57 protein-coding genes (1 of these 57 only partly in view) are annotated in these 56,073 nt (G+C 69.5%); 31 read left to right on the top strand and 26 right to left on the bottom strand.

The annotated features are described in order from the left end of the window. The 3 genes from K313_RS0102570 to K313_RS0102560 form a co-directional block, all read right to left on the bottom strand. On the bottom strand, positions 1-417 hold the start of the coding sequence (locus tag K313_RS0102570) for an MFS transporter (protein ID WP_029210303.1). It extends 1,008 nt beyond the left edge of the window; 417 of the gene's 1,425 nt are visible here — the first part of the coding sequence; its start codon is at positions 415-417; the stop codon falls past the left edge of the window. Positions 418-587: 170 nt separating this feature from the next. Further along, positions 588-935: an ArsR/SmtB family transcription factor gene (locus tag K313_RS0102565; RefSeq protein WP_029210302.1), complete on the bottom strand. Its 348-nt coding sequence runs from the start codon at positions 933-935 to the stop codon at positions 588-590. Then, positions 932-1,384 (bottom strand): SRPBCC domain-containing protein, encoded by a 453-nt coding sequence (locus K313_RS0102560; protein ID WP_034251318.1) that lies wholly within the window; start codon positions 1,382-1,384, stop codon positions 932-934. The genes K313_RS0102565 and K313_RS0102560 overlap by 4 nt, the downstream gene beginning before the upstream one ends. Before the next feature lie 140 nt (positions 1,385-1,524). On the opposite strand from K313_RS0102560, the gene K313_RS0102555 reads away from it, so the two are divergent. Next, positions 1,525-2,196 (top strand): endonuclease, encoded by a 672-nt coding sequence (locus K313_RS0102555; RefSeq protein ID WP_029210300.1) that lies wholly within the window; start codon positions 1,525-1,527, stop codon positions 2,194-2,196. Positions 2,197-2,443: 247 nt separating this feature from the next. Here K313_RS0102555 and K313_RS0102550 read toward each other — a convergent pair whose 3' ends face one another. From K313_RS0102550 to K313_RS23815, 3 genes are all read right to left on the bottom strand, one after another. Continuing rightward, positions 2,444-4,024 carry an amidohydrolase gene (locus K313_RS0102550; protein WP_034251362.1) on the bottom strand — a complete coding sequence of 527 codons (1,581 nt, stop codon included), beginning with the start codon at positions 4,022-4,024 and terminating at the stop codon, positions 2,444-2,446. A gap of 234 nt (positions 4,025-4,258) precedes the next feature. Then, entirely contained in the window at positions 4,259-4,831 is a 573-nt protein-coding gene (locus K313_RS0102545; protein WP_029210298.1) for a TetR/AcrR family transcriptional regulator, read from the bottom strand. 185 nt (positions 4,832-5,016) lie between these two features. Continuing rightward, entirely contained in the window at positions 5,017-5,307 is a 291-nt protein-coding gene (locus K313_RS23815; RefSeq protein ID WP_169516807.1) for a hypothetical protein, read from the bottom strand. On the opposite strand from K313_RS23815, the gene K313_RS22835 reads away from it, so the two are divergent. From K313_RS22835 to K313_RS0102505, 7 genes are all read left to right on the top strand, one after another. Then, positions 5,243-6,274 carry a M20 metallopeptidase family protein gene (locus K313_RS22835; protein WP_029210296.1) on the top strand — a complete coding sequence of 344 codons (1,032 nt, stop codon included), beginning with the start codon at positions 5,243-5,245 and terminating at the stop codon, positions 6,272-6,274. The two genes, K313_RS23815 and K313_RS22835, sit on opposite strands and share 65 nt — an antisense overlap. 31 nt (positions 6,275-6,305) lie before the next feature. Then, positions 6,306-7,706, top strand: a complete 1,401-nt coding sequence (locus K313_RS0102530; RefSeq protein WP_029210295.1) for an MFS transporter — start codon at positions 6,306-6,308, stop codon at positions 7,704-7,706. 68 nt (positions 7,707-7,774) lie between these two features. Then, on the top strand, positions 7,775-8,977 hold the full coding sequence (gene rocD, locus K313_RS0102525; protein WP_029210294.1) for an ornithine--oxo-acid transaminase: 1,203 nt from the start codon (positions 7,775-7,777) through the stop codon (positions 8,975-8,977). A gap of 994 nt (positions 8,978-9,971) precedes the next feature. Then, positions 9,972-10,202: a hypothetical protein gene (locus tag K313_RS0102520; protein WP_029210293.1), complete on the top strand. Its 231-nt coding sequence runs from the start codon at positions 9,972-9,974 to the stop codon at positions 10,200-10,202. 26 nt (positions 10,203-10,228) lie between these two features. Next, the gene (locus K313_RS0102515; protein ID WP_019286253.1) at positions 10,229-10,411 is read left to right on the top strand and encodes a hypothetical protein; all 183 of its coding nucleotides are present in this window, start codon (positions 10,229-10,231) and stop codon (positions 10,409-10,411) included. A gap of 57 nt (positions 10,412-10,468) precedes the next feature. Further along, the gene (locus K313_RS0102510) at positions 10,469-11,152 is read left to right on the top strand and encodes an MBL fold metallo-hydrolase (protein ID WP_029210292.1); all 684 of its coding nucleotides are present in this window, start codon (positions 10,469-10,471) and stop codon (positions 11,150-11,152) included. Between the two features lie 27 nt (positions 11,153-11,179). Next, positions 11,180-11,671 carry a beta-class carbonic anhydrase gene (locus K313_RS0102505; protein ID WP_029210291.1) on the top strand — a complete coding sequence of 164 codons (492 nt, stop codon included), beginning with the start codon at positions 11,180-11,182 and terminating at the stop codon, positions 11,669-11,671. 97 nt (positions 11,672-11,768) lie between these two features. Here K313_RS0102505 and K313_RS0102500 read toward each other — a convergent pair whose 3' ends face one another. Both K313_RS0102500 and K313_RS23360 read right to left on the bottom strand, forming a co-directional pair. Next, positions 11,769-12,020, bottom strand: coding sequence for a hypothetical protein (locus K313_RS0102500; RefSeq protein WP_029210290.1), 252 nt, complete (start codon positions 12,018-12,020; stop codon positions 11,769-11,771). Positions 12,021-12,109: 89 nt separating this feature from the next. Continuing rightward, positions 12,110-12,262 (bottom strand): hypothetical protein, encoded by a 153-nt coding sequence (locus K313_RS23360; protein ID WP_156911106.1) that lies wholly within the window; start codon positions 12,260-12,262, stop codon positions 12,110-12,112. A 153-nt stretch (positions 12,263-12,415) separates the two neighbouring features. Here K313_RS23360 and K313_RS0102490 point away from each other — a divergent pair, with 153 nt between their 5' ends. From K313_RS0102490 to K313_RS0102460, 8 genes are all read left to right on the top strand, one after another. Further along, the gene (locus K313_RS0102490) at positions 12,416-13,342 is read left to right on the top strand and encodes an NAD-dependent epimerase/dehydratase family protein (RefSeq protein ID WP_029210289.1); all 927 of its coding nucleotides are present in this window, start codon (positions 12,416-12,418) and stop codon (positions 13,340-13,342) included. Between the two features lie 112 nt (positions 13,343-13,454). Then, on the top strand, positions 13,455-14,603 hold the full coding sequence (locus K313_RS24370) for an EcsC family protein (RefSeq protein WP_029210288.1): 1,149 nt from the start codon (positions 13,455-13,457) through the stop codon (positions 14,601-14,603). Further along, entirely contained in the window at positions 14,590-15,288 is a 699-nt protein-coding gene (locus K313_RS21975; protein WP_029210287.1) for a DUF6308 family protein, read from the top strand. Before K313_RS24370 ends, K313_RS21975 begins: the two co-directional genes overlap by 14 nt. Before the next feature lie 96 nt (positions 15,289-15,384). After that, positions 15,385-15,879, top strand: coding sequence for a DUF6597 domain-containing transcriptional factor (locus tag K313_RS24100; protein WP_205621791.1), 495 nt, complete (start codon positions 15,385-15,387; stop codon positions 15,877-15,879). Then, positions 15,876-16,223 (top strand): helix-turn-helix domain-containing protein, encoded by a 348-nt coding sequence (locus K313_RS24095; RefSeq protein ID WP_205621790.1) that lies wholly within the window; start codon positions 15,876-15,878, stop codon positions 16,221-16,223. The genes K313_RS24100 and K313_RS24095 overlap by 4 nt, the downstream gene beginning before the upstream one ends. A 70-nt stretch (positions 16,224-16,293) precedes the next feature. Continuing rightward, a complete protein-coding gene (locus K313_RS0102470) occupies positions 16,294-16,875 on the top strand; it encodes a dihydrofolate reductase family protein (RefSeq protein WP_029210286.1) in 582 nt (193 codons plus the stop codon). Positions 16,876-17,077: 202 nt separating this feature from the next. Further along, a complete protein-coding gene (locus K313_RS0102465; RefSeq protein WP_029210285.1) occupies positions 17,078-18,289 on the top strand; it encodes an LCP family protein in 1,212 nt (403 codons plus the stop codon). A 96-nt stretch (positions 18,290-18,385) separates the two neighbouring features. Then, complete coding sequence (locus tag K313_RS0102460) at positions 18,386-19,807, top strand: tyrosine-protein kinase domain-containing protein (protein ID WP_029210284.1); 1,422 nt, start codon at positions 18,386-18,388, stop codon at positions 19,805-19,807. On the opposite strand, the gene K313_RS0102455 is transcribed toward K313_RS0102460, so the two are convergent. Further along, positions 19,804-20,397: an arsenate reductase/protein-tyrosine-phosphatase family protein gene (locus K313_RS0102455; RefSeq protein WP_029210283.1), complete on the bottom strand. Its 594-nt coding sequence runs from the start codon at positions 20,395-20,397 to the stop codon at positions 19,804-19,806. The genes K313_RS0102460 and K313_RS0102455 overlap by 4 nt on opposite strands. A gap of 175 nt (positions 20,398-20,572) precedes the next feature. On the opposite strand from K313_RS0102455, the gene K313_RS0102450 reads away from it, so the two are divergent. The 9 genes from K313_RS0102450 (at position 20,573) to K313_RS0102420 (ending at position 31,381) form a co-directional block, all read left to right on the top strand. Next, positions 20,573-22,420 carry a polysaccharide biosynthesis protein gene (locus K313_RS0102450; RefSeq protein ID WP_029210282.1) on the top strand — a complete coding sequence of 616 codons (1,848 nt, stop codon included), beginning with the start codon at positions 20,573-20,575 and terminating at the stop codon, positions 22,418-22,420. Positions 22,421-22,512: 92 nt separating this feature from the next. Continuing rightward, positions 22,513-23,370 carry an MraY family glycosyltransferase gene (locus K313_RS24840; RefSeq protein WP_420804896.1) on the top strand — a complete coding sequence of 286 codons (858 nt, stop codon included), beginning with the start codon at positions 22,513-22,515 and terminating at the stop codon, positions 23,368-23,370. Further along, positions 23,367-24,602, top strand: coding sequence for a glycosyltransferase family 4 protein (locus K313_RS22825; protein WP_029210281.1), 1,236 nt, complete (start codon positions 23,367-23,369; stop codon positions 24,600-24,602). The genes K313_RS24840 and K313_RS22825 overlap by 4 nt, the downstream gene beginning before the upstream one ends. Then, on the top strand, positions 24,599-25,528 hold the full coding sequence (locus K313_RS24835) for an NAD-dependent epimerase/dehydratase family protein (RefSeq protein ID WP_084412379.1): 930 nt from the start codon (positions 24,599-24,601) through the stop codon (positions 25,526-25,528). The genes K313_RS22825 and K313_RS24835 overlap by 4 nt, the downstream gene beginning before the upstream one ends. Further along, on the top strand, positions 25,525-26,550 hold the full coding sequence (locus tag K313_RS0102440; RefSeq protein ID WP_029210280.1) for a polysaccharide biosynthesis protein: 1,026 nt from the start codon (positions 25,525-25,527) through the stop codon (positions 26,548-26,550). The genes K313_RS24835 and K313_RS0102440 overlap by 4 nt, the downstream gene beginning before the upstream one ends. Next, positions 26,547-27,644, top strand: coding sequence for a polysaccharide biosynthesis C-terminal domain-containing protein (locus K313_RS0102435; protein WP_029210279.1), 1,098 nt, complete (start codon positions 26,547-26,549; stop codon positions 27,642-27,644). Before K313_RS0102440 ends, K313_RS0102435 begins: the two co-directional genes overlap by 4 nt. Beyond that, positions 27,641-28,768 (top strand): non-hydrolyzing UDP-N-acetylglucosamine 2-epimerase, encoded by a 1,128-nt coding sequence (gene wecB, locus K313_RS0102430; RefSeq protein ID WP_029210278.1) that lies wholly within the window; start codon positions 27,641-27,643, stop codon positions 28,766-28,768. The genes K313_RS0102435 and wecB overlap by 4 nt, the downstream gene beginning before the upstream one ends. 7 nt (positions 28,769-28,775) lie before the next feature. Then, positions 28,776-29,987, top strand: a complete 1,212-nt coding sequence (locus K313_RS0102425; RefSeq protein WP_029210277.1) for a glycosyltransferase — start codon at positions 28,776-28,778, stop codon at positions 29,985-29,987. A gap of 173 nt (positions 29,988-30,160) precedes the next feature. After that, on the top strand, positions 30,161-31,381 hold the full coding sequence (locus tag K313_RS0102420; RefSeq protein WP_156911105.1) for a hypothetical protein: 1,221 nt from the start codon (positions 30,161-30,163) through the stop codon (positions 31,379-31,381). A 461-nt stretch (positions 31,382-31,842) separates the two neighbouring features. Here the strand turns inward: K313_RS0102420 and K313_RS0102415 are convergent, their stop codons facing one another. Genes K313_RS0102415 through K313_RS0102395 form a run of 5 tightly spaced genes read right to left on the bottom strand, consistent with a single transcriptional unit; the run spans position 31,843 to position 37,238 of the window. Beyond that, positions 31,843-33,123, bottom strand: coding sequence for a lipopolysaccharide biosynthesis protein (locus K313_RS0102415; RefSeq protein ID WP_029210275.1), 1,281 nt, complete (start codon positions 33,121-33,123; stop codon positions 31,843-31,845). 48 nt (positions 33,124-33,171) lie between these two features. Beyond that, the gene (locus K313_RS0102410) at positions 33,172-34,230 is read right to left on the bottom strand and encodes a Gfo/Idh/MocA family protein (protein WP_084412377.1); all 1,059 of its coding nucleotides are present in this window, start codon (positions 34,228-34,230) and stop codon (positions 33,172-33,174) included. Position 34,231: 1 nt separating this feature from the next. Then, a complete protein-coding gene (locus K313_RS0102405; protein ID WP_029210273.1) occupies positions 34,232-35,320 on the bottom strand; it encodes a DegT/DnrJ/EryC1/StrS family aminotransferase in 1,089 nt (362 codons plus the stop codon). Beyond that, entirely contained in the window at positions 35,320-35,925 is a 606-nt protein-coding gene (locus tag K313_RS0102400; RefSeq protein WP_034251311.1) for an acyltransferase, read from the bottom strand. The genes K313_RS0102405 and K313_RS0102400 overlap by 1 nt, the downstream gene beginning before the upstream one ends. Then, the gene (locus tag K313_RS0102395) at positions 35,922-37,238 is read right to left on the bottom strand and encodes a nucleotide sugar dehydrogenase (RefSeq protein ID WP_029210271.1); all 1,317 of its coding nucleotides are present in this window, start codon (positions 37,236-37,238) and stop codon (positions 35,922-35,924) included. The genes K313_RS0102400 and K313_RS0102395 overlap by 4 nt, the downstream gene beginning before the upstream one ends. 245 nt (positions 37,239-37,483) lie before the next feature. Between K313_RS0102395 and K313_RS0102385 the strand changes: the two genes are divergently transcribed. Both K313_RS0102385 and K313_RS0102380 read left to right on the top strand, forming a co-directional pair. Then, positions 37,484-38,353: an SGNH/GDSL hydrolase family protein gene (locus tag K313_RS0102385; protein WP_029210270.1), complete on the top strand. Its 870-nt coding sequence runs from the start codon at positions 37,484-37,486 to the stop codon at positions 38,351-38,353. Continuing rightward, positions 38,331-40,334, top strand: coding sequence for an acyltransferase family protein (locus K313_RS0102380; RefSeq protein ID WP_029210269.1), 2,004 nt, complete (start codon positions 38,331-38,333; stop codon positions 40,332-40,334). The genes K313_RS0102385 and K313_RS0102380 overlap by 23 nt, the downstream gene beginning before the upstream one ends. 25 nt (positions 40,335-40,359) lie before the next feature. Here the strand turns inward: K313_RS0102380 and alr are convergent, their stop codons facing one another. From alr to K313_RS0102325, 10 genes are all read right to left on the bottom strand, one after another. After that, a complete protein-coding gene (alr, locus tag K313_RS0102375; RefSeq protein WP_029210268.1) occupies positions 40,360-41,496 on the bottom strand; it encodes an alanine racemase in 1,137 nt (378 codons plus the stop codon). A gap of 7 nt (positions 41,497-41,503) precedes the next feature. Then, positions 41,504-42,625, bottom strand: coding sequence for an alanine racemase (locus K313_RS0102370; RefSeq protein ID WP_029210267.1), 1,122 nt, complete (start codon positions 42,623-42,625; stop codon positions 41,504-41,506). Further along, complete coding sequence (locus K313_RS0102365) at positions 42,622-44,028, bottom strand: glutamate mutase L (protein WP_029210266.1); 1,407 nt, start codon at positions 44,026-44,028, stop codon at positions 42,622-42,624. Before K313_RS0102365 ends, K313_RS0102370 begins: the two co-directional genes overlap by 4 nt. An 84-nt stretch (positions 44,029-44,112) precedes the next feature. Continuing rightward, positions 44,113-46,359 (bottom strand): D-ornithine 4,5-aminomutase subunit OraE, encoded by a 2,247-nt coding sequence (gene oraE / locus K313_RS0102360; RefSeq protein WP_029210265.1) that lies wholly within the window; start codon positions 46,357-46,359, stop codon positions 44,113-44,115. After that, positions 46,356-46,865, bottom strand: a complete 510-nt coding sequence (oraS, locus tag K313_RS0102355) for a D-ornithine 4,5-aminomutase subunit OraS (protein ID WP_029210264.1) — start codon at positions 46,863-46,865, stop codon at positions 46,356-46,358. The genes oraE and oraS overlap by 4 nt, the downstream gene beginning before the upstream one ends. Before the next feature lie 2 nt (positions 46,866-46,867). Further along, positions 46,868-48,313 carry a 2-amino-4-oxopentanoate thiolase subunit OrtB gene (ortB, locus tag K313_RS0102350; RefSeq protein ID WP_029210263.1) on the bottom strand — a complete coding sequence of 482 codons (1,446 nt, stop codon included), beginning with the start codon at positions 48,311-48,313 and terminating at the stop codon, positions 46,868-46,870. Beyond that, positions 48,310-48,600, bottom strand: a complete 291-nt coding sequence (gene ortA, locus K313_RS0102345) for a 2-amino-4-oxopentanoate thiolase subunit OrtA (RefSeq protein ID WP_029210262.1) — start codon at positions 48,598-48,600, stop codon at positions 48,310-48,312. The genes ortB and ortA overlap by 4 nt, the downstream gene beginning before the upstream one ends. A 27-nt stretch (positions 48,601-48,627) precedes the next feature. Continuing rightward, positions 48,628-49,665, bottom strand: a complete 1,038-nt coding sequence (gene ord / locus K313_RS0102340; protein ID WP_029210261.1) for a 2,4-diaminopentanoate dehydrogenase — start codon at positions 49,663-49,665, stop codon at positions 48,628-48,630. Between the two features lie 628 nt (positions 49,666-50,293). Beyond that, on the bottom strand, positions 50,294-50,563 hold the full coding sequence (locus K313_RS19765) for a hypothetical protein (protein ID WP_034251307.1): 270 nt from the start codon (positions 50,561-50,563) through the stop codon (positions 50,294-50,296). 82 nt (positions 50,564-50,645) lie between these two features. Continuing rightward, positions 50,646-51,653 carry a 4-hydroxy-3-methylbut-2-enyl diphosphate reductase gene (locus K313_RS0102325; RefSeq protein ID WP_029210259.1) on the bottom strand — a complete coding sequence of 336 codons (1,008 nt, stop codon included), beginning with the start codon at positions 51,651-51,653 and terminating at the stop codon, positions 50,646-50,648. 94 nt (positions 51,654-51,747) lie between these two features. Here K313_RS0102325 and K313_RS0102320 point away from each other — a divergent pair, with 94 nt between their 5' ends. The 3 genes from K313_RS0102320 (at position 51,748) to xseA (ending at position 53,865) form a co-directional block, all read left to right on the top strand. Beyond that, a complete protein-coding gene (locus tag K313_RS0102320; protein WP_029210258.1) occupies positions 51,748-52,212 on the top strand; it encodes a type II toxin-antitoxin system Phd/YefM family antitoxin in 465 nt (154 codons plus the stop codon). Beyond that, positions 52,212-52,550 carry a hypothetical protein gene (locus K313_RS0102315; RefSeq protein WP_029210257.1) on the top strand — a complete coding sequence of 113 codons (339 nt, stop codon included), beginning with the start codon at positions 52,212-52,214 and terminating at the stop codon, positions 52,548-52,550. The genes K313_RS0102320 and K313_RS0102315 overlap by 1 nt, the downstream gene beginning before the upstream one ends. 82 nt (positions 52,551-52,632) lie before the next feature. Further along, positions 52,633-53,865 (top strand): exodeoxyribonuclease VII large subunit, encoded by a 1,233-nt coding sequence (xseA, locus tag K313_RS0102310; protein WP_029210256.1) that lies wholly within the window; start codon positions 52,633-52,635, stop codon positions 53,863-53,865. Between the two features lie 105 nt (positions 53,866-53,970). Here xseA and K313_RS0102305 read toward each other — a convergent pair whose 3' ends face one another. Then, entirely contained in the window at positions 53,971-54,240 is a 270-nt protein-coding gene (locus K313_RS0102305) for an exodeoxyribonuclease VII small subunit (protein WP_029210255.1), read from the bottom strand. A 97-nt stretch (positions 54,241-54,337) separates the two neighbouring features. Continuing rightward, positions 54,338-54,919: a DUF4245 domain-containing protein gene (locus K313_RS0102300; protein ID WP_029210254.1), complete on the bottom strand. Its 582-nt coding sequence runs from the start codon at positions 54,917-54,919 to the stop codon at positions 54,338-54,340. Positions 54,920-55,031: 112 nt separating this feature from the next. Between K313_RS0102300 and K313_RS0102295 the strand changes: the two genes are divergently transcribed. Continuing rightward, positions 55,032-55,952 carry a carbohydrate kinase family protein gene (locus K313_RS0102295; RefSeq protein ID WP_019286293.1) on the top strand — a complete coding sequence of 307 codons (921 nt, stop codon included), beginning with the start codon at positions 55,032-55,034 and terminating at the stop codon, positions 55,950-55,952. The last annotated feature ends 121 nt before the right edge of the window (positions 55,953-56,073 follow it).

Here is a 56,073-nt window from a genome sequence, read left to right as displayed (position 1 = left end):
GCGGGCCGCGCCCTCGTCGAACTCGGTGGTGAGCAGCGACAACGCTGCGGGGGTGGACATGGCGGCGGCGAGCCCCTGGAGCACGCGGGCCGTGAGCAGGACCTCCGGGGTGGTCGCGAGGCCACCGAGGGCGGAGGCGCAGATCAGCAGGACCATGCCGCCGAGGAACACCCGGCGTCGGCCGAGCAGGTCTGCGAGCCGGCCGAAGAGCAGGGTGAAGCCGGCGGCCGGGAGGGCGTAGGCGGCGGCGATCCAGGGCAGGTCGGCGTTGCTCAGACCGACGCCGGCGCCGATCTCGGGCAGGGCCACGTTGAGGATGGAGAAGTCGAGCGCGAGCAGGAATCCCGCGCCCAGCAGGACGAGCAGGACGAGCCACTGGCGGCGGGTGAAGGCGTGCGGGCGTGCTGGGGCAGACATGGGGCGTCCTAGGGCAGGAGTGGGTGGCCCACGCGAGTGGTGGACGGGTCCGGCCCGAGGGTCGGCGAAGGCGCCGGACGATCCATTAGGGATCGCCGGGTGCGGAAGGATGCGGAAGGGTGGAGCGAGTGCGACTACGCGCCGGCCCTCGCGAGCCAGGCGTCGCGGGTCTAGCTGCCCTCGGGGGCCTCGGCCTGCTCCTTGAGCCTGGCCAGGCGCGTGTCCCAGTCGGAGGCGAGGGCCGCGAGCCGGCTGGCGGTGGCGTCGAGCGTCTCGGGGCGTACGGAGTAGCGCACCTCTCGGCCGACGCGCCGACCGGTCACCAGGCCGGCCTGGTCGAGGACGGTGAGGTGCTTGACCACGGCCTGGCGGGTCACGGAGACCTGCGCGGCGAGGGTGGTCGCGGTGGCTTCGCCGAGCGAGCCCACCAGGTCGAGCAGTCGGCGGCGGGTGGGGTCGGCCAGCGCGACGAGCACGCTGTCCGCCCCACCGTCGTCGAGCGGTGCCTGCTCGGTCACGCGGCGGCCTTCTCGACGCGCGAGCGGAAGCTGTCCAGGACCTCGATCCAGCCGTCGGCATTCTGCTGCTGGGCCTGGTCGATCTGCTCGGTGGCGCCGGCGAGCGAGCCGAAGCCGCTCTCGACGACGCGCAGCCGGGTCCCGTCCCCCTCGGGGGTCAGCGTGAACTCCACGAGGGTGCTGTTGTCGTCGCGGAGCTCCACGCCCGGGAAGGCGCTGGCCCAGCGATAGGCGAGGTAGGACGTGGGGTCGACCTTCTCGACGCGCACGGGGAACTCGCCGTACGCGCTGTTCTTGGCGAGGACGGAACGTCCCTCCTCGGCGACCTCGTCGGTCAGCGAGCCCTCGTCGGCGACCCACCAGCCGGGCTGGGCGACCATGGCCCAGACACGGTCCTGCGGTGCGGCGATGAGGGTCTCGCGCTCGATGCGGTCAGTGGTGATGGTCATCACTCTTTCGTGTCGGTGAATGATGTGCAACTCCAGCATTGCACTTGCCTCATCGATGCGCAACCCCCAAGTTGCGTATGGCGCAACCGCCCGCACCTCGGCCCTGCATGGACGAACCCCGCCCGGGGTAGGCGACCCGCATGACCAAGGGCAGAAGCACGCAGGCGAAGACCGCACGTCGGCTGCTCGAGCGGCACGGGACCACCTTTGCCTCGGACGCGGGAATCTCCTTGCAGGACAAGCCCGCTCCCCTGTGGCAGCTGCTTGTTCTGAGCCTCCTGCTGTCGACGCGCATCCGCTCCGACATCGCGGTCGCCACGGCGCGCGAGCTGTTCGCCGAGGGGTGGCGGACCGCGGAGCACCTGCGCGAGAGCACCTGGCAGCACCGCGTGAACATCCTCGGACGCGGGGGCTATCGCCGGTATGACGAGAGCACCGCCACCCGGCTCGACGACGCCGCCGCGCTGCTGCTCGACCGGTGGGGCGGTGACCTGCGCCGGCTGCGCGACGAGGCCGACGGCGACCCGCGCCGCATCGCGAAGTCCCTGCAGACCTTCGACGGGATCGGCCCGGCGGGCGCATCCATCTTCCTGCGCGAGGTGCAGGCGGTGTGGCCCCAGGTGCGCCCCTACCTCGACAGGCTGGCCCTCGAGGGCGCCCGCGCGGCGGGGCTGCCCGACGACCCCGAGCAGCTCGCGAGCCTGGTCGACGGCGACGACCTCGCCCACCTCGCCGCCGCCCTGGTCCGCGTCGCCCGCGACCCCGCCCTCCTCGACCACCACAACGACGACGGCAACGACAACGACGCCTGACCCCCACGCCGACCGGTCAGTTCCCGACACCCCACCCCCGCCGACCGGTCAGTTCCCGACGCACGAGGCCGTCGGGAACTGACCAGTCGGTGGGGCCTGGGTGACAGCCGGGCCGTCGCACTTGCCCCATAGGACACGAACGGGGCCATGGGACACCAGGCGTCATATGTGGCAAGCCAAGCCATCGGCCACGCCCCACGCCGGCTGCCCATGCCGGCTGCCCACGCCGACTCCTCATGCGGCGGCGTCAGCGGGCGTCGTGGACCACCCGGCCCGCGACCACGGTGGCCGCGACGCGCATGTCCCGCAGAGTCGCCGCCGCCTCGACGGCACCACGACCCGACGCCAGCGGGTCGGCGTCGAGCAGCACGACGTCCCCGTGCGACCCGACGCCGATCGTGCCCTGCCCGTCGGTGCTCGCCCCCAGCGCCTCGGCCGGGGTGATGGCCTGCTCGGGGTGCCAGGCGGAGCGCTCGTCGGCGCTGCGGTGGACCGCCGCCGCCATCGCCAGCCAGGGGTCCAGCGGCGAGACCGGCGCGTCCGAGCCCATCCGCAGCGTCACCCCCGCGTCGATGAACGACCGCAGCACGAAGCACCGCTCCGACCGGTCGCCCCAGCACACGTCGGTGACGTCGCGGTCGTCGAGCAGGTGGGCCGGCTGCACGCTGGCGCGCACCCCGAGGCGCGCCATACGAGGCACGTCCGACCAGGTCACGAGCTGGGCGTGCTCGATGGCGCCACGCGCCCCCGTCGCCTCGAAGGCCGCGAGCGCCTGCTCCACGGCCGCGTCGCCGATGGCGTGCAGCGCGATCTCGAGCCCGGCGCCGTGGGCTGTCGACAGCAGCGAGGTGAGCCGGTCGAGCGGGAAGTTGACCTTGCCGCGCGGGAACTCGAGCGACCCGGCGTCGACGTACGGCTCGCAGCAGTAGGCCGTGCGCGTGTTGAGCGAGCCGTCCGAGATGATCTTGAGCGGGCCCATCGCGACCAGCCCGGCGGCGAGGTCCTGACCGGTCCGCAGCCCCGCCTCGAGGACCGCGTCCAGCAGCTCGGGATAGACGGCGGGCCGCACCCGCAGCGTGTCCAGCCCGGCCGCGACCCGCTCCGGCCAGCGCGCGTAGCCCGCGCCGAACTCGAAGTCCACGATCCCCACGACGCCGCGGGCGTTCGCGTCGGCGACGAGGTCGGCGACCGCCCCCTCGACGTCGTCGTCCCCGGTCAGCTCCGACAGCCTCCCGAACACCGGGAACCAGTCGTCCTCGTCCAGCGCGTGCCGGGTCGCGGGGGCGCCGAGTCGTTGCAGCGCAAGGGAGTTCAGCCAGCCGTTGTGCCCATCGCCGCTGACGATGAGGACGGGGTGGTCGCCGCTGACGGCGTCGAGCTCGGCGACGGTGGCGGGCCGGGACCAGGTCGCGCTGCGGTGCCCCCACGCCGACACCACGGAGGTGCGGTCGGCGTCGGGCCGCTCGTCCAGCGACCGCACGTGCTCGGCCACGCGGGCCGTGACCTCCTCGGGCCCGGCCGTCCCCGACACGTCGAGCCGGCGGGCCATCAGCCCGGCCTGCGCCGAGTGGACGTGCTGGTCCCACAGCCCGGGGATCGCCCAGCGGCCCTCACCCTCGAGCACCGGGGACCCGTCGTCCGCGAGCCCCAGCCCGACCTGCGTGACGACGCCGTCGACGACGCGCACGTCGACGGGCTCGGAGCCCGTGCGCGCGGCAACGGTCTCGCCTGGGTCGAGCTCGCCTGCGGCAGAGGCCGTATGACGCCCGCCCAGCTCGGGCGGGGTCACTGGGACGAGGCGTACGTTGCGGACGAGCAGGGACGACACGAGGTCCACCTCCAGGGCGCGGCGTTGCGGCGGGACGATCCGCCTCTGCAATCTAACGTTCCGTGGAGCGGTCGCCCCAGTCGTGGGAGCGGCCCTGCCCGATCCAGAGTGGTCGCACATCCGACATCAAGGTCACCCTGACGTCGGACGTGTGACCACTCTGTGCCGGCCGTCAGACGGGGAGTCGCTCGCCCGGCGGCCGCGGGTGCACGACTGGCGGGGGTGCGACCTGCGTCACCTCAGGTGGCCGCGGTCCCCCTGGTCGAGGATGAGGTCGGCCGCGTGGTTGATGACCTCCAGTCGCGTGCGCCGGGGGTGGTCTGCGGCGAGGAAGTGGCTGCCGATGGCGACGCAGTAGGCCAGCAGCGCGCGCGCCTCGACCTCGTCGGGGTCGTCGCAGAACGTCGAGATGGCGTCGCGCGACAGCTGGATGCGCCGGTTGTCGACCCGGCGCAGGCGCTCGGCGACCTCCGGGTCCCGGCGCGCCCAGGTGCGGATGGCCAGGTCGACGGGCAGCAGCCGGTCGTTGGAGAAGGTCAGCCGGCCCGCGGTCCGCACCTGGTCGAGCAGGTCGCCACCCTCGGCCTGCACGCGATCGATCACCTCGTCGACCGCCTCGCGCTCCCACGTGTCCAGCATCTCGGTCAGCAGCGCCTGCCGGTCCTGGAAGTAGCCGTAGAAGCCGCCCTTGGTGACCCCGAGCCGCTTGGCCAGGACCTCCACGCGCACCGCGTCCACGCCCCCCTCGGCCAGGACGCGCAGCCCTTCGTCGATCCACTTCTCTCGGGGAGTTCGCAGGGCACCCATCTCGTATGACGCTCCTCGGTCAGCTGTGCGTGCGGGCACGACGGGCCCGACGGGACATGTGCGGCATCGTATAACCTCGGCGGGCGCGATGGCCGTGCGGCGCGCCCTGCCGCGCAGAGTGGTCACAGATCCGACACCAGGGCCGCCCTGACGTCGATGCGCGACCACTCTGCGCGGGACAGACCTCAGCCGAGGCGGTCGACGACGGCGGGCACGACGAGGCGGTCGGTGCGGCGGCCCTGCTCGTCGAGGACCCAGCCCATGCGCTTGACGGAGCGCAGCAGGAGCAGCGACTCGACGTGCTCAAGCCACGGCAGCCGCCGCCCCAGCGTCTCCTCGAACGCCGCGACCCCCGCCACCGAGCGCCCGAACACCGAGAACACCAGGTTGACCTCCCCCATCACGCCGAGCATGAGCCGCAGCTGGGTGAGCGTCGACAGCAGCGTGACGGTGCGGGCGAGGTCGGACGGCGGCACGCGCACGAACACGCGGAGGTCACCGGCCAGTCGGCGGCGTCGTGCGCCAGGTCGCAGCGGAAGGCCAGGGCTCCCGACGCGACGAGGCGGTCGAGGTGCCGGCGCCGCCCGCCTGCTCGCCGACCGCCGCCACGAGCTGCGCGGCGACGTGGTCCTCATGTTCCAGCCCGGCGAGGAGATGCACGACGGCGCCGCCCTCATGATCGCCGAGGGCGTCCTGGACGCCGCCGGTCGTCGCGCCGACGCGGCCTACGCGATCCACGCCTTCGCGGCGACCGTGCCCGGCGGCCACGTCGTGAGCCGGCGCGGCGCCATGCTGGCCGCCGCCGACGGCTTCGAGGTCGTCGTGGAGAGGCGAGGCGGTCACGGCTCCGCGCCGCAGCACGCGCTCGACCCCGTGCCCGTGGCCTGCGAGATCGTCATGGCCCTGCAGACGATGACCACCCGCCGCTTCGACGTCTTCGACCCCGTCGTCGTGACCGTCGGCAGCCTCCAGGCCGGCGACGCCCCCAACGTCATCCCCGAGGACGCGCGCCTGGTCGCCAGCGTCCGCTCCTGGTCCACCGAGGCCCGCGCCCGCTTCCGCGAGCTCGCCGGGCAGCTCGCCCGGGGCATCGCGCAGGCCCACGGCATGACCGCCCACGTGTCCTACCTCGACGGCTACCCGGTCACCCACACGTCCGCCGACGAGACCGACTTCGCCGGCACCGTCGTCGCGGACGTGCTCGGCGAGGACACGTTCTCCCTTCTCCCACAACCGTTCTCGGCCTCCGAGGACTTCTCCCGGGTCCTGCAGTCCGTCCCGGGCACCTTCCTGGGACTCGGCGCCACCCCTGCCGGCCTGGACCCCGCGAGCGCGCCGTTCAACCACAGCGCCCACGCCGCGTACGACGACGCCGTCCTGCCGCTGGGCGCCGCCATACCCACCGAGCTGGCCATCCGCAGGCTGGCCACGCTCCCCTCCTGAGCCTCTCCACCTCACCCATCGAGGAAGTCCCATGTCCGCCACCTCCCTGCCCTTCTCCGCAGCCTCGCCCGGCTCCAGCAGCCCCAGCAGCCCCAGCAGCTCCGGCGGCTCGGACGCCCCCGCCCCTGCGTCCGACTCCGGCTCCACCTCCGCGAGCGCCCGCCCCACGTCCACCCGTCGCACCCTCGTCGGCACGGGCATCGGCAAGGCGATCGAGTGGCTCGACTGGAGCATCTACTCCAGCTTCGCGCCGTTCTTCGCCGCCAGCTTCTTCGTGTCGACCGACCCGGTCTCGGCGTTCCTGTCGACCCTCGCGGTCTTCGCCGTCGGCTTCGTCGCGCGCCCCCTCGGCGGGCTCCTGTTCGGCCGGGTCTCGGACCGGCTGGGCCGCAAGCGCGCCCTCGCGATGACGGTGGCCCTCGGCGCGTTCGCCAGCCTGATCATCGCGATCGCCCCGTCCTACGCGATGGTCGGGGTCTTCGCCTCGGTGCTGCTGTTCGTCGCCCGCGTCCTGCAGGGCCTGGCGCACGGCGGCGAGCAGCCGGCCGCGCAGGCCTACCTCGCGGAGGCCGCCCCGCCGGAGCGTCGCGGCCTGTGGTCGACGCTGATCTACTTCTCCGGCACCATCGGGGCGAACGTCGGGCTGGTCCTGGCCGCCGTCCTGTCCGCCAAGCTCGGCCGCGCCGACATGATCGCGTGGGGCTGGCGCATCGCCTTCGTCATCGGCGCCCTCGGCGGGCTGTTCGCGCTCTACATGCGCTCGCGGATGAGCGAGACCGAGGAGTTCGCGCGCACCGAGGCGACCATCGCGCAGGACCGCCCCAGCCTGGCCCACGAGATGTGGGTGCACCGCCGCTCGGCGTTCCAGGTGATCGGTATGACGGTCGGCCTGACCGTCTCGTACTACCTCTGGGCCGTGGCCGCTGCGGGCTACTCGATCGCGGTCCTCAAGGCCGACCCAACGCAGACGCTGATCGCCAGCGTGGCCGCCAACACGCTGTTCCTCCTGTGGCTGCCGCTGTGGGGCATCCTGTCCGACCGGATCGGCCGCAAGCCCGTCATGCTCATCGGCATCGTCGGCCTGATCGCCCTGTGCATCCCCCTGTCGGCGATGATCGACGGCACCCCGATGAAGCTGTTCCTCGCAATGACGATCGCCCAGGTCTTCGTCGCCGCGCCGTGCGCCATCACCCCGGCGATCATGTGCGAGATCTTCCCCACCCGCATCCGCACGATCGGCGTCGCGCTCCCGCTGTCGGTGGCCATTGCTATCTTCGGTGGGACGAGCCTCTACCTGCAGACCTACCTCACGCGGGCCTACGGTCCCCAGGCCTTCTCCTACTACGTCATCGCGCTGCTGCTCGTGAGCGCAGCCACCGTCCTCACGCTCCCCGAGACCCGCGGACGCGTGCTCACCGACGAGACGGCCTGATCCGGCCGTCCCCGCCCCAGGTCGGGCCGGCGCGCCAGCGCCTCCGGCATACAGCAAGGAGCCCCTGCATGAGCACCACCAACCAGCAGATCCGTCTCGTCGAGACCTATGCCGCGCACAACTATCACCCGCTCGAGATCGTCCTCACCGAGGGCGAGGGCGCGTGGGTGACCGACGTGGACGGCCGGCGCTACCTGGACGCGCTGGCGGGGTACTCCGCGCTCAACTTCGGCCACCGCCACCCGCGGCTCGTGGCCCGGGCGCACCAGCAGCTGGACCAGCTCACCCTGACCAGCCGGGCGTTCCACAGCGACCAGCTCGGGCCGTTCGCCCGCGACCTCGCCACGCTCACCGGCAAGGACATGATCCTGCCGATGAACACCGGCGCCGAGGCCGTCGAGACCGCCGTCAAGGTGGCCCGGCGCTGGGGCTACGACGTCAAGGGCATCCCGGCCGACCAGGCCAACATCGTCACCATGGAGGGCAACTTCCACGGCCGCACGACCACGGTGGTGTCCTTCTCCACCGACGACATCGCGCGGCGGAGCTATGGCCCTTACACCCCCGGCTTCCGGGTGGTGCCGTATGGCGACCTCGAGGCCCTGGACCAGGCGATCGACGAGCACACGGCCGCGGTCCTGCTCGAGCCGATCCAGGGCGAGGGCGGGGTGCTGATCCCGCCGGCCGGGTTCCTGCCGGGCGTGCGTGACCTGTGCACCCGCCACGAGGTGCTGATGATGGCGGACGAGGTGCAGTCCGGCCTCGCGCGCACCGGGCGGACGTTCGCGTGCGACCACGAGGACGTCGTGCCCGACATCTACGTGATGGGCAAGGCGCTCGGCGGCGGCCTGCTGCCCGTGTCGGCGATCGCGGCGGACCACTACGTGATGGACGTGATCACGCCCGGTTCGCACGGCTCGACCTTCGGCGGCAACCCGCTGGCCGCGGCCGTAGGCCACGAGGTCGTGCAGATGCTCCTCACCGACGAGTGGAACGACCGCGCCCGCGTCCTCGGCGACTACATGACGCCGCGACTCGAGGCGCTGCGCGAGCACGGCGTCCTGCAGGTGCGGGTGCGCGGCGCGTGGGCCGGCCTCGACGTCGACCCCCACCTGATGACGGGCTACGAGCTCTGCCACCGCATGGCCGGTCACGGCGTCCTCGCCAAGGACGCCCACGACTCGACGATCCGCCTCGCTCCCCCGCTGGTCGCGACGACGGACGACATCGACGTGATGGTCGACGCGATCGAGAAGTCCCTCCGCGCCTGAACCACGCCGCGCGCAGCCGCGGACGCTGACGCCGGTCGCCAACGCCGGCGGTCGGCAACGCCGCCGGTGGCTCACGCTGACGCCGGTCGAGAGGGCACAGATCGCTCTCCCGACCGGCGTTTTCGCTGCCACTCTCGCCCTCTCACACCCGCGCACCTACCCCCGCTCGCCCTATCACCCGCGCGCCCGCCCGCGATCCGGGCTCGTCGACGCCTTCGGGCTCCCCGACGTGCCCGCGCGCAGACCGAGGGGACGCAGATGACTCCTAGCGCGGCGTGTCGCGGACGTTTGCGTCCCCTCGCCGCTCACCTCGGCGACCGCGCGTGCCCTTTCTGCTGGCCCGACGCCCCTCCCCCACGCTGGGCGCCGCCGCGCGTGCGCTTCGTGCTGGCCCGACGCACCTTTGACGCGGCCCAGCGCTGCCAACCCTCGCCCCGGAGGCCACGCTCACGTGGCGTTGCGGGAACTCACCGTCCGGAGCCGCAGGGAAACCTGTCGCGCTCGCTGATCGTCAGGAGCCAGGACGCCGCCCGTCAACCCTCCTGACGCCGTCACGGCCGCACGCTCCAGGCGATGACCTCATTGCTCGGCCGCACTTGCCCCATAGGACAACTGGCCTGTCATGAGACAGCACGTGTCGTATGTGGCAAGTCCCGCCCTCGAGACCTGCCGCACCCCGGCCGCACCCCGGCCGCAACTCCAGCACCCGCCCACGCACCTTGCCACCCGTCAGCAGGCGCCTCTTCAACCATTCACACCGGGTCCGTCATCGAGAATCCTTGGCGCGCAAGGCATCCCACGCTTGGGCGGCCCCCGCGACGACCACCAACACCCTCACGCGTCGCTCATGGGCCCACCCCTGCCACGCCCCTGCAGGACCGGCTCATGACGGACGACCGCGAGCGTCGGGCCCGGGCCAGACGTCAACCAGGATTGACGACATACGGACGTCAACGTAGATTGACGCCAGGTCGCCGCGAGGAACGGACACGAGATGGGTGAGCAGAAGATGAGTGCACTGGTGAGCCAGGCCGGCGACGACGACCCGCTGCGTGCGCTGGCCGCCGTCGCCGAGCTGCACCGCGAGATCAACCGCACCGAGGCGGTGGTCGTGCGCCGGGCGAGGACCAAGGGTGCGTCCTGGGCGCAGATCGCCGGCGTGCTGGGCGTGAGCAGGCAGGCGGTGCACAAGAAGTACGGCGGGACGCGGTTCGGCAAGGGCTGACGCGCCCGTCGACGCATACTGCGGAGATGGGGAACGTCCCGCACAAGCTGATGACCTATCTCGGCTTCACGATGCCGCCGTCGGGCCCCGGCTACCGCTGGTCCGGCAGCTGGGCGGTTCGCTACCAGGTGTGCGATCGCTGCGGCGCCAGGGTCGGCGCCGCCGAGGAGTCCCAGCACGACGCCTGGCACGCCCAGCTCGGCCGCTGACGGGGCGCGCAAGCGCTCCCCACTGCCGATCGGCCGGATGGCGCCTAGGCTCGATGGATGGCTACCTCCCTGCAGCCCGTGGCGGACGGGGTGCACCTCGCCTCTCTCGCCCCGCTCAGCATGTTCAACTCCGTGGTCCTCGACGGGCCCGACGGTGACATCGTCATCGACTCCGGCCCCGCGTGGTCGGGCAAGCGCCTGGCGCGGCTGCTGCGGGGCCGCGACGTCGGCCGCCACGTCGTCACGCACGCCCACGGCGACCACGTCGGCTCGAGCGCCTGGCTGTGCAGCCACACCGGCGCGCCGCTGGCGATGAGCGAGCTCGAGGCCGACGACTTCGAGCGCGGCAGCATCGCCTACCACGCCGGGCTCTCCGGGCGACTGATCGTGCCCCGTATGACGCGCCAGCGGCACCACGTCGACCAGCGCCTCACGGAGGGCGACCAGGTCGGCAGCTTCACGGTCCTGCCGCAGCCCGGCCACAGCCCCGGCCTGCTGGCCTTCTGGCGCGAGTCCGACCGCGTCCTCATCGTCGGGGACGGGCCGACCAACATCTCCAACGACCCCACCTCCCCCCGCTGGATGAAGCTGCCGGTCAGCTGGCACCACGACCCGGCCGGAGCCGTAGAGTCCCGCCGCCACCTCGCCGAGCTCGAGCCCGAGCTGATCGTCTCCACGCACGGCCGCCCGGTGCGGGGCGTGGACCGCTGGCTCGACGGCATCCGCAACCACGCGCACTGACCCACCGCCTCGAGGAACGGAACCCCCATGGCCGTCACCGACCAGCTGCTCACCAACAACGAGACCTACGCGCAGGGCTTCGAGGGCCCGCTCCCCCTGCCGCCGTCCAAGCACGTGGCGGTGGTGGCGTGCATGGACGCCCGGCTCGACGTGTCCCGCGTCCTCGGCATCGGTGAGGGCGAGGCGCACGTCATACGCAACGCCGGAGGCGTCGTCACCGAGGACGTCCTGCGATCCCTGGCGATCAGCCAGCGCCTGCTGGGCACGCGCGAGATCGTCCTGGTGCACCACACGGACTGCGGGATGCTGACGTTCACCGACCAGGCCTTCCGCGACGACCTGGAGCAGGAGACGGGGACGCGGCCGGGCTGGGAGTCCGCGGCGTTCACCGACCTCGACGCCGACGTCCGCTCCTCGATCGCCCGGATCGTCGCCGATCCCTATGTGCCGCACACGGACTCGATCCGCGGCTTCGTCTTCGACGTGGCGACCGGTCGCCTGCGCGAGGTCGGCGCCTGATCGAGAGGCAGAGCCCGTATGCCGCCCGCCCCGCCCCTCGCCGCGAGAGGACGAGAAGTGCTCCTCCGAGCGGCGTGTCGCAGCTGTCTGCGTCCCCTCAGGAGTCCTTGGGGCGGTTGTGCCGCTCGCGGAACCGACGCTCGCTCTCCCCGTTGAAGTCGGGGTCGTCACGCAGGATCTGACGGAACAGCTGGACGAAGAGGTAGAGGGACCACAGCCCCAGGGCGACCTTCAGCACCAGCCCGAGCGTCTCGAGGTCACCGCCTCGTGGGAACGCCAAGGTCACGACGACGAAGAGCGTGCCGACACCTATGGGGCCTGCCACCGGGGGCCAGGAGGGCTTGTCCATGGGGCCAGGCTAAGCCGCCCCGCCCAGGGCCGGTGTCGCGCGAGAACCCCCGGCCCGCGGCGGGTCGGGGGTCCTCGCAGGCAGCGGGGTCAGATGGACGGGTCGTCCGTCGCCTCGCGGTCGGAGTGAGGGACGTTGTTCTCGTCCACGTAGGCCTCGTGCTCGCCGCCCTCCTGGGGCCGCGCGCCCTCGTTGTCCCCCTCCTTGGGGATCTCGAACGCTGCATCGGTGGGAACGCTCATGGTCAGTCCTTTCGCCTGCGGGATCAGAGACTTCAGTCTGCTACGGAATGACGGCGCGCAGGGGCTGCGTTGTCGCCCACGTCTCCGAGACCGCCGCAGCAGCGGTGCGTCCCGACCCGCACGACAGACATCACGACAGACATAGGGTTCCTGATGCAGACCGTCCTCGGCGCGAACGGCCAGATCGCCGTGGAGCTGACCCGCGAGCTCTACCGCAGCCACACGCACGACATACGGCTGGTCAGTCGTCACCCGCAGAAGGTGCACGACACCGACGAGCCGGTGGCCGCCGACCTGACCGACGCCGAGGCCACGTCGCGCGCCGTCGCGGGGAGCGAGATCGCTTATATGACCGTGGGGTTGCCGCTGGACACGCAGCTGTGGGAGGAGCAGTTCCCCACGATGATGCGCAACGTCATCGACGCGTGCGTCGAGCACGTCACCACGCTCGTCTACTTCGACAACACCTACATGTATCCGGGCAGCACGGCCCCGCAGACCGAGTCGACCCCGTTCGCGCCGAACGGCCGCAAGGGACGGGTGCGCGCCGAGATGACCTCGCTGCTGCTGCGGGAGATGGGGGCGGGCCGGATCAACGCCGTCATCTGCCGGGCGCCGCAGTTCTACGGCCCGGGCCTGACCAGAAGCTACACCAACACGCTGGTGCTCGACCGGATCAAGGCGGGCAAGCGGCCACTCGTGCCGGTCAACGCGGACGCCGTGCGGTCGCTGATCTGGACGCCTGACGCCAGCCGCGCGATGGCGCTCATCGGCAACACCCCCGATGCCTACGGGCGGACCTGGCACCTGCCCGTCGACCCGCACCGCCTGACCTACCGCCAGCTCATCGCGGTCGCGTCGGAGGTGACCGGCCGGCGCATCCCGTTCACCGTCCTGCCCGTCGCGGCGTTCCGGCTCGGCAGCCTCGTCTCCCAGCCCCTCAAGGAGATGAGCGAGCTGCTGCCCCGCTACCGGGGGGACAACGTCTTCGACTCCTCGGAGTTCACCCGCCGCTTCCCCGACTTCGCCGTCACGAGCTACCGCGACGGCATCGCCCAGGTCCTCGGCGAGAGCCGCTAGAGCCGGCCGAGTCTTGTGGAGATGACCGCTTCACCTGGCCCCCGTTAGGCCGACCGGGCGGCGTTCGCACTCAGTCTGGTCGGCCCCCGGGCTCGTTGGCTACGTTCCGTGCATGGGGATACCGTCGCAGTACGAGCTGGATGCGTGGCGTGAGGTTCAGGAGTTCCAGGGGCGCACGATGTCGAGCGGCGTGGCTCAGGTCAACCAAGCCGCCGGAAAGGCTGCCTCGAAGGTAGGCAACTTGGCCGTCAGCCTCGGGGACAAGGCCCACGCTCAGGTCGAGGCGCGACCGCAGGCGAAGGCCATCGTCGACCGAGCGCGAGTGGCGTCGTCGAAAGGCGCGGATCTTGCCAGCAAGGCTGCCAAGAAGGCTGCAGCGAGCAGTCCTAATTGGACCGGAACGGCTGTCACGTCGATCGGCAGCAGCCTTGCGCGCGCGTCCCGCGTCGGCCTTTCGCCCAAGGGCGTCGTGAAGAAGCACCAGAAGGCGGGCCACGAGGTCAAACATCTCGCCGACGTGCGCCGCCTCGACCTCGAGCAGGTGGACGAGCTCCGCGGGCGGACAACGAGCTGGTCCTACCCGCTGGCTGCCGCGATGTCGGGTGCGGGAGCTGCGTTGGCGATGACGGGCGGACAGCTCGTGGTCGTGGTTGGGGCCGGCGCAAGCGCTGCGCCAGGGGGTGCCGCCGTGGCGGGCGCATTCGTCGCGGATGCTGCCGCCGTCCTCGCCCTCTCCTCCAGGGCCGCGGGGCAGGTTGCGCTGACCTATGGCTACGACCCCGAGGCGCCGGCCGAGAAGGTCTTCATCATGTCAGTGGTGAACGCAGGCACAGCTGCGTCGAGCGGCGCGAAATCGGCTGCGCTCAAGGATGTCTCAAAACTGACCCAGGCTCTCGTGCGCAAGAAGACGTGGGACGAGCTGAACAAGTCCGTGCTCTCGAAGATCACCACACAGTTTGCGAAGTCGTTCAACGTCCGTTGGACACAGCAGAGCCTGGGCAAGGTTGTTCCTGCCGCGGGCATCGCCGTGTCCGGGGCGCTCAACTGGGCGACGCTCGAATCCATCGTGGACACAGCGGACTTCGTCTACCGACGTCGCTTCCTGCTGGAGAAGTACCCGGACCTTGGTTCGGTGGATATCCACGAGGCCTTCAGCATGCCGGGAGCCGAGCCGGTCGCCGACGAGGAGATCAGCATCGTCAGCGACCTCGAGCTTGAGGGTGTCGTGCTGGACGAGGAGGTGCGTGATGGGCGCGCCTGAGACTGCGGCCTGGGTGGTCGACGAGACGCTGTGCTCCGCAGCCGTCGAACGTGCTCGGAGTGCGGTGGGCGATCCTTGCGCGGCTGACCACCTTGTGCGGTACTACGACCCCGCGAGGGGTTACGCCGGATCGACCTTCACTGACCTCGCTCCGAACGACCCCATGTCGATCGGACCGGCGGATCTGCTCGCGGTGACGACGTTGTCGGTGAGGGTGCTGCCGCTCGCGATCCGGCGCTTTCTCGACGACAACCATGCGCAGCGGGCCTCGGAGCTCCTGGAGCGGCTACCCGCCTCTGCTCGGCTCGAGGATGACAGCGCGCCGAAGCTTGCCCACCAGATGGCGGAGTTCCACAACTTCGCCAAGGCGACTCTCGGCGCCAACCCGTGGGTGACGGCGTCGAAGCTCTGCGCGCGGAAACGGCCGAACCTGTTCCCTGTCCGCGACCGCGTGGTGTTGGAGTTCCTCGGCCTCACGCCCGGCTACTCGACCGACTGGCCCGCCTTCGCCGCGATCATGCGGGACGACGTCGTCCGGGAGCGTCTCGACCGCGTCGTCAGCGAGGCGATCAGTCGAGGTGCCGACCTCGGCGATGGCACGCTAACGCTCCGGCACCTTGACGTCGTGCTGTGGATGGCCGGGATGAAGGGGCACCCGATCCGCGGCAAGCCCTCTCCGGAGTGAGCCTGCGCCGGGCGGCAGCCCCGGCGGCGCCGGCTTTCGGCCGTATGCCGACGCCGCCGCCAGCCGGTCGCCGCGGTGATCGGCGATGCTGGGCGCATGGAGTACGTCTCCAGAGTGCCGCGGCCGCCACTGGACGAGCTGATCGACGACCTCTACTACCTGGAGGGCGCGCCGCCATACGCCCGGTTGCGGCTGCCGCCGTCGCCGGCGGCGTTCCTCGTCGTCAACCTCGGCGACCCGTTGCGCATCCGCGCCGGCAGTGGCGCCGAGGCGGAGGAGTACTCCGACGGCTGCGTCGTGACGACGCCCACCCGCGCCATCGAGTTCGGCTACCCGGTCAGCACCCGGTCCGTGGGGGTGCACTTCAAGCCCTGGGGAGCGACCTCGTTCCTGCCGATGCCGGCCGGCGAGCTGTGCGACCGGCCGGTGACGATCGAGCAGGCGTGGGGTCGGTCGGCCAGCGACGAGCTGCGCGACCGGCTGGCGACGGCAGCCGGCCCGGCGGAGATGCTCGCCCTGCTCGAGGACGAGCTGATGGGGCGGATGCGCGCGACGACCGGTCTCGGGCTGGTCGCCACACCAGCCGGGTGATCGCGGCGACCCGCGGGGTGGTCGTGGTCGGGGACCTGAGCGTGGCAGCCGGCGTCAGCAGCACTCACCTGGCCCAGCGGTTCAAGGAGGTCGTCGGGGTCACGCCGAAGCGGCTCGCCCGCAGCTACCGCTTCGCCGCCACCCTGCTCTCGCTCGACCCCGTCGAACGGATCGACTGGGCCGACCTCGCGGCCGGCGCAGGCTTCTTCGACCAGGCCCACTTCGGTCACGAGTTCCGCGAGTTCACGGGACTCACACCCACGGAATATGTCGGCGTCCGTCAGCGGTTCCTGCGCGAGCATCCCGGTCACGTGCTCGACAGCTGGTCGCTTCCGACCGATTGATTTCTTACAAGAGCCGCCGCTCCCCCGCCCCTAGCGTGAGTCCCCCCCAACACATACAGAGGAGCACCCCATGGGCACGGTAGTCATGTACGCATCAGTCTCGGTCGACGGCTTCGTCGCGGACGAGAACGACCAGCCCGGGCCGTTGTTCGACTGGCTCGTCAGCGGGGACGTCCCCCTGGACGCGAGCGGCGCCCTCACGGTGTCGCAGGCGTCCCACGACTACACCCGGCCCTACTGGGACAGCATCGGGGTGACCGTCGTCGGCCGCCGAGTCTTCGACCTGACGGACGGTTGGGACGGGACACCTCCGAGCGGGATCGATCACGTGGTGGTCGTGACCCACCGGCCGCCGCCCGAAGGCTGGGATCCCACGGCACCGTTCGACTTCGTCGAGGGGGTCGAGGCCGCCGTGGCCAGGGCGCAGGAGCTCGCGGGTGACCGCATCGTGGAGGTCGCCGCGGGCGACGTCGGTGGCCAGGCCCTGGCGGCGGGCCTCGTCGACGAGGTGCGCATGGACGTGGCGCCGGTCGTCCTCGGCTCCGGCAGGCGCTACTTCGGGTCCGTCGACGCGCAGCACCTCCTGGAGGATCCTGCCGTGGCGCTCGTCGGTAACCGGGTGCTCCACCTGCGCTATCGGGTGCGCCGCTGACCGGCAGACCCCAGCCCGCGGGGTGCAGAGGTGTTGCCTCAGCGTGCGAGCGCGAGCGGTGCCGGACATCCGATCATGAGCTCCACCGGTCGCCGTCCGCTCCGGACGAGCGGGGCCCCAACCGGTCACACGGAGCGACAACGCAGAGTGCTTGACGGTTGCTTTGTGTTACATCACTCCCCCAGGCAACTACTCTGGTCGTATGCCGGTCCCTCCCTCTCCCACCGAGCGCGACGTCGAGGCGCCCGACGCGGGCCCTGACGGTCACGCCGAGCCCCGACGTCGACGCCGGTGGCTCAAGCCCCTGGCGTGGACGCTCGCCGCCGTCCTCGTGCTGTGCGCCGCCGCGGTCGGCGGCTATGCCTGGCACCTGCGCCGGACCGTGTCCGACAACGTGCAGCGCGCGCCCCTCCTGCCCGACGCGCCGGCCGAGCACCGGATCGTCCCGCAGGACGACAAGGGCAACCTGGTCGACAGCAGCGGCAAGATCGTGACGGACCAGCAGGGCAAACCGGTCGACGCCGGGGCAGCGCACGTCGACGCAAAGGGCCAGATCGTCGACCAGCAGGGCAAGCCCATCCTGTCCGGCGGCAAGCCCATCCTCGGCACCGCCTCGGAGGAGGTCGCGCAGCCGAAGAAAGTTGCGACGTCGAAGGACTCGCTGAACTACCTGGTGCTGGGCAGCGACTCGCGCGGCTCCGACCAGGGGCGTTCCGACGTCATCGTCGTCGCGCACGTGTCCGACGACCGCAAGCGCGTCGACCTCGTCCACTTCCCCCGCGACCTCTACGTCATCATCCCGGGGCGCGGCAAGAACAAGATCAACGCGGCCTACCAGTACGGCGGCGCGCCGCTGCTGGTGCAGACGATCCAGCCGCTGATCGGAGTGCCGATCGACCACGTCGCCACCATCGACTTCAACGGCTTCAAGTCGATGACCGACGCGATCGGCGGCGTCGACGTACCGACCGACTCGGGCGTCCGCCACTTCAACGGGACGCAGGGTCTGGCCTGGGTGCGCGAGCGCTACGGCCTCGACCAGGGCGACATCAGCCGGGGCAAGAGGCAGATGGCGTTCATCCGCGCCGTCCTGACCAAGGGACTGTCCCGCGACGTGCTGCTCAACCCCCGCGAGTTCTCGAGCTATCTCGACGCCGGCACGCGCAACATGACCGTGGACAGCGGCTTCACCGTTGACGAGATGCAGAAGGCCGCGCTCAGCATGCGCAACGTCCGCGGCGGCGACATTCACACGACGACGGCACCGTGGGTGGCGGCCGAGCCGGGCCCCAACAACATGTCGATCGTCGTCATGAGCCGCAGCCAGATGGCCACGCTGGCCGAGCACCTGCGCACCGACTCGATGGCGACGTATGTCGACAACGTGTCTCCCAAGCAGGGTTTTGGCGGGTAGGTCCTACCTCGCCCCCGTTTCACCCGTTAGTATTACGCTAAGTATTCAGATGTGCGCCGACTGTGACGTCTGCGCCTGGGAGAAGAGAGACCGCTCGTGGACCTGCAGGACTACCTCCGCGTCGTTCGCAAGCGCTGGCGCATCATCGTCGGGGTCACCTGCCTGACCGTGCTCGCCGCAGCGGCGCTGACGATCCTGACGCCCCGGACGTACCAGTCCACGGCACAGCTCTTCATCTCGACAGCCAACAGCGAGACGACGGCCGAGCTGGCTCAGGGCAGCACGTTCACCCAGAAGCAGATGAAGACCTATGCCGACGTGATCACGTCGCCGAAGGTGCTCGACCCGGTGCACGACGCGCTCGGCATCGACCGCGCGGCGACCCTGGCGCGCTCCGTCACCGCCACCACCCCGCCCGACACCGTCCTGCTCAACGTCTCCGTGGTCGACCGCGACAAGGCCAAGGCCGCTCGCGTCGCCAACGCCGTCGCCGAGGAGTTCACCTCCACGGTCCAAGAGCTCCAGTCCGTCAAGGCCGGGCAGGAGAGCCCCGTCAAGGCCACCGTCGTGCGGCCCGCGACCGAGGGCTCCACGCCGGTCGCGCCCCGCCCCGCCCGCAACCTTGCCATGGGCCTGCTGCTGGGCCTGCTGCTGGGCCTTGGCCTCGCCCTGCTCCGGGACCTGCTGGACACCTCCATCAAGGGCGAGCGCGACGTCAAGGAGGTCACTGACGAGACGATCATCGGCGGCATCCACTTCGACCCCGACGCCAAGACGCACCCGCTGATCGTGCAGGGCGACCCGCAGAGCACCCGGGCCGAGGCCTTCCGCACGCTGCGCACAAACCTCCAGTTCGTCGACGCGGCAAACCACCCCAAGGTCATGGTCTTCACGTCGTCCCTGCCGGGTGAGGGCAAGTCGACGACCACCGCCAACCTGGCGCTCACCCTGGGCGCGAGCGGCGCCAGCGTCTGCGTCATCGAGGGCGACCTGCGGCGACCGCGGTTGCTGCAGTACATGGGCCTGGAGGGAGGCGTCGGCCTGACCACCGTGCTGATCGGCGACGCCGAGCTGGACGACGTGCTCCAGCCCTTCGGCCACAACGTCCAGGTCCTCGGGGCCGGCCCCATCCCGCCCAACCCGAGCGAGCTGCTCGGTTCGGACCCCATGCGCGCGGTGCTCGACGAGCTCCGCCAACGCTTCGACTACGTGATCATCGATGCCCCGCCCGTGCTTCCCGTCACGGACGCCGCCGTGGTGTCCCGCCTGGCCGACGGCGCCGTGATGGTCGTCGGTGCCGGAGTCATCAAGAAGGAAGACCTCCACCGGGCCCTCGAGAGCCTGGAGACCGTGGGCGCGCGCGTTCTCGGCCTCGTGATGAACCGCGTTCCAACGAAGGGCGCGGACGGCTACTCCTACTACGGCGAGCGCTACGCCTACCGGTCGTCCGAGCCCGCCGGCCCGGTCGAGCGGACGCCCACGGGCTCCGGCGCCCACCGGGAGAGCACGCCGGTCTAGCGGCTCCCGGCACCGGCACCGAGGACGCGCAGCACCTGCGGCAGCGCGTCCTCGACCTGTGTGGACATAGTGTCAAAGACGTCCCGCCCCTGGCGGAAGGGGTCGATGACATCGGCCTCCCGCGGCTCCAGCGGGGGTCGCAGGCCCCGCTGCGACGCGATGAGCGGCACGACCTGGTCCAGCCACTCCCGGGCCGAGGCGCGGGGCGGCAGCTCGTCGTCACGGACGCCCGCAGCCAGATGAGCCAGGTCCCGCAGCGTGTGCGTGCGGGCGAGCGCACGCGGATAGAGCCGGCTGACGGCACCTCGGTGGTCGCGGGTCGCGACGATGACGAGCTGGGAGTCCGCCACCAGCTCACGGGTGATCGCCCGTGCCCGGAAGTCCTCCCCCGCTCCTCCGGCACCCGTCAGGCGCGACAGCGCGTCCGGCTCCATGGCGGCATCGACGAGGGCCCCCGTGCCCGCGCTGCTGACCTCGACGGCGCCGTGGCCCCAGGCGAGATCCAGCTCGTGCTGGAGCCGCCGTTCGATGTAGGGAGACCGGCACACGTTGCCGGTGCAGACGATGAGGATGCGCGCCGCGGAGGTCATGGGGCCACCGTACGTGGCGATCGCTGGCCGGATCCATGAATGTTGACACTTAGTTGAGTGCTCATAGACAATCCGTGATTTTTCGGACCTTACGTGCGCTGATTGTTGGACTTTGGGCTACTCTCTGTATGTCCACTGACACTGTGGGTCATGTACCTCTATCCGAGGAGTCAGGATGCTCACCCACCGCCGCCGGGATCGCCTGGTCCGGGTGTCATGGTGTCTGATCGACGCCGTCATCTGGGTGGTCGCGATCTACGGTGCAACGTGGCTACGTCACGCCTATGAGGTGGAGCCGACGTTAGTCCGCAACACCGCCATCGTCGCCTGCGCAGCTGCCATGGGACACGTCCTGGCCTCCTTCCTCACTGGCCCCTACCGCAAGGGGCACGTCCGTGGCTCCTTCGAGGAGGTGCTCGAGGTGGCGGCCACGGTCGCCATCGTGTGCGCCGGCCTCATGGCGTGGGCGCTGGCTGCTCGTCCGATCGTCGTGCCCCGCACCGTCCCTGTCATGGCGGCGCTCATCGCCTCGCTAGCCATGATGGCCATCCGTTTCGTCATCCGCGCCGCCCGCCAACGCCACTGGGCGACCCTGGAGGGGAAGGAGCGGATCCTCGTCTTCGGCGCGGGCAACGGCGGTCGGCTCCTCATCCGCAACCTGCGCCACGACCCGACGTCCCCCTACATCCCCGTAGCCCTCCTCGACGACGACAGAGGGAAGCGCCGACGCTCCTTCGACGGGGTTCGGGTCCGCGGTGGGCGTGACCACATCGCCAAGGCGGCGGAGGCCTACGACGCGGAGAAGATGGTCATCGCCATCCCCAGCGCTAACGCAGAGACCATCCGCGAGTTGCGACAGGCTGCAGCTGAAGCGGGCGTCAAGCCGTTGGTCGTCCCGACGATGAGCGCCATGGTGGGCCGCACCCCCACCTCTCACGACATCCGCGACGTCAACCTGGAGGACCTCCTCGGTCGTCGACCGGTCACGCTGGACCAGGCCGCCATCGCCAGCGAGCTCGACAGTCGCACCGTCTTGGTCACGGGCGCGGGCGGCAGCATCGGCAGCGAGCTGTGTCGCCAGATCGCGAACTTTCACCCGTCGAAGCTGGTGATGCTCGACCGCGACGAGTCTGCGCTCCAGTCGGTGCAGCTGGACCTGGACGGCCACGGGCTCCTTGAGAGCGACAGCATCGTCCTGGCCGACATCCGCGACCAAGAGGCCATGCATCGAGTCTTCCAGCAGCACCGCCCGGACGTCGTCTTCCACGCGGCCGCCCTGAAGCACTTGCCCCTCCTCGAGCGCTATCCGCTGGAAGCGTGGAAGACCAACGTCCTGGGCACCCTGAACGTCCTACGAGCTGCGCAGGGGTCCGGCGTCGGCACTTTCGTGAACATCTCGACCGACAAGGCGGCCGATCCCGTCTGCGTGCTGGGCTACAGCAAGCGCATCGCCGAGCGGCTGACGGCAGACATGGCTCAGCACGCCCCGGGACGCTATCTCAGCGTCCGCTTCGGCAATGTCCTGGGGTCGCGCGGCTCGGTCATCCCCGCGTTCACCCGGCAGATCACCAAGGGCGGCCCCGTCACGGTCACCCACCGCGACGTGCAGCGCTACTTCATGCTCATCCCCGAGGCCTGCCAGCTCGTCATGCAGGCCGCCGTGATGGGCCATGCCGGGGAGGTGATGGTGCTCGACATGGGGACGCCGGTGCGCATCCGGGAGATCGCAGAGACCTTGATCGCCATGTCGGGCCGCGATGACATCGAGGTCGTCTACACCGGCCTGCGGCCGGGCGAGAAGATGTCTGAGGATCTGTTCAACGCAGCCGACAGGTCGCGCGCCACCACCCACCGACTGGTCACGTCAGTCGACGTGCCTGCCCTGGACGGCAACACCGTCGACGGGATGCCCTTGACTCACGAGCGAGCAGCCGGCTGGATGCGCGGCTGCGCGCGTGAAGGACGGGGGCCCGTTCCCACACTTCGGCCTGTCCGTGATGCGCAACCGAGCGATGCATCGTGATCGGCTCCCGAGCACTGCTGCTCTCGGCAGCCGCGACGGCGTTGGTCTGCCCTATCGCCATTCGTCACCTCCGCCTCACAGGTCTTCTGGACATGCCCAACCACAGGTCGTCACACGTGTCTCCAACCCCCCGTGGCGGAGGGATTGCCTGCGCAACGGGTATCGGCGTTGCCGCAGCAGCCGCCCAGGTGGCTGGCCATGACGTTGCCTGGACAGCCCTTGCGGGGGCCGGTGCCCTCGCAGGAATCGGGCGGCTTGACGACATCCGCGGGCTGCCCCCCTTCACCCGTCTGATCGCCCAGGGTGTGGTAGGGGGGGTAATGGGGCAGGCGTTTCTGGGCGGAACCCCAGGCGCGGTAGTCGGCGCCGCTGTCACCTCCGTGGCAGTGAACACAACCAATTTCATGGATGGCATCAATGGAATGTCGGGGCTCACGGCCGCCCTGTGGGGGGCTTCTGTGATGCGAGTTGGCGCCTCGACGCACCGTGGCGCTCTAGTCGAGCTGGGAGCAGCGACCGCGGGCGCGGGCTTGGGCTTCCTTCCCTACAACATGCCGCAGGCCAGTCTCTTCCTAGGCGATGTAGGCAGCTACTTGTTCGGCGGCGCGTTCGCAGCGGGCATCCTGTCCCAACGGGACGGGTGGTCGGCCATGGCCTGCATCGCGCCCCTTTCGGTCTACCTGACTGACACGGGTTCCACTGTCGTCCGACGCGCTCGCCGGGGTTCGCCGCTGACGGAAGCACATCGCGAGCACGTATACCAACGGCTGGTCTCACAACATGGCTGGACGCATGCGCAGAGCGCAGCGCTCGCCGCCGGGATCTCGGCAGTGATCACCGTCGCCGTTCACAAGCGATCCGTCACCGGACTCGCCGCCTCAGGGCTTCTTTTGGCCGGGTATTCCCGGCTACCTGAGATCCTTCGTTGGGCTGTAGGGGTGGCATCATGAAACTAGGGTTCATCACACATTGGTACGACCCAGAGGTAGGCTCGGCATCCCTGTCAGGGACCATCTCCCGGGCGCTTGGGCGCAGGGGTGACGACGTTCGAGTTGTCACAGGGTTTCCCATCTATCCAGCAGGCCGCCTTTACCCGGGATACAGGATGCGCCCCTACCAACGGGAGACCCTCCGCGGGGTCGATGTGCGGCGCAGCGTGATCTATCCCAGCCACGACCGCAGCGCCCTGCGGCGCATGGCGAACTACGCCTCCTTTGCAGCCACGGGTAGCCTGACCGCTGCTGCGACCTTGTGGGATCGAGACGCAAACCTCGTGTTTTGCTCACCCGCGACCGCCTCACTCCCAGCCATGGTGTCGCGAGCCTCTGCGAAGGTTCCTTACGTGCTGCACGTGCAGGACCTTTGGCCTGACAGTGTCCTTTCCAGCGGCTTCCTCCCGCGTCGCGCCGGTGCGTTAGCTCGTGGGAGCATTAACGCGGGGCTCCGCGCCGTCTACGGAGCGGCGCATCACATTGCTGTCACCTCCCCGGGGATGGCTGACGAATTGACGTTGCGCGGTGTGCCAACAGGAAAGCTCTCTGTGGTGCCGAATTGGGCCGACGAACAGGCCTTCCGGCCTGTGGGACGCAACCCAGCGCTCGCCTCGTCGCTAGGAATTGTCGCACCCCATGTGATCATGTACGCCGGAAACATGGGTGAGGTGCAGGGGCTTGACGTCCTGATTGAGGCTGCTGCCCTGCTCCGTGGGCGAGTGGATATTCAATTCGCATTTGTCGGGGATGGCGTGTCCCGGCCTAAGCTCAGAGAACAGGTCCGCGAGCTTGACTTGGACAATGTGACATTTATTGACCCCCAGCCGTTCGATCGCATGGCAGATATCCTCGCGCTGGGGTCCGTGCAAGTCGTGACTCTGATTGATGACCCACTGTTCGCCATGACGTTGCCCAGCAAGCTCCAGGCAACGATGTGCTCCGGGCACCCGGTATTGGGGATCCTGGCGGGCGACGGTGCTGACCTGGTTCGGCGGGCCGGAGCAGGTCGCACGGCCCGTCCGGGAGACCCCGGCTCAATCGCAGCAGCTCTGGCTGAGATGTTGGACGATGCGCCTGCTCTCGCGTCGATGGGTGCGAATGGAAGGGCCTTTTACTCGGAGCACCTCAGCGAAGCTGCCGGTGCCTCAGCGCTGCTGGACCTGCTGGAGCGAGCGGCGGGGGCACGATGACGGAGGTCGTGGTCCTTGGCGGCACCGGGTTTGTAGGGTCAGCCGTCGCGACGGCCCTTGAGGGACGAGGCATCGTGACACGCCGCGTCAGCGCACCGCGTCTTCACGTGACTGCCCCGGACGACGCCATGGTCACAGCCCTTGGCACGGCATTTGCCGGTGCTGACGCGGTCGTGAATGCGGCGGGCATGGCGTCAGCACGCAGCGGCGAAAGCCCAGATTTGTGGTCCGCCAACGCAGTGCTGCCGGCGGTGGTGTTGACCGCTGCCCGTCTGGCGGGGGTGGGCCGTACGGTTCATGTGAGCAGCGCAGCCGTTCAAGGGCGACGTCCTGTCCTTGACAGTGCGTGGCAATTAGATCCGTTCTCGCCCTACTCCCAGGCCAAGGCTGCAGGCGAGCTTGCACTCAAGGATGCTGGGGGCCACGACTGGGTCATCTACCGACCTGGTGGAGTCCATGGCGAGGGCCGAGCCGTCACGCGGTCGATCGCCCGACTCGCCCGCTCCCCGCTGGCCGTCGTACCAAAGACGGCGCAGCCGACACCGCAGGCTCTCGTAGAAAACGTTGCCGACGCCATTGCCTGGCTTGCCACAACGCCGTTGGCTACGCCATCCGTCGTGCACCATCCAAGCGAAGGACTTACCACGCATTCGGTCCTCACCGCCTTAGGGGGACGCGAACCGCATCGCGTCTCCGACTCATGGGCTTCCGCGCTCCTAGCCGTGACCTGTCTCGCCAGCGCCATAGTGCCGAGGTCGGCCGGGATTGAACGGCGCCTGGAGACTCTCTGGCGAGGTCAGCAACAAGCCCCGTCCTGGCTAGAGCAATCCGGCTGGCAACCTCCCCTTGATCCCCACATCTCCTGGTTGGCATTGGGCCGGGCCATAGCACGTCATGACAACTCACGAGCGAAGGACCCCGCATGAACACCATGTCTGGAGCAACCGTCACCATCACAGGCGGAACGGGTTCCTTCGGCAAGACCATGGCACGTCACCTCCTCGATCGTGACGCCGCCGAGGTGCACATCCTGAGTCGCGACGAGGCCAAGCAGGACCAGATGCGTAAGGACTTCGGCGACGACCGTCTCAAGTTCTTCCTGGGCGACGTGCGCGACATCGACAGCGTGGCAGCAGCGGTGCGCGGCTCCGACTTCGTCTTCCACGCGGCGGCGCTCAAGCAGGTCCCGTCGTGCGAGTTCTTCCCCCAGCAGGCGGTCAAGACCAACGTCCAGGGCAGCCACAACGTGATCGAGGCGTCCGCGGCCGCCGGGGTCCGCACGGTCGTGTGCCTCAGCACGGACAAGGCCGTCTATCCCGTCAACGCCATGGGGATGTCCAAGGCGCTGATGGAGAAGACGGCCCAGGCCTATGCCCGCAACAACCCCCGCAGCAAGACGACCGTCGCCGTCACGCGCTATGGCAACGTCATGTACTCCCGTGGCTCGGTCATCCCCCTGTTCGTCGACCAGCTCCGCACGGACAAGCCCCTGACGATCACGGACCCGGACATGACGCGCTTCCTCATGTCGCTCGCGGACTCCGTGGATCTCGTGCTCCACGCCTTCGAGCACGCCGAGCCCGGCGACCTGTTCGTGCGCAAGGCGGCGGCCAGCACCGTCGACGTGCTCGCCCGCGGTGTCGCCTCTCTCTTCGGTGACGACTCCCCCACCATCGACGTCATCGGCACCCGCCACGGGGAGAAGCTGCACGAGACCCTCCTGTCCTGGGAGGAGGTCCTGCGGTCCTCCGACGAAGGTGACTACTTCCGGGTGCCGCTGGACGCCAGGTCCCTGCAGTACGAGAAGTACGTCGAGGAGGGCGAGGACAAGCCCCGCATGCTCGAGGCCTACAACTCGGCCAACACGACCCGTCTGGACGTCGAGCAGACCAAGGAGCTCCTGCAAACGCTCCCCGAGGTCCGCCTGCTGCTGGAGCGTGGGCTGTGAAGGTTCTCCTCACCGGGGCAGGAGGATTCCTCGGCTGGCACACGCGGGTCCGCCTGGCGGCTCTGACCGACCACGAGGTCGTGGCCGTGGACCGTGAGTCCTTCAGCCGTATGCCGGAGCTGGTCCAGGGCTGTGACGCCGTGCTGCACGTGGCCGGGGTCAACCGGGCGTCCGACGAGGAGGTCGAGCGCGGCAACGTCGAGCTCGCGGAGGCCGTCGCCGAGGCCGTCCGCAGCTCGGGCTCGATCGGCACCGTCGTCTACGCGAACACGGTTCACGCCGGGGCCGACTCGCCCTACGGCCGGGGGAAGTCCCGTGCCACGGAGGCGCTGCGGGCGAGCGGCGCCAAGGTCGTGGACGTCCGGCTCCCCAACCTGTTCGGCGAGCACGGCCGGCCGGGCTACAACTCCTTCGTCGCGACCTTCGCCCACGCGGTCGCTCGCGACGAGGCGCCGACCTCCGTGCAGGACAAGGAGATCGGCGTCCTCCACGTGCAGGACGCCGCGCAGGTCCTCATCGACGCCCTCTCCACGGATCAGGCCGAGCTGGCGCCCAAGCCTCACCCGACGTCGGTGCAGGAGGTCCTGGACAAGCTGGTGTCCTTCCGCGAGACATACCGCACCGGCGACATCCCTGCCCTACCACCCACCTTCGACGTCAACCTCTTCAACACCCTTCGCGCGGCGCTCTTCCCCCAGGCCTACCCCATCCAGCTCACACCCCACAGCGACGACCGGGGCCGGCTGGTCGAGACCGTGCGCAGCCACGGCGGGCAGGGGCAGACCTTCGTGTCGACGACGCGGTGCGGCATCACCCGGGGCGAGCACTACCACCTCGGCAAGATCGAGCGGTTCGTCGTGCTGGGTGGGCGCGCTCGCATCTCCCTCCGCCGCGTGTTCCACGATGACGTGATCGACTTCGAGGTCGACGGCGCCAACCCGGTGGCCATCGACATGCCGACCATGTGGGTCCACAACATCACCAACGTCGGAGACGCCGAGCTGCTCACGCAGTTCTGGACTCACACCCTCTTCGACCCCGCCGCTCCCGATACCTTCTGGGAGCCTGTCCGCCAGGAGAAAGCATGCCCCTGAAGGTCATGACCGTCGTCGGGACCCGCCCTGAGCTCATCCGTCTGTCCCGCGTGCTGGCCCGGCTGGACGAGACGGTGGACCACGTCCTGGTGCACACGGGGCAGAACTACGACTACACGCTCAACCAGGTGTTCTTCGACGACCTCGGTATTCGCCAGCCGGACCACATGCTCGGGGTGGATACCAGCTCCCTCGGACACGTCCTGGGCGAGACACTCATCAAGGTGGAGGCCTTGCTGCTTGAGGAGCGCCCGGACGCCTTCCTCGTGCTGGGCGACACCAACTCGTGCATCGCTGCAGTCATGGCCAAGCGCATGCGAATCCCCGTGTACCACATGGAGGCAGGCAACCGCTGCTTCGACGAGAACGTGCCCGAGGAGACCAACCGACGCCTCGTCGACCACGTCGCGGACTTCAACCTCGTCTACACCGAGCACGCCCGCCGCAACCTGCTCGCCGAGGGCCTGCACCCCCGCCGGATCCTGCTCACGGGATCGCCCATGCGCGAGGTCCTCGAGCACTACCGACCCCAGATCGAGGCGTCTGATGTGCTCGATCGGCTTGGTCTCCAGGAGCGCGGCTACTTCCTGGTCAGCGCCCACCGCGAGGAGAACGTCGACTCCCCTGAGCGGCTGCGTAAGCTGCTGGGCTGCCTCGTACGGGTGCACGACGCCTATGACCTGCCGGTGTTCGTCAGCACCCATCCGCGCACACGCAAGAAGTTGGAGGGCCTTCCCAACTGGAGCGAGCCGGAGGGGGTGACCTTTAGCGATCCGCTGGGGTTCCACGACTACAACAAACTCCAGCTGGCGTCAGCCTGCGTGCTGTCTGACTCCGGCACCATCGCTGAGGAGTCCACGATGCTGGGCTTCCCCGCCATCACTCTGCGCGACTCGGTCGAGCGTCCCGAGGCCCTCGACACGGGCGGCATCATGATGACCGGGTTGTGCCCCGACGATGTCGAGGCCGGCGTACGTGATGTGATGGCCCGGCCCAACCTGTCTGCGGAACAGGGACCCACGCTCCCGGCGGACTACGCGATTGGGAATACTTCAGACCGGGCTGTTCGCTTCATAATGTCAACCGCCCGCCGCCACCGTTCTTGGTCCGGGTTGCGAGGCTAACGTGGCTATGCATGAGCGCCCGCGGATCCTCGTTATCTCCGGCTTCTTCGACTGGTTCAGCGGTTATCAAGAGATCGGCCTCGTTCGAGCACTCAGGAAGTCGGCGGATACCTACGTTCTAACCGGAGATCAGGTCAATCCCATCTTCAAGGACGCGCACATCCAAGCGCTGGGACTGGAGCGGCGTTACCAACCGGGCACCACGACGGAGGAGGGGGTTACCCTGCTGCGCCTGCCCGTGGCCGAAGTCAGATCCATGGTGTGGTCTCCCCGCGCCGTACGCGCCGTCGAGGCTCGTCCCTTCGATCACATCATCCAGGTCTTTCCCGGCCACCTGCTTCCATTGGCCGCGTCCCTTGCGCGCACCCAGGCGCGCAAGTCGGTGCTGTATGGGGACAACTCTGCCATGTACGCCTCGCTCTCCCCCCAGGCTGCCGCTCTCAAGTTCCGCATCTTTAGCGCCACCAAGGGAAGGCTTTATCAGTTCATCAACCGCCGAGCCGACCACCTCTACGGTTATACACCTGAAACCATTCGACGGCTCGCACCCTTTTCGGCGGGGCACGAGATGGAACTTCTCCCCCTTGCTTACGACGACGAGGTGTTCTCCTGGTCGCCCGCCCTGCGGCGGGAAGCTCGGACGGAGTTGGGCATCGCCGAAGACGAGTTTACGATCATCGCCCCTGGCAAGGTCCAGCCGCAAAAGCGCTTTGACGCACTGATCGAGGCCGCCCTCCAGCACATACGACAGGGCCGCAAGATAAGAATCGTTTTAGCAGGTCTCGACCGGTCGTCGACCAGTGATGACCTCCGACGACACGTCCGTCAATCCGGGTTCTCCGAACACTTCATGCTGTTCGAATTCACCACTGCAGCACGGCTCAACGCCCTCTTCAATGCCAGTGACCTAGGGGTGTGGCCGGCGATGCCCGCCATCACGATCCAGCAGGCCATGGGAACCGGCCTGCGCGTCGCTCTACCGACCAACGACATCGTGCAGCACCTGATCAGGAATCCATCAAGCGGTCCGGTCTTCGAAGCGGGCGAAGACCTCACGCCCAAGCTATTCAACGTAATGGCTAGCGAGGCGGCCGTAAAGGCTCTCTACGCGAGCGATGCCTTGCGAGAGGCGCGCTGCAGGGAAAATCTATGGTTAAGCACCGCGGCCCTGGCCGAGCGCATTCTCACGTCACCAGCCCGCACGGGGTGGGCGACGTGACCCCCACCCCTACCCGGTCTCGGCGGTCTCAGCAAGTCAATGCGGCCGGCCGCCGCGGCGAGCATGGTCGAGGACCGGCGCTCCACGCCCTGTGGTTGGCCGCGTCTCTTGTCGCCTATACGTACGTGCTTAGGCTGGCTTATGAGTTGGTCGTCAGCCCGACGTTCTCATACATGGGCGAGCAATACCGCGCTCCCGACCTGGTCAACTATGCATTCAGCCTCGGCGGTCTCTACCTCGTGGGACTGATGCTGCCGCAACTAGTCAAGACCGCGGCAGACGTCATGATCTGGATTATGTACTTCATCATGATCGTCCCCCTCATGATGGTCCCCCACTACACCGAGCTGTGCACTCCCGATCAGGCAAACGTGATCACTGCGGTGAGTGGCGTTTCCTTTATCGCAATGGTCCTCTTGATTAGGGGGATTCCAACCGACGTCTCCCCCATTATCCCCGTCGAGCCTCAACTCTACTGGCTGGCCATTGCCACCTTCTCGCTATCCACGTATGCTTACATGGGCCTCAATGCCGGATTCACCATGGCCTCCCTGGACCTCACTCAGGTGTACTCCATTCGCGATTCGTATCGTGACACGATCGCATCCCAGGGGGCCCTCCTCGGATACCTCGTGCGCCTCCAGGGAAATGTGATCAACCCCCTCCTCATAACGCGTGGCGCGACGGGTGGCAGTCGCTGGTTGATTACTGCGGGTTTCGTCGGTCAATTCCTCATCTACTCCATCACGGGGTTTAAGACCACCATCCTGTCCGGCATAGGCATATTGGTGGTCATTGCCGGCATCAGGGTGGTGCGTCACCTGTCTGGACTGCACGTGGGTGCTGGCATCATTGGCTTTGTCTCTCTGTCATTGGCTGCTGACCTTGTGAGGGGCACCAGCTTGTGGACCGCGCTGTTCATCGATCGCTTCATCCTCGTGTCGGGCAACCTCGCGGCGGCTCACTGGGCGGTGTTCGACCAGAACCCCGTCATCGGTTGGCGTGACAGCTTCTTGAGTTTTCTTGGCCCCTCGCCTTACTTGAGCACGGCTGGATTCACAGTCGGCAAGCACATGACCGGTAACGCCGCTGTGCAGGCGAACGCCAACTATGTCGCGGATGGCTTCGCTAACCTGCACCTCACCGGAGTATTCATCGAGGCAGCCGTCTGCGCCGTGGTTGTCGCGGGGGTCGCGTCCGCTGGTCGAAGGCTCCCGCTGACAGTGACGGCTGGCGTTCTCTTCACCCCGGTAATCGCGTTGGTCAACTCGAGTCCCATTACAGCCATCATCACCAACGGGTTTCTTCTGGCCGCCATCCTCTTCGCGACTGCCCCTAGGAGCATGTGGGCCGATGCGCCTACAGAATCTTCTTCAAGGTCAGGTCGACGATGAGGGATGGCATATCTCTTGGAGGCGTCCTGACGTGGGCTCTTGACCGCGGGCGTCCTACTCGTAATACCGGAAGGTGAGATGCTCATCACTGGAAGGTGAGTCGAACAGATCCCCACTCGGCCAGTTCATAGGCGAGTCGGGACCTTTATTCGGAGAGCCAGTTACCCGCACGAAACCCGGCGCTGGCGCTTGGCAATACGGCTCATTGAAAAGGGGCGACTATCCCAGCGCAGCCCACCAGTTCATCAATCTCATTTTGCGGGCCTTCCTTGCGTCCCTGGCCGACGCCAGACTGGTCCACCTCCGCCGCGAGCACGGCAGCTCGATCGACGGGTCGTCGGCGTCCGCGCACTCGGCTCCTGCTGGACCGGGTCAGCTCGCCCACCTCTGCCGGTGCTTTCAAGACTTCGATGACGGCATCTCGGGGCATCGACCCCAAACGGTGCTCGCCGTGATGGCAATCAGGCGTGGGGGCGGCGCTCTATGGATCTCGCGTCGGCTGACAAACTCCGCCAAGAAAGTACCCAAGAGGTTGCGTAGCTGATCGCCATGACTGTTCCGAGCCACACAACGGCGTTACCGGGGGTTTGGGCTAATCCGTACGCGGCAACAACCGACCCCACACACAGCACCAAGCGGGCGCAGTCCCATGCAACCTGCGTCTTGAGCCGTCCCATCACGATGAGGGTTTGGGATAGCGGGGACGCCAAAAGTTGCAGCGCACTCGCGACGGCCAATGCGCGCGCGTAGTCGCCGCTCGTACGCCACTGGTCGCCTAAGACCCAAGCAAACAGGTCCGGGGCGAGTAGAAGCAGGAGTAGAGCCAGGCCGAGTCCGGCTGCTCCTAGCCTGGTGGAGGCCTTGAGGAACAGGCGCTGCAAGTCCACCGTCCCAGAGCGCTTCGCGGCCCCGAACTCACCGAGGTAGACCTGGGACAGCGCCACCCCGACCAGGGCTATGGGCAGGGACAGGATGCGCTGCGTCATCCCCAGCCACCCCGACACCGTGGTGCTGTACAACGCGGCCATCACCAGGAGCGGAGCCTGCAGCCCCAGAGCGTTCACGAGACCTGAGGGTGCCATCAGCAAGGGAAAGCTCTTGTACCGCCGCAGCAGGTCCACGTACTTCGGCGGACGCGCGAGCGCTGGGCCCTGGACTCGTCGACGCACGGAGCCGGCCAAGGACAGGACCCCAGCCACCTGGCCGACAGCAAGCCCCATCGCGAGCCCGTGGGCGCCCCATCCGAGGGCCCCCATGGTGACCTGCGCAAGAGACAGGACCGATGCCTGCAGGATGTTTCGCCGGCCGATCGCACCGTACAATCGCCAGCGGATCGCGACCTGGTTCAGCACCGTGAACAGACCCATCAGCGTGGCCACCACGGGCACCCACAGCAGGAGGGTCGGATCGACCTCCAGCCGCAGGAGGTCGACCAGCCAAGCACGGCACCACCACGCGACTGCCGTGAGCACGGCGCCCACCACGGCGACCACCCACAGCGCGAGCGCTGCTAGGTCCAGCGCCTCATCGTCGTCATCGGGTAGTGGAATTGCCAGGTCCAGCCTGAGCGCCGCCACCGTAGCTAACGGGAGGACGGCCGCGTTCACGATCGCAAACGGGCCGTACTGCTCCGGCGGGAACAGCCTGCTGATCAGAGGCGCGCAGGCCAGGGCAATCAGTTGGCCGCCCGCGGTGCCACCGATGATCGACGCGAGACCTTTCTTGGCCGTGCTCAGCGGCATGAGGTCACCTCGCCTCGAATTCGAGTTGGTCGCTGCCCCTCCGCAGGGTCAAAGTTCCGCCGTCCGCGTAGCGACAGCGGTGCCGACCTGCGCGCCGGCGATCATCGCCTCGGCCACGCGGACGGTGGCGAGGCCCTGACGCATCGTGACGATGTCGGCCTCCTTGCCCAGGACGGCATCCCGGAAGTTCTCGTGCTCGGTGCGCAGCGGCTCCGGCTTGGCGATCGCGTAGCGGATCATGTCGCCCTCGCTGACACCGCGGAAGCGGGCGACCTCGTCCCACGTCGTAGCGGTCGTGCCGTTGGCGTGGAACGTCAGGTCGGCAGTGAGGGTGTCGCAGATGAACGCACCCTTCTCACCGGTGATGACGGTCGTGCGCTCCTTGAGCGGGGACAACCAGTTGACGAGGTGGCTCGTCACGGTTCCGTCGGCCAGTGTGCCGACCGCAGCGACTAGGTCCTCGTACTCGCGCCCGGAGCGGAACGCCGTGCGTGCGGAGATGCTGACGAACTCCTGCTGCGTGACCCACGCCGTGAGGTCGATGTCGTGCGTGGCGAGGTCCTTGACCACCCCCACGTCGGCGATGCGGCCTGGGAAGGGTCCCTGCCGTCGCGTCGCCACCTGGAAGACGCGGCCGAGCTCTCCCGCCGCGATGCGACGACGGGCCTCCTGCAGCGCCGGGTTGTAGCGCTCGATGTGCCCCACCGCGCCGATCAGTCCCTTGTCGTCGAAAGTGCGCGCGAGACGCTCGGCGGACGGCACGTCGTGGGCCAGAGGCTTCTCGATGAGGGCGTGCACGCCGGCCTCCGCCAGCTGAAGGCCCACGGGCTCGTGGTACACGGTGGGCACGGCAACGACGCAGTAGTCGAGGTCGTACTCCAGGAGCTCGTCCACTGAAGAGACGAGATAGCGCCCTCCCGCGACACCGTGCGGGTCGCCGGACTCGTCGGCGACGGCCACCAGGTCGACGCCGTCGAGCGAACCCAGGACGCGGGCGTGGTGCCGGCCCATCATCCCGAGCCCGACGAGACCCGCGCGGAGGCGGTCCTCACGGTTGCCCCGCCGACGGCGATCTGCGGTCTCTACGCGTGGCTTCTGGTCAGTCATGTCAGGCACCGGCCTTCGCGAGCGTGTTGACCGCGGTAACGATGCGCTCCAGCCCAGCCTGGTCGACGCTCGGGTGAACCGGCAGAGACAAGCACTCGGCTGCGGCCTTGGCCGTCTCGGGCAGGTCGACGCACACCTGGAACGGAGTGAGCTGGTGGTTGGGAACGGGATAAAACATCCCGGACCCGATCTGGTACTCGTCCTTCAGCGCCTTGGCGAAGGCATCGCGGCCCTCGGGCACGCGGATCGTGTACTGGTGGTAGACGTGGACGGCGCCCTCGCGCACCGGCGGTGTCGTCACTCCCTCGAGATGGCTGGACAGGTAGGCGGCGTTGTCCTGCCGGGTCTTGGTCCAGGCGTCGACCTTGGTGAGCTGGACGCGACCGATGGCGGCGTGGATGTCCGTCATGCGGCAGTTAAAGCCGACGACCTCGTTGTGATACTGCTTCTCCATGCCCTGGTTGCGGTAGAGCCGTGCCCGACGGGCGATCTCGTCTGTGGCGCAGGAGATCATGCCGCCCTCCCCGGAGGTCATGTTCTTCGTGGGGTACAGGCTGAACATGCCGAAGTCACCGAACGCTCCGACCGGCGTCCCGTGCAGCGACGCACCGTGGGCCTGGGCAGCGTCTTCGAAGACCTTCAGGTTGTGCCGGTTCGCAACCTCGAGCAGCCAGTCCATCGACGCGGGGTGGCCGTAGAGGTGGACCGGCATGATCGCGACGGTGCGGTCGGTGATCGAGGCCTCCACGGAGGCGGGGTCGAGGCAGAAGGTGTCCGGCTCGATGTCCGCGAACACTGGGGTGGCGCCGGTCAGAGCAACCGAGTTGGCGGTCGCCGCGAAGGTGAAGGACGGCACGATGACCTCGTCGCCGGGCTTCACACCTGATGACAGGAGGCCCAGGTGCAATCCCGAGGTCCCCGAGTTGACGGCGACGCACTCCCGGTCGAGGCGGAAGTGTGCCGAGAACTCCTCCTCGAACGCCTTGACCTCGGGGCCCTGCGCCACCATCCCGGAGCGCATCACGCGGGTGACGGCCTCGATCTCCTCCTCACCGATCAGCGGCTTGGCAGGGGGGATGAAGTCGGACATCAGCTGGCCTCCATGAGGGTCTCGTCGTGCTCGATGAACTGGTCACCGGTGCGAGGGCAGGTCCACTCGCGCTCACCGGTCTGCTCGAGGGGTTCGCCGGCCTTGCCCACCCAGCGGATGCGGCGGGCCGGGACACCGGCGACCAGGGCGAAGTCAGGGACGTCCTTGGTGACCACGGATCCGGCGGCGACCATCGCCCAGCGGCCGATCGTCACCGGTGCCACGCAGACCGCCCGGGCGCCGATCGACGCGCCCTCGCGGCAGGTGACCCCGACGGCCTCCCAGTCGTCCCCTCGCTTGAGGTCGCCCTCCGGAGTCACCGATCGGGGGTAGTGGTCGTTGGTGAACACCGCTGCCGGACCGACGAATACGCCGTCCTCGAGCACCGCCGGCTCGTAGACGAGCGCGTAGTTCTGCAGCTTGCAGTGACGCCCCATGCGCACGCCGGTCCCGACATACGCTCCCCGGCCGACGATGCAGCCCTCACCGAGGACGGCCTCCTCCCGCACCTGGGCCAGGTGCCAGACGCTGGATCCCGGGCCGATGAGAGCGGAGTCGGCCACGTCGGCGGACTCGACGATCCGCACTCCCTCTCGCGAGCTCATCGGGCCACCTCCGGCTCCGGACGCCCGACGGAGATGACACGCACGCCGTCGAACCTAGTCCGGTCGAGGATGTCCCGGCCGTCGACGACGACCTGGACACCAGGCAGGTCGGCGGACTCGAGGTCGCGGTACTCCGCGTGGTCGGCCTGCAGGACGGCGACATCGATCTCTCGGCCGAGCTCGTACGGCTCCCATCCGAATCCGCGGATCTCCTCGGCGGAGTACATCGGGTCATGGACGACCACCTCGGCACCTGCGTCGCGCAGGGCCGCGACGGTGTCGAACACCCCGGAGAACGCGGTCTCCTTGACCCCACCCCGATAGGACGCGCCGAGCACGGCAACCCGTGCGTCGGCGAGGGAGCCGCCCATGGCTCCCACCGCGAGTCCCACCGTGTAGGCCGGCATCGCCTTGTTCGCCTCACGCGCCGCTCGCACGACCGTGGCGTCGGGGTCGTTCCACAGGTACAGCCGCGGATAGACCGGGATGCAGTGCCCACCGACCGCGATCCCGGGGCGATGGATGTGGCTGTAGGGCTGGGAGTTGCAGGCCTCGATGACTTGGAAGACATCGACGCCGTGCGACGCCGCGAACCGGCCGAACTGGTTGGCCAGACCGATGTTCACGTCTCGGTAGGTCGTCTCCGCCAGCTTCGCCATCTCGGCGGCCTCGGCCGACCCCAGGTCCCAGACGCCGTTGGGGCGCTGCAGGTCGGGGCGCGCGTCGAACTGCAGGGCCTCCTCGTAGAACGCGGTGGCGCGACGGGCCCCCTCCTGGGAGAGGCCGCCCACGAGCTTGGGGTACTTGCGCAGGTCGGCGAAGACGCGGCCGGTGAGGACGCGCTCCGGGGAGAAGACCAGGTGGAAGTCCTTGCCCTCGGTCAGTCCCGAGCCTGCCTCGAGGCGCGGGGCCCACCGCGTGCGCGTGGTGCCCACGGGCAGGGTCGTCTCGTAGATGACCGTCGTACCGCGTGCAGTACGCAGGCCTCGCGCGATGTCGTCCGTGGCGGAGTCCATCCAGCCGAAGTCAGGCCGAGCCTCGTCGTCGACGAACAAGGGCACGACCACGACGACGTAGTCGGACTCGGCGACGGCGGAGGCGGTATCTGTGGTCGCTTCAAGGCGGCCGTCGGCAACGACCTCGCCCAGGTACTCCCCCAGGTGGCTCTCCCCTGGGAAGGGCTCAACACCCGAGTTCACCTGCGAGACAGTTTCCGGGTTCACATCGGCGCCACGGACCTTGCACCCGGATCGGGCGAACTGGACGGCAAGCGGCAAGCCGATCTTGCCCAGACCAACAACGGTGACGTTCACAGCGCTCCAGCTCTCTCAGGATCGCGCGTGCGCGCGGCCCACCCGGATAGACGTCCGTTACGTTACAGCACGTAGCCGAATGTGACATATGGTAACTAGTAGCCGAATCTGCGGCACGGAGGCGTGTCGCGCGGTCATCTACGACTTGAACATCGTTCGGGTCATGGACGTGAGACCCAGGCACCTGGCCGAGTGCATCACTCAGAGTATTTTGATGATAACTATGAGTAAGGCACACTAGGCCCATGGATCGCACGGTCGGAGGCAACCTCGCCATCAGCGCCGTCGTTGCCTCTGCCGTCGCCGTGTCCGGCCTGGCACTCAGTGGGTGGTCGCCCCGCAACGCTGAGGCCACCCCCACCGTGGCGACGCCAGCGCCCAGCGTGGCGGCCCGGTCCAGCAGCGCCCCTGCACCCACCGCCACGAGGACCCCACCCGCCGCCGCGCGACCCACCTCCCGGCCCGTCCCCCACCTCCCCGCCGACCGACCGGCGACGCTCGCCGTCATCGGCGACTCCACGAGCAATCAGCTGGGCGGGTGGGTCAACGTCCTGGGGGAACAGCTCGGGGAGTCCAGGGTCACGCGCGTGCAGCGGATCAGCCAGACGGGACAGTCGTCCTATCGGGCTCCGATCCGCTACGGCGACACGGGGCCCGAGCTCCAGGTGTGGAACGCCTCCACGGCAGCCCCCTTCGCCGCGGTCACTGACGAAAGAGCCAGGGTGGTGGTGCCGAAGCGACCTGACGTGGTGCTCCTCAGCGTGGGTCGTGCGGCAGACGCCCGCGCGATAGGTCAGCAGCTCTCGACCACCCGGTCATCCATCCTGAAGGCCTATCCGCAGGCCCAGGTGGTCGTCGTGAGGGAGCCCGCGGCCACGCCAGCCCAACGTCCCGCGATCGCGGCCGTCGACGCCTGGGCCGTGCAGGAGGGTGTCCCCGCCATCGACGTCGCCGCGGCCTTTGCCTCGTCACCCGGTGCCGCCTCGCTGCAGAACGCGGACGGCATCACCGATGCCGGCGCGAAGCTGTGGGCTGCCACCGTCCACCAGGCTCTGACAGGTCGGCGAGCGGCGGCTGATCAGATCAGCGGTGATGACGATCCCGGCGCAGGTTGAGGCGGACGCCACGAGGGTGGGCTCAGCGTCCGGGCGCTCCGGACCGAGCCCCGATCCTTGGCCCACGTCGCGCGCATGGCGGTCACCGGCGCTCGACGGCCTTCGAGCGGTTGCCGTCGTCATGGTCGTCCTCTTCCATGCCCGGGTGCCGGGCCTGGACTGGGGCTTCCTCGGCGTCGACCTGTTCTTCGTCCTCTCGGGATTCCTCATCACTGATGGGCTGGTCCGCGCCCACCTCGGGGGCACCGGGGCGGCCCTGACGGCGTTCTGGGCGCGTCGCGTGCGTCGCCTCCTGCCCGCATCCGCGGTGGTGATCGCCGCCGTGCTGGTCTGGGCGATGACGGTGGCGCCGGCATACCGGCGAGAATCACTCGGAGCCGATGCCTGGTGGACCGCGCTCTATCTGGGGAACTGGCGCTTCATCGAGACCAGCAGCTACTTCGATCAGCAGGCCGTGCCGTCACCGTTGCTCCACATGTGGTCGCTGGGCGTCGAGGAGCAGTTCTATCTGGTCTGGCCCCTGGTAGTGGCCGGCGTGTGGGCTGCCATCGGCAAGCGCAGCCCACGTCTCGCGCGCGTGGCGCTCGTGGTCGTGACTGCGCTGGTGGCAGCGGCCTCGGCGGCGCTGCTCCTGCGCTACGGACGGTGGCACCTCTATGACCGGGCCTACATGGGCACGGACACCAAGGTGTTCGAACCCATGGCCGGGGCCCTGCTGGCGCTCTGCGTGGTGCAGGGACGAGGGGCGACCTGGGCGAGACGTGCGGCACCGGCGCTCGGATGGGCTGCCGTCGCGCTCCTAGCACTGCTCACCCCGTCGCTCGCCGGGCCCAAGGGAGCCACGCTCCTCTACTACCAAGGCGGTGCCGTGGCCTTCGTGGGCCTGGCTGCGGTCCTGGTCGCCGCTCTGGCCATCGGTCACGTGCCACTACTGTCTCCAGCCCTGTCCTGGGCCACGCCCGTCTACCTGGGGCGCATCTCCTACGGCATCTACCTTTGGCACTGGCCCGTCGCCCTCGTCCTCGCCGGTGAGGGGTCATGGTCGGCGGCGCGGACTGCGGCAACCCTGACGACGTCTGTTCTCCTCGCATCGATCTCCTACCACCTGGTCGAGAAGCCGGTGCGCACAGGGAGGTTGGCCTCACGACGGGGACCAGCGCGCGTGATGCTGACCGGCCTGGGCGTCACGGTCACGCTGGCCCTGGCCGCCTCCGTCCTCGGCGGAACGCCCACCTCCTCGGCCGTCAACAGTCTGGTCGCCCTGCCCGGATCCCGTGGTGCCCAGACAACCCTGGTCCTGGGGGACTCGGTGCCCCACCGGTTGCTGCCGGAGCTGTCGGACGCCGCCGAGCGGCGGGGCCTCACCCTGTTCAGCTCGACGGCGGGGGGCTGCTCACCGCTCGGCGTCGTCAACAAGGTCTCACCGAGCGACCAGCGAGGCAGGCGATGTCAGGGCGCGCTCCCGGCCCGGATCAGCGACGGCGTAGCGGCGCACCACCCCGGCACCATCATCTGGTGGTCCCGCTACGAGACGGCGGACAGCATCCACCAGGGTCGGCTGCTCACGCCCGAGCAGCCGGAGTTCTGGACTGCGCAACGGCGGCAGCTGCAGCTGCGGATAGGCCAGCTCACGCAGAACGGCGCGACCCTGGTCTTCGTCGCGACCGACAGGCCCGGCGTGGGCATGTCCAGCAGATGCACTCCTCAGAGCTGCAACCCCTTCCTGCGCCGCATGGTCGACGAGGACCACTACCGGGAGAGGTGGAACGAGATCCTCCGCTCAGCGGCAGCGGGCAACCCGCGGGTTCGCGTGGTGGAGATCGACGACGTGTACTGCCACGACGGCACCACACCGTGCGACGACCGCAACGGGAGCGGCGTGACGGTCCGCTCGGACGGCACGCACTTCTCCGACCCGCAGATGCGGGTGACGGTCGCAGACGCTGTCATCGACCGGGCGCTGGCAGCCCGCCGGGACTGACTGACTCGGTCACGCCTGGCCCCGCTCAGCCGTCGCGATAGGTCCGTTCGACGCGCCTGGCGATGTCGCAGGTGACCTCGTAGGTGATGGTGCCGAGCAGCTCGGCCATCTCGTCGGTCGTGATCTCCTGCGCCCCAGAGGTGCCCAGCAGCACGGCCTCGTCGCCGACGGACACCGGGCAGGGCTCGGACGCGGGCCCGGCGTCGATCATCGTCTGGTCCATGCACACCCGCCCCGCGATGGGGTGGCTCTGCCCGCCGACGAGCACGCGCCCCCGGTTGGACAGCAGCCGGTTGTAGCCGTCCGCGTAGCCGACGGGCATCGTTGCGACCCACCGGTCCTCGTCGGCGGACCAGGTGCGGCCGTAGCCGACGGTCGTCCCGGCCGGCACCCGCTTGACGAAGCTGACGCGCGTCACCCAGCGGATCGCTTGGCGCAGCGCGATGGTTCGCGGCGTCGACGCGTCCGGGTAGTAGCCGTAGACCATGATCCCCGGCCGCACCATCGTCAGCCACGACGACGAGTGCCCCAGCACACCACCGGAGTTCGCGGCGTGCACGTGCTCGAGGCAGCGTCCGAGAGTGGCCTGCACCTCCTCGACGGTCCGGGCGAAGAGGGCGACCTGCTCCTCGGTGAACGCATCCTGCGAGGCGGTGTCCGCCACCGGCATGTGGGTGAAGATGCCCTCCAGGCTGACGGATCCGAGCCCCTCGACGTATGCCGCGAGCGCCGCCGCCTCGCCTGCCGGCACCCCGATGCGCGCCATACCGGTGTCGACCTTGAGGTGCACCCGGGCGGGCCGCCCGACCTGCTCGGCCGCCGCCTGGAGCGCGTCCGCGCACTCGCGGGACGGGCAGGCCGTGACGACGTCGGCCGCGATCGCCGCCTCCATCTCGGCGCCGGGGAAGCAGTGCGACAGCTTGAGGATCGGCATCGTGATGCTGGCCGCCCGCAGCTCGAGCGCCTCCGGGACGGTCGCGATCCCCAGCCAGTCCGCGACACCCGTGGCCTGGATCATCCGCGAGACCGCCACGGCCCCATGGCCGTACGCGTCGGCCTTGACCGCCACGAGGATCGTCCGGTCCCTCACCTGCTCCCGGATCCCCTCGATGTTGGCACGGATCGCGGACAGGTCCACCTCGGCGTGCGTCGCGTACAGCATGGGTCCGTTATCCCACACGCCAGGCAGACGGGTAGGCCCTGGGTCCACCGATGACCACCTTGTCGACGTACGGGCTGGTGGAGAGGGCGAGCAGCGCGGCGTAGTCGGGGTAGAACGCGATCTCGTCGCCCACCCGCAGGGAGCCGGCGTCGACCGCGTCCTCGACGTCGAGGATCATGTGGTCGCTGCTCGCGCCGAGGATCGAGATGTTGGGGTCTAGGGGGTCGAGCCCGTCGATGACGACGTCCTGGCGGCCGAGGTTGACGATGGCGCGCAGCCGGGTCCCGCGGTCCTCGAAGGCCGGCTCCTCGCCGAACGCGTTCTGCCCGCGCTTGCCGATCGGCACCGACGGCTTGCGCTCCAGCTCCACGACCTCCACCACGAGGCGCACCGTGTCCTGCCGCGTCCCCGGCCACGGGGAACGGTCAAAGACGTTGCGCCCCAGCACGATCGACTCCCCCATCCGGAAGTTGTCGATCTCGGCCGGCATGTGCCCCGACGCCAGGAACGGCAGCGAGGCGCTGTTGCCGCCCGACAGCATCGGCAGCTCCAGGCCGGTCGCGGCGCGGCAGGCCTCGCGGACGTCGACGAGCAGCGACATGTTCTCCTCGCTCGGCACCACGCCCCCGAAGCACGCGAGGTTGCAGCCCAGCCCCACGACCTCGATCCCCGGCAGCTGCGCCGCGCCGAACGCCACCTCCACCGCCCGGTCCGGCCACACGCCCTCGCGCAGGTCCCCCACGTCGACCATGAGGATCACCTGGTGCCGCTTGCCCGCCGCCACGGCCGCCTGCGACAGCACGTCCATCGTCTGCAGCGAGGAGTTGAGCGAGATGTCGGCGAACTCCACGATCTCGGCCGCCCGCGAGCGCTCCGAGATGCGCAGCAGCATGAGCGGCAGCTCGATCCCCCGCTCCCGCGTCTGGCGCAGGTTGTCGATGCGGGAGTCGGCGATCAGGTCGACGCCGCCCGCGACCATCGCGTCCACGACGGCGGGGTGCGCGCAGGTGACCTTGGCGACCCCCGCGACGGTGGCGCCGTGGTCGTGCGCCAGCTCGACGACCGACAGCGCGTTGTAGGTGATGCGGTCGGGATAGAGCTCGACGCGCGGCGTCGGGTGGCCGCTCACGGCCGCTCACCCTCGTCCGGCCCGGTCGCCCCGTTCACGCCAGCCACCCCGTCCAGCCCGGCCACCCCATCCATGCCGGTCACCCAGGCGCGGAAGGTCGCCCGCACCTCGTCCGGCAGCTCCGTCGCGATCGTCCCCAACGCCGAGAACAGGTAGTCCCGGTCCACCAGCACCCGCGCCGACGGCTCCGGCAGCAGGTGCGTCCCCACGCCCGTGCACACGGCCCGCAGCGCCTCGGACGACCCCTCGACCCGCGTCAGCGCGCCACCCGTGGCGACGACCCAGCGCACGGCGGTGAGGTCCTTGCCGCGGACGATCTGCTTCTTGCCCGTGGGGGTGTAGAGGTCGGTGAGCGTCCCCGCGTGCCGCCGCACCCCCACCTCGACGGCGCGCGCGCACAGCCAGCGGGTCAGCTCCCGCCCCCGCTCGTCGGCGGGCATCGCCTCGAGGTCGTCCAGCCGCGTCGCCCAGGACTCGTCGCCATAGGCCTCGACGACGTTGCGGGCGTTGACATAGACGCCGAGGTCGCCCTCGACGGTCCGCTTGGCGTGCGGCTCCGGGTCGATGACCTTGGCGGCATACTCCATCGATCCCTCGGTGACCGAGTGGATGTCGGTGGTGGCCCCGCCCACGTCGACGACCAGGACGTCGCCCAGCTCCTCGGCGAACAGCTCGGCGCCCTTGAGCACCGCGCCCGGCGTCGGCAGGATCCCGTGGTCGGTCAGCTCGGCGAACCGCGCCATCCCCGGCGCCCGCGTGATGTGCCGGTTGAACACCTCGTGGATGAGCACCCGCAGCGGCTCCACGTCGAGCACGTCGACGTCGGGAAAGACGTTGTCGGCCACCATCAGCTCGACCCCGTGCTCCGCGAACGCGCGCGCCACCGCCCGCCGCGCCGCCACGTTGCCGGCATAGATCACCGGCACGCCGAGCTCGGCCGCGACGGGGGCCAGGGCCCGGGCGTTGGCGACCACGACCTGCTTCTCACCGTGGTCGACCCCACCCGCGAGCAGCACGATGCTGGGCGCGATCTCGCGCACCTCGTCGATGTCGTCCTCGTCCAGCGGCCCCGCGGTCACGAGCTTGACGATGGCGCCGGCGCCGAGGGAGGCCTCGCGCGCGGCCCGGGAGGTCATCGAGACGGTGAGCCCGTGCACCGTCATACGCAATCCGCCTGCGGCGGAGGAGGAGACGTATGTCGGCAGCCCGGCCACCGACACCCCGGCGTCCGCCTCGAGGGCGGCGATCGCGGCGTCGACGCCGAGGCCCACGTCACCGTCGGCGACCGACGTCGGCGCGAAGCCCTGCGCCACGTGCTCCAGCCGCGCGTCGGTGCGCCGGAAGCCGTTGACCTTGGTGATCGTGCTGCCGACCTCGATCGTGAGGATGTCGACGCTGCCCATCCACTTCTCCTTCCACCTACCGGCGGTGAAGGCATCGACCGGCCTTCGTTCGCCAGGCTGATGCCTTTACCCCCGGCGGGTCTCTCAGACCTGGCCGCGCGCCCTCAGCGTCTTGACCATGGCGTTGACGACGTGGATGCCCTTGGTGCCGCGGCCGAAGGTCGCGTCGAGCCCGGTCTCGGCCGCCATCTCGCGGTTGACCTGCGTGCCGCCGGCGATCAGCACCACGCGGTCGCGGATCCCCTTCTCCTGGCAGAGCTCGTGCAGCTTGCGCATCATCGTCCGGTGCACGTCGTTGTGGCTGATGATCGTGCTGATGAGGATCGCGTGGGCGCCGGTCTCGATGGCCGCGTCGACGATCTTGCCGAGCGGCACCGACGTGCCGAGGTAGTCGTACTTCACGCCGTACTTCTCGATGCCGCCGTGCTTGATGTCGAGGATCTCGCGCAGCCCGACGCTGTGCTCGTCCTCGCCGACCGTCCCGGCCACGACCCGCAGCCCGGCGTCGCCGACCGCCGCCCGCAGCTCGTCCTCGGGCAGCACGACCTCCTTCTCGGGGATCTTGAGCGTGGACCGGTCGATCGCAAAGGCCACCTTGCCCTTGACCTCGACGAAGGTCCCCTCGGAGGGGTGCATCGGCTGCAGGTTGACGACCTCGGGGTCGACCAGGCCCATCTGCTTGGCCATCTCGACGGCGTAGACGTCGGCGATGTCGGCGTTCTCCGGCACGAAGAGCTGGATCAGCACGGTGCCGTCGCCCGCCCACTCGGCCTCGGGCTTGATCATCCCGCCGCTGCGATAGGGCTTGGTCGCCTCGAGGCGGGCGTCGGCCGAGTCCTCCGGGTCGAGCTCGTCGATGTAGACGATCTTGTCGGGGTCGGACAGCGTGTCGCCGCCGATGGCCTCCTCGGGCCGCTCGATGCGGCGCCCGACCAGCTCGTGCACGAACTCCGGGATGTGGTTGTCACCGAAGTGGCAGGACACCGGCGCGAAGTAGTCGGGGTCGCGCTCGACGATCGAGCCGGCGCCGACGCCGCCCTGGCCGTCGCGGGCGATGCCGTCACCGTTGCGCTCGGGGTACTTCGCCGAGTCGACGAAGAAGCCCTTCTCCACCGCGGCGAAGTAGCCGCCCTGGTCGATGGCCTCCTCGAGGAACGCGACCGCGCGCACCTTGATGTCGCGGACCATCTCGCCGAGCGGGCCGTCGTGCTTGAGCCCCAGCAGCTCGTTGATCCCGTCCAGGCCGCTCCAGGTCTGCTTGACCGTCTGCAGGCCGCGGATGTTGTTGTAGTGCCAGGGCACGTTGCGGCCCTCGTCGGGCGTGATCGTCGACTGTATGTCGGCCCGGGTGAGCATCGAGATGAGCGTGTCGATGGTGTGGGTGCGGACGGCCTCCTCGATGTCCGCCTCGATGTAGCGCGTGTTCTGCTGCGCCCGCATCTTGAAGTCGGAGAACACGTCTCGCAGCGCCACGGCGTAGGGCAGGTCGTACCAGAGCTTGGGGGCGGGCGGGCTGTTGGGCGGCACCGTCGAGAGCCCGATGAGCTCCTTGGGCATGCCCACCATCACCGAGAACGCGCTGTTGATGCCGTGCTGCACCATGAGCTCCGGCATGACCAGCCAGCCGGCCTTGGCGGTGGCGTTGGCGTTGTGCGCACCGTCGATCTGGAAGATGCCGGCCCCGCTCATGACCCGCTTGGCCTCGGCCGCGTCGACGAAGGAGCGATACATGTTCACGTTGCGGTAGAGCACGTTGTACTGCGGGTCCTGGTGGGCGCCGTTGATGCCCTCCTCGGCGAACAGCACGGCCACCTCGGGCCCGGCGACGCCGGACACGTAGCTGTGGAAGTTGATCGGCCGCCCGACCTCGTCCTCGATCAGGTCGCACGCCTTGCGCGAGGCGCGGATCTGCTTGCGGGTGATGGGAACTCCGCCGATCCCCTCGGGCGTGCCCTCGAGCAGCCCGTCGATGTGGGACTGGCCCGTCGTGCGGATCACCATGAGGTGGTCGGCGCCGTGCCACGCGGCCATCCGCATCCGGCGGATGTCGTCCTCGAACCGGCCGCTCGCGATCTCCGTCGTCACCACGCACTTCGGCTGCGGGTCGATCCCGCCGAAGTACTTGCTCGCCGGCAGCCCCAGGCTCTTGGCCAGCGGCGTCGCCATGTCGCGGAAGTGGAACGGCCCCATGTCCACGCCCTCGGCCGGCGCCTCGCGCCACACCCAGCCCTTGCGGCGGGGACGGTAGGACTCCAGGTCGGAAAGGATGTTCTCGATGTCGAGCTTGACGTTCTCGTCGAGCGGCCCGATCGGCTGCGCCTGCTGCGTCATCGCCGGGCTCCCTCGGTCGTGGTGGCGGGGGTCGACGCGGCTGAGGTCGGCGCGGCTGAGGTCGGCGTGAACAGGCCGTCCAGCACGGTGTCGTCGGCGGCGATCGCGGCGGCCGCGGCCCGCACGTCGACCCCGAGCTGGTGCGCGACCTTGAGCACGACGTGCCCGGCGCCCTTGCCGAGCAGGCCGCGGTCGTGGATCCGGTCGACCACGCCGTGGCTGCTGACCGAGTCGATCCCCATGCGCAGCAGGATGCTTCGCTCGATGGAGGGGCTCGTGTGCGTGCGGGCGAGCTCGACGACGGGCTCCATCATCTGGTGGCTCAGCTCCCAGAAGCGCGCCTTGAGCTGCTCGTCGCTGAGCGCGTCCAGCGCGACCCGGCGCTCCTCGAACTGCCGTGTGCGCCGGTCGATCTCGCCGCCGGCGACGTCACTGCCGGTGCCACTGGGGGTGCCGCTGGCGGTGTCGCCGCTGCTGCCATCGGGCTGGTGGGGCTGGGTGTCCATCGTCAGCTGCCTTCCGTGGTGGGGACGTTCGCGAGGACCCACTCGCGCGTGCTGTTGGTCTCAGCCGCGACATAGTCGACGTCCGTGTCGGTCCACGCCGCGGGGTCGAGGACCTTGGCGGCGTTCTTGAGATAGGAGCGGCGCAGCCGGTCCAGGTCCTGCGCCCTGCCCTGCACCTGAGTCAGGTTGTCCGGTATGACGATCCGCTGCCCCGGCACGTTGCCCGCAGGGTCTCCGGTGCTGATCTCGATGCCGCGCTCGCGGGCGAAGGACAGCTGCCGGTTGTGGTGCTTCCCGGCCCCCGTGTACTCCGTCTCCTGCACGACCACGGTCTCGTTCTCGCCGAGCTGCGCGGCCAGGGCGACCGCCGCGGTCAGGCTGGTGTTGCCCGCCGGGCCGCGCTCCAGACCCTCGAGCTTGGTGAGCAGCTCCGTGACGTAGAAGACCTCGCCCTGCGTCACCAGCTGGTAGTCGTCCATGTAGCGCAGGCTGCGAGCGGCGTTGCGCGGCACGTCGGTCCGGTCCGGCCAGGTCGCGAACGGCACCCCGAAGCCCGTGTGCCCGGTCGTGAACGACTTGCGGTTGAAGTCGACGTCCGAGGCCATGTGCAGCCCACCGAGATCCACCGAGCAGGCCACGACCGTGCTTGTCTCGCAACCGACCTCGCGCAGCCCGCGGGCCGTGCCCGTGAGGTTGCCGCCGCCGGCCTGGGTGACCACGACGGCGGCGGGCGGGGCGCCATACCGCTCCTGCACCTCGCGACCGATCTCGGCGCCCAGGGTCTCGACCCCGCGGATCCCGAAGGGGGTGTAGAGCGAGGCGTTGAAGAAGCCGGTCGTCTCGAGCGTCACGAGCATCTGGTAGAAGAGCTCGGGTCCGACCGAGAGTCGTTGCACCGCAGCGCCGTACGCCTCGCAGGCGCGGGACTTCTCGATGATCTCGGGCTGCCCGACGCCGTGGGAGTCGAAGACCTCCTGCAGCACGATGCAGCGCAGCCGCCGCATCGCCGCCTGGGACGCCACGGCCGCGCCGTAGTTGCCGCTGGTGGCGGTCGCGACGCCCGCGTAGCCGCGAGTCCTGGCCTCGTAGCAGGAGATCGACGCGCGCCGCGCCTTGAAGGACCCGGACGCGTTGGCCGCCTCGTCCTTGAGCAGGATGCGAGCGCCCTTGCCCGGCTGCGAGATTCGGCGCACGGCATCGGTGAGGTTGCACAGCTCGTGCAGCGGGGTGCGACCCACCTTGGTCTCGGCCTGGATCTCGGCGATCCGCTCGATCGTGTAGCCCGTGTCGGCCATCATCCGGTCGTAGTCGAAGGCCAGCGGCGTGAGCTCGTAGGTGTCGTAGTCGATCCCGAGCGCGCCGCGCATGATCTCGACCTTGCGGCCCATGACGGCGGCATAGCTCATGTCGCGGGCGGCGCCGCTGCTGCTGCGGGTCACGGCGGTCATCGCCACTCCTCGCCGAGGCCGATGTGGAGCAGTTCCGGCACGGTGGTGCCGAAGCTGTGCTCGTAGGACGGGTTGACCAGCCGCAACGTCCCCGCGTGCTGGTGCCCGATAAGGCTCGTGATCGTGACCGCGTCGCCCAGGCGCGCCTCGGCGTCCAGGAAGCCCGACATCCGCAGGACGTAAGGGGTGCTGCGGGTCTCCTCCGGCAGCTGCGGCGACCGCTGCTCCGGCTCCAGCAGGACGCGCTCGATCTCGACCCACGCGCCCGCGGCGACGACGTCACTCATCACGAACCTCCCTGGCGCTCAACCACGTCAGACGCGGCGCGCGTAGGCGGAGTCGCCCATGAGGGCGGCCGGGACGGGGATGTCGAGCATGCTCTTGAGGCCCGGCGAGGCCTCCACGATCCGCGGGACGCAGTTGACCGCGATGCCCTTGGTGGCCGTGCCCCCGGCATACTCCGGGGTGATCTGCATCTGGATCCGCGGGGTGCCCTCGATGGTGATGTAGTCGCCGGTCCCCTGCCCCTCGAGCTCCGGCAGCACCTGCTGCGGGTGGACCAGCGTGAGGACGACCTCGTCGCCGCGGTAGCCGAGGAGCGTCTGCTTGCAGCCCGCCACCATGCCGGGCTCGACCACCACGTGCGGCGTCTCGCGGCGGACGGTGGAGATGATCGGCTCGCGGCGCTGCTCGATGCGGTCGACGCCGAGGCCGAGCGCGTCCGAGATCATCCGCGCGGACTCGGGGAAGCCGATGTGCCCGTCGACGCTGCCGTCCTCGACGCCCCGGCGGAACTCCTCCTCGGACAGGCCGACGCCCTGGGTGCGCATGACCGTCGGGCCGTATGGCGACAGGTCGTTGACGCGGGACGCCTCGATGCTGGTGACCTCGTGGCAGCCGGCCGTCAGCGCCACGACCAGCAGGTCCATGGACAGACCCGGGTTGACGCCGGTGCCGATGATCGAGACGCCGCCCGCCTTGGCCAGCTCGTCCAGCTCACGCGCGAGCTCGGGGCTCTGCGCCTCGGGGGACGCCATCTCCTCGGCGATGGAGACGCAGTTGATGCCCGCGCGCAGGATCGTGCGCAGGTCGTCGATCTGGTCCTTGACCCAGGAGGTCGTCGCGATGACGACGCAGTCGACCTGGTCCGTGTCCAGCACGCTGCTCGGGTCGTCGGTGACGGTCACGCCGAGCGGGTCGATGCCGAGCACCGTGCCGAGGTCCTGGCCGACGTAGTCGGGGCGGCTGTCGATCCCGCCCACCAGCTGCAGGCCGCTCTTGCCGGCCATGAGCCTGGCCATGCCGCTGCCCATGGCTCCGAGACCCCACTGGACGACCCTGATCTGCCGCATCGCTGCTCCTCGTCGCGCGCGCCGGCGGGCCGGGCCAGATGGCGTGGCCCACGTCACCGCTGACGTCTCGCTCGCGAGGATACACACGAGAAATCGTCCCGCCGAGACGGGGTGCGGCCGGACGTTGTCCCAGGTTGAGGGGTTATGCAGACGCTTTTGCGTGGTGGCGCTCATCCACCCCCGGCGCCATGCACACCCCCGCATCTCTACCTCAGGTAGTCACATCCGCCCGACTTCGCACGCCAGGCGGATGTGACCACCTGAGGTAGTCACATCCGCCCGACTTCGCACCGCAGGCCGACGTGTCGAACCCGGGCGGATCCTGCCCGCTCGCCATCGCGGAAACCTGGGCACCGTCAGGCGTGCCCAGACTTCCGCAATCCCAGGCATCGCAGCGCCTCACCCCGCGCCAGCCCGTATGCCGGAGCGCGCCGCCTCGACCGCCGTCGCCCTCTCGACCGCCGTCGCCGCCTCGACCGCCGTCGCTGTGTCGGCCGTCGTCCACCGTCTCGACCGTCATCCGCCGTCTCGGCGTCCATCTCCCGTCTGGTGCTGCAGCACCAGACGGGGGCTGCAGCACCAGACGGGGAGCGGATCTCGAGACGGGGAGCGGAGCTTGAGACGGAGGTCAGGTGGCGAGCGCCGCCAGCAGGACATAGCCCGCCCCGAGGAGGGCGAGGACGAGCCCGAGCCCGTTGTTGAGCATGGCGATGCCGTCGTGCAGCCGGACGCTGCGCCATACGAAGGCCACGGCGATGGCGACGCTGATCAGCATCAGCCAGTCGCGCAGGAACACCGCGCCCAGCGCATCGCACACCAGGCCGACGCCCACGACGACCGTCGTCAGGATCCAGCCGTTGCGCACGGTCGCGGGGTCGCTCCACAGGTCACGCGCCACGACGCCTCCCCGGCAGCACCCGCAGCGCCGGCGGCACCTGAGTCAGGCGTCCCAACCTCACCGTCCACAGCAGACGCACGGGTCAGTGCAGCGATCCGGCGTCGTGCCGCATCTTGTCGGACTGGCCGCGCGCCTTGAGCTCCTTGCGTAGCTCCATGGGCAAGGCGAACAGCAGCGACTCCTCGGCCGCCACGACGGGCTTCACGTCGGCATACCCCCGCGCCGCCAGCCAGTCGAGCACGTCGCGCACCAGCACCTCCGGCACGCTCGCGCCGCTGGTCACGCCCACCGTCGCCACGCCCTCGAGCCAGGCCTCGTCGATCTCGTCGGCGTAGTCCACGAGGTACCCAGCCTGAGCGCCGTGCTCCACCGCGACCTCGACCAGACGCACCGAGTTGGAGGAGTTGCGCGAGCCGACCACGATCATCAGGTCGGTGTCGGGGGCCATCTGCTTGACGGCGAGCTGGCGGTTCTGCGTGGCGTAGCAGATGTCGTCGCTCGGCGGGTCCTGCAGGTTGGGGAACTTCTCGCGCAGGCGGCGCACCGTCTCCATCGTCTCGTCGACGGAGAGTGTGGTCTGCGAGAGCCACACGACCTTGTCGGGGTCGCGCACGGTCACGTGCTCCACGGCGTCGGGGTTGTCGACGATCGTGATGTGCTCGGGCGCCTCGCCGCTCGTGCCCACGACCTCCTCGTGCCCCTCGTGGCCGATCAGGAGGATGTCGAAGTCGTCGCCCGCGAACCGCACGGCCTCGCGGTGGACCTTGGTCACCAGGGGGCAGGTCGCGTCGATGGTCTTGAGCTGCAGGCGGGACGCCTCCTCGTGCACGACCGGCGCGACGCCGTGGGCGCTGAAGACGACGGTGGCACCCTCGGGCACCTCGTCGGTCTCGTCGACGAAGATCGCGCCGCGCTTCTCGAGCGTGGAGACGACGTGCTTGTTGTGGACGATCTGCTTGCGCACGTAGACGGGCGGGCCGTAGAGCTCCAGGGCCTTCTCCACCGTCACGACGGCGCGGTCGACGCCGGCGCAGTAGCCGCGCGGGGCGGCCAGCAGGACGCGCTTGTGGTCAGTCTGCGAGTCAGTCACCCAGCAAGTCTAGGCGAGCAGACTGGGCCGACCCTGCACCGCGCTGGAGCAATCCGGGTTCGCTTCTGAACACGTTCAGAATAGAATGGTGCGCATGCCTCCTACCACCTCCCGCGTCGTGCCGTCCTCGGACCTGTCCCGTCACAGCGCTGACGTGTTCCGGGCCGCTGAGGAGGGGCCAGTCGAGATCACGCGCCGCGACGGGGAGAGCCTCGTCCTCACGCGCAAGAGCGACCACGAACGTCAGTTCACGGTCCTCAACCTCGCGGCGGACCTCATCGCCGCTTCGCTCGGCCCGGACGACGTGCCCTTCGTCGAGCGGCTCCAGTCCCGTCTCCCCTGGATGGCGTTCCTGTCGGATGGCGGGCGCACCGAGTTCGCCCGGTCTATCGTGGCCACGGCCCGCGCATGCGCCGCGGTCCGCGACTTCGGACCCTTCTTGGTGGAGCTGCACGAGTGGCATGCCACGGCCGAGGCCATGGCGGCCGGGTACACCCGAGTCGAGGACATCGGGTGGTATGACGACCCCGTGCCCGTCCCCGACCCGCGCCTCGCATGATGGCCAAGCGAGGAGGTGTCGCCCACAGGCCCATCAAGAGCGGCGAGTTCACCATCGTCTTTGGAAGCAGCGAGACCGAGAAGGGGTGGGCGGACCTGCGGGCCACCCAGGGCAATGCCCTCGCCGACGCCTGGGACTTCCTCACCCGGACGCCCCTTGAGCGGCAGGCTGGGAATCACCCGCTACGAGATGTCCTCGCCACCGTTACGCGCGGCGGGCGGGTCCACGAGCAGTGGCAGCACAAGCTGTCCGGCGGGGGCCGTCTCTGGTTCTACGTCGACGGCCGCACGGTGGTTCTCGTCCGCTGCCACACGCGTCACCCGAACGAGACCAAGTAGCGCGCCGCCGCTGACCCCGACACGCCCACCATCCCTCGAGGCGTCACCCCGGGTGACGGCGGGGCGTCATACGCTCAGGGGCATGCCCGGCCCCGACCTGCCCGAACGCGCCAACCAGACCACCGCGGAGCAGCCGTGGCCGGTGCGGGTCCTGTCGATGAAGATCGCGGACTACGTCGACAAGATGTCCGGGCTGTGGGTCGAGGGGCAGGTCGTCCAGCTCAACCGTCGGCCCGGGGCCGGCCTCGCCTTCCTGACGCTGCGCGACCCGGACGTGGACATGTCCCTCACCGTCACCCTGCCGGGACAGGCGATCGACCGTATGCCGACGCCGCTGTCGAGCGGGGCCCGGGTCGTCGTCCAGGCGCGTCCGACGTTCTGGACGAAGCGCGGGACGCTGCAGCTCGAGGGGCGCCAGGTCCGCGCCGTCGGCGTCGGCGAGCTGCTGGCCCGGCTCGAGCACCTCAAGTCGGTCATGCGCGCCGAGGGGCTGTTCGACCCGGCCCGCAAGCGACCGCTGCCGTTCCTGCCACGCCGGGTCGGACTGATCTGCGGGCGCGCCTCGCAGGCCGAGCACGACGTCGTGCAGAACGCCCTGCGGCGTTGGCCCGCAACGCAGTTCGAGGTCCGCCAGGTGGCGGTGCAGGGCGTCAACGCCGTCGCCGAGGTCAGCGCCGCCGTGCGCGAGCTCGACGCCTACCGCGAGGTCGACGTCATCGTCATCGCCCGCGGCGGCGGCTCGGTCGAGGACCTGCTGCCGTTCAGCAACGAGGCGCTCGTGCGGTGCGTCTCCGACTGCTTCACCCCGGTCGTCAGCGCCATCGGCCACCACGAGGACACGCCCCTGCTCGACCACGTCGCCGACTGGCGTGCCTCCACCCCGACCGACGCCGGCAAGCGCGTCGTGCCCGACCTCGCCGAGCAGCAGGAGGTCGTGGCGGTCGCCCGCGGGCGGATCGAGCGCGCGCTGCAGCTGTATGTCGATCGGGAGCGGCGCGGCCTGTCCGCCATACGGTCTCGGCCGGTGATGGCGCAGCCCGTGACGCTGGTCGACCAACGGCGCACCGAGATCGGGGCGCTGCTCGACCGGGTCACGCGGCGGATCGAGGCGGGGATCCACCGTGACCAGGCGCGCCTCGACGGGCTGGCCGGACGGCTGCGGGCGCTGTCACCGCTGGGGACTCTCGAGCGCGGCTATGCCGTGGTGCAGCACCGCGACGGGTCGGTCGTCACCGACCGCGACGACGTCGAGCCCGAGGAGCTGCTGCGGGTGCGGGTGGCGACGGGCGACTTCGGCGTCCGCGTCCTCGGCTGACCCCGTCCCCGCCCCCCGCCGCCTCACGAAGATCGTGAGTGTTTCGTCCACCTTCCTTGGACCAGACAATCACGATCGTGGGAGAGAGACGGCGGGTGGGACGGCTCAGGCCTCGTCGCTCTCCCCGTCGGCGTTGGCCTTGGCGCCGGGAGCCGACGCGGGGGCGTCACCGGTCAGGCGGGCCTCCGCCTGGTCGAGCCACGTGGAGCAGTGCGCGGCCAGCGCCTCGCCCCGCTCCCACAGACGCAGGCTGTCCTCGAGCGGCAGCTGCCCCGCCTCGAGCTGAGACACGATGGTCACCAGCTCGTCGCGGGCCTGCTCGTAGGTCAGGTCCTCGATCGGACGCTCGGTGCTCGGGGGCTTCAGGTCGGCCATGGACCCACCCTAGGCGCGCGGGCCGATCGGTCAGAAGAGGTCGGCGCCGACACGTGTGCCACCCCGGTGGCCGGGTCGGGGCCAGGCCGACGCGGGGTCAGCGCAGGGCGGGCGACAGCTTCTGCGCCTGGGCCGCGGCCTCGGCGCAGGTGCCCGTCGTCTCGATCACGCTGGTCAGAGCGTCGCCGCCGCGCCGCACCAGGGTGCAGTCACCGTTGCGCGGGTCCGTGTAGCTGTCGACCGGGACCCCGCCCACCGTCATGGCCCCGGCCGGGGTGCGTCCCTTGGTCTGCGCCGTGACCCAGCCGTCGGTGGCCTTGGCGGTCTGGTCGAGGGCGACGTACTCCTGGTCCTTGACGTACCCCACGTGCCACGTCCGCAGGCCGTCCGCCTCGGGCTCGAGCCGCGCAGAGTTGGCGACCCAGCCCTCCCCCAGGCCGTCGAGCTGCGAGAGCTGCCAGCCGGTGCTGCGGCGCGCCTCGGTCACGACGGCAGGCACGTCGACGCTGGGCCGGGCCACGGTGTCGGGACGCGCCACGAGCGCGAAGAACGCCAGCACCACCGCCGTCACCACCACCGTCGACAGCACCATCGAGGTGAAGGCGCCCATCGCGTGCGGGTTGCGCCGGGGCGGACGCTGCTGGTCGCTCGAGGGGTCCGCGGAGGCGCTGGTGCTCATGAGGCCATCGTCCCCGATGAGACGGGTCAAGGGCCAACCACGCCAGGCGGGTCCGCGACGACCGGGGGATACTGAGGGGCCCGAGCCACCGCCGCCCCGAGGAGTCACCCGCATGACCGACCGCCTGCTCGTCGTCGGAGAGTCCCTCGTCGACATCGTCCACCGCCAGGGCGGAGCCGTCGACGAGCACCCGGGCGGCAGCCCGGCCAACGTCGCCATCGGCCTCGCGCGGCTGGGACATCCCGTCCAGTTCGCCACGCAGTTCGGGCGGGACACGTATGGCGAGATGGTGCGTGCCCACCTGGTGCAGGAGCGGCTGCTGACGCTGACGGACGGGTCCGACCAGGCGGAGTCGACCTCGACGGCCAAGGCGACGCTGGACCCGGCCGGTGGCGCGACCTACGACTTCGAGCTGCTGTGGGACGTCGCGGGGGCGCTCGACGAGGAGCCCGTCGGACACCTGCACACCGGCTCGATCGCGGCGACCCTCGAGCCGGGCGGTTCAGCGGTGGTCGACGCGGCGCTGCGCGCGCGGGCGACGGGCACCGTGTCCTACGACCCCAACGCCCGACCCACGATCATGGGCACCCCCGAGGAGGTCCGGCAGCGCATCGAGCAGCTGGTCGGCCTCTCGGACGTGGTCAAGGCCAGCGACGAGGACGTCGAGTGGCTCTATCCCGAGGCGACGCCCGACCAGATCATGGAGCTGTGGGGCCGCCTCGGGCCCGAGCTCGTCATCGTCACGCGCGGCGGCCAGGGCGCGCTGGTGCTGCTGCCCCGCACCGGCGAGCGGCTCGTCGCCGAGGCCACCCGCACCACCGTCATCGACACCGTGGGAGCCGGAGACTCGTTCATGTCAGGCCTGATCTCGGGGCTGCTCGACGCCGGCCTGGTCGGTTCGGTCGAGGCGCGCGACCGCCTCCGCACGGCCTCGCTGCAGGACGTGCGCCCCGCGATCGAGCGGGCGGTGGCGTGCGGCGCCATCACCGTCTCGCGCGCCGGCGCCAACCCGCCCACCCGCGCAGAACTCTGACCCGGCCCGCCGCGTCCACCTCCCGCGCGACCATTCGTGAGCCGGGAGCTCACTTCGCGTCGCCCGGAAGGGGTTCCAAGCCCCACAGACGACCAATCGTGAGCCGGGAGCTCAGTTCCGG

It is taken from the genome of Arsenicicoccus bolidensis DSM 15745 (assembly GCF_000426385.1).
GTDB lineage: Bacteria > Actinomycetota > Actinomycetes > Actinomycetales > Dermatophilaceae > Arsenicicoccus > Arsenicicoccus bolidensis.
The sequence above is the reverse complement of the archived record's forward strand: the minus strand, read 5'-3'. Positions and strand labels throughout refer to the sequence as shown.

Coding starts and splice junctions, on each gene's coding strand:
- ord (WP_029210261.1), bottom strand. CDS start 49,665: ATGCGGCAGATCAGGGTCGTCCAGTGGGGTCTCGGAGCCATGGGCAGC.
- K313_RS0102305 (WP_029210255.1), bottom strand. CDS start 54,240: ATGGCCGACCTGAAGCCCCCGAGCACCGAGCGTCCGATCGAGGACCTG.
- K313_RS0102320 (WP_029210258.1), top strand. CDS start 51,748: ATGCCTCCTACCACCTCCCGCGTCGTGCCGTCCTCGGACCTGTCCCGT.
- K313_RS0102300 (WP_029210254.1), bottom strand. CDS start 54,919: ATGAGCACCAGCGCCTCCGCGGACCCCTCGAGCGACCAGCAGCGTCCG.
- K313_RS0102465 (WP_029210285.1), top strand. CDS start 17,078: ATGCCGGTCCCTCCCTCTCCCACCGAGCGCGACGTCGAGGCGCCCGAC.
- xseA (WP_029210256.1), top strand. CDS start 52,633: ATGCCCGGCCCCGACCTGCCCGAACGCGCCAACCAGACCACCGCGGAG.
- oraE (WP_029210265.1), bottom strand. CDS start 46,359: ATGACGCAGCAGGCGCAGCCGATCGGGCCGCTCGACGAGAACGTCAAG.
- K313_RS23360 (WP_156911106.1), bottom strand. CDS start 12,262: ATGAGCGTTCCCACCGATGCAGCGTTCGAGATCCCCAAGGAGGGGGAC.
- K313_RS0102520 (WP_029210293.1), top strand. CDS start 9,972: ATGGGTGAGCAGAAGATGAGTGCACTGGTGAGCCAGGCCGGCGACGAC.
- ortA (WP_029210262.1), bottom strand. CDS start 48,600: ATGAGTGACGTCGTCGCCGCGGGCGCGTGGGTCGAGATCGAGCGCGTC.
- K313_RS0102440 (WP_029210280.1), top strand. CDS start 25,525: ATGAACACCATGTCTGGAGCAACCGTCACCATCACAGGCGGAACGGGT.
- K313_RS24840 (WP_420804896.1), top strand. CDS start 22,513: ATGCCCAACCACAGGTCGTCACACGTGTCTCCAACCCCCCGTGGCGGA.
- K313_RS0102490 (WP_029210289.1), top strand. CDS start 12,416: ATGCAGACCGTCCTCGGCGCGAACGGCCAGATCGCCGTGGAGCTGACC.
- ortB (WP_029210263.1), bottom strand. CDS start 48,313: ATGACCGCCGTGACCCGCAGCAGCAGCGGCGCCGCCCGCGACATGAGC.
- K313_RS0102450 (WP_029210282.1), top strand. CDS start 20,573: ATGCTCACCCACCGCCGCCGGGATCGCCTGGTCCGGGTGTCATGGTGT.
- K313_RS0102400 (WP_034251311.1), bottom strand. CDS start 35,925: ATGAGCTCGCGAGAGGGAGTGCGGATCGTCGAGTCCGCCGACGTGGCC.
- K313_RS0102295 (WP_019286293.1), top strand. CDS start 55,032: ATGACCGACCGCCTGCTCGTCGTCGGAGAGTCCCTCGTCGACATCGTC.
- K313_RS0102385 (WP_029210270.1), top strand. CDS start 37,484: ATGGATCGCACGGTCGGAGGCAACCTCGCCATCAGCGCCGTCGTTGCC.
- K313_RS0102500 (WP_029210290.1), bottom strand. CDS start 12,020: ATGGACAAGCCCTCCTGGCCCCCGGTGGCAGGCCCCATAGGTGTCGGC.
- K313_RS24100 (WP_205621791.1), top strand. CDS start 15,385: ATGGAGTACGTCTCCAGAGTGCCGCGGCCGCCACTGGACGAGCTGATC.
- alr (WP_029210268.1), bottom strand. CDS start 41,496: ATGCTGTACGCGACGCACGCCGAGGTGGACCTGTCCGCGATCCGTGCC.
- K313_RS0102515 (WP_019286253.1), top strand. CDS start 10,229: ATGGGGAACGTCCCGCACAAGCTGATGACCTATCTCGGCTTCACGATG.
- K313_RS0102415 (WP_029210275.1), bottom strand. CDS start 33,123: ATGCCGCTGAGCACGGCCAAGAAAGGTCTCGCGTCGATCATCGGTGGC.
- K313_RS0102455 (WP_029210283.1), bottom strand. CDS start 20,397: ATGACCTCCGCGGCGCGCATCCTCATCGTCTGCACCGGCAACGTGTGC.
- K313_RS0102365 (WP_029210266.1), bottom strand. CDS start 44,028: ATGGGCAGCGTCGACATCCTCACGATCGAGGTCGGCAGCACGATCACC.
- K313_RS22825 (WP_029210281.1), top strand. CDS start 23,367: ATGAAACTAGGGTTCATCACACATTGGTACGACCCAGAGGTAGGCTCG.
- K313_RS0102560 (WP_034251318.1), bottom strand. CDS start 1,384: ATGACCATCACCACTGACCGCATCGAGCGCGAGACCCTCATCGCCGCA.
- K313_RS0102510 (WP_029210292.1), top strand. CDS start 10,469: ATGGCTACCTCCCTGCAGCCCGTGGCGGACGGGGTGCACCTCGCCTCT.
- K313_RS0102405 (WP_029210273.1), bottom strand. CDS start 35,320: ATGTCCGACTTCATCCCCCCTGCCAAGCCGCTGATCGGTGAGGAGGAG.
- K313_RS0102315 (WP_029210257.1), top strand. CDS start 52,212: ATGGCCAAGCGAGGAGGTGTCGCCCACAGGCCCATCAAGAGCGGCGAG.
- oraS (WP_029210264.1), bottom strand. CDS start 46,865: ATGGACACCCAGCCCCACCAGCCCGATGGCAGCAGCGGCGACACCGCC.
- rocD (WP_029210294.1), top strand. CDS start 7,775: ATGAGCACCACCAACCAGCAGATCCGTCTCGTCGAGACCTATGCCGCG.
- K313_RS0102530 (WP_029210295.1), top strand. CDS start 6,306: ATGTCCGCCACCTCCCTGCCCTTCTCCGCAGCCTCGCCCGGCTCCAGC.
- K313_RS22835 (WP_029210296.1), top strand. CDS start 5,243: ATGAGCCGCAGCTGGGTGAGCGTCGACAGCAGCGTGACGGTGCGGGCG.
- K313_RS0102410 (WP_084412377.1), bottom strand. CDS start 34,230: ATGACTGACCAGAAGCCACGCGTAGAGACCGCAGATCGCCGTCGGCGG.
- K313_RS0102380 (WP_029210269.1), top strand. CDS start 38,331: ATGACGATCCCGGCGCAGGTTGAGGCGGACGCCACGAGGGTGGGCTCA.
- K313_RS24370 (WP_029210288.1), top strand. CDS start 13,455: ATGGGGATACCGTCGCAGTACGAGCTGGATGCGTGGCGTGAGGTTCAG.
- K313_RS21975 (WP_029210287.1), top strand. CDS start 14,590: ATGGGCGCGCCTGAGACTGCGGCCTGGGTGGTCGACGAGACGCTGTGC.
- K313_RS0102420 (WP_156911105.1), top strand. CDS start 30,161: ATGGGCGAGCAATACCGCGCTCCCGACCTGGTCAACTATGCATTCAGC.
- K313_RS0102505 (WP_029210291.1), top strand. CDS start 11,180: ATGGCCGTCACCGACCAGCTGCTCACCAACAACGAGACCTACGCGCAG.
- K313_RS0102555 (WP_029210300.1), top strand. CDS start 1,525: ATGACCAAGGGCAGAAGCACGCAGGCGAAGACCGCACGTCGGCTGCTC.
- K313_RS0102425 (WP_029210277.1), top strand. CDS start 28,776: ATGCATGAGCGCCCGCGGATCCTCGTTATCTCCGGCTTCTTCGACTGG.
- K313_RS0102545 (WP_029210298.1), bottom strand. CDS start 4,831: ATGGGTGCCCTGCGAACTCCCCGAGAGAAGTGGATCGACGAAGGGCTG.
- K313_RS0102470 (WP_029210286.1), top strand. CDS start 16,294: ATGGGCACGGTAGTCATGTACGCATCAGTCTCGGTCGACGGCTTCGTC.
- K313_RS24835 (WP_084412379.1), top strand. CDS start 24,599: ATGACGGAGGTCGTGGTCCTTGGCGGCACCGGGTTTGTAGGGTCAGCC.